This is a genomic window from Pseudomonadota bacterium (assembly GCA_026388275.1).
GTDB lineage: Bacteria > Desulfobacterota > Syntrophorhabdia > Syntrophorhabdales > Syntrophorhabdaceae > JAPLKB01.
Map to the genome: position 1 here is coordinate 1 of JAPLKB010000025.1, position 46,465 is coordinate 46,465.

The following is a 46,465-nucleotide window of genomic DNA, read 5'->3' on the forward strand; positions in this document are numbered from 1 at the left end:
ACTGGTTACTTCCCGTCTTAAACCCTTCGTTGTTGACGGAAAACCCATTGAACAGGTAGGAATGCCGTGGCATTTCGGTTACGCCGGTATGGCCACAGGAGACAGCGCCAACGTCCTGACCCCGGAATCATTAAGTCCAACCTCAAACATTCCTGAGTACAAAGCATTTCTTTGTAATGTTGAGAAGGGAGGTAACAGGTCATGAGCGCAACAAGAGATTTTTCCCAGGATAGAACATTTCTGATAGATATGACAAGATGCACAGGTTGTCGTGCCTGCCAGGTGGCGTGCAAACAATGGAATCAGATGAAGGCTGAAAAGACCGTGTTTTTCAATGGCGAAGGCTACCAGAACCCGCCTGCCATGTCCGAATACACCCTTACAAAGGTCAAATTCCGCGATTATGAAAAAAACGGCCATAACCAGTTCGCCTTCTACAAAGAAATGTGTATGCACTGTAACGAACCTGCATGTGTATCGGTATGTCCGGTAAGCGCATTTATCAAGACACCGGAAGGACCTGTTGTGTATGACACAAAACGTTGCATCGGGTGCCGTTTTTGTATGGTCGCCTGTCCCTTTGGCGTGCCCAAATACCAATGGAGCAAGGCCCTGCCCTTAGTGGTAAAATGCACCGGATGCTACAGCCGGCTTAAGGCAGGACTGAAACCTGCATGCGCAAAGGCATGTCCCTCGGCCATCTCCTACGGCAGCCGCACGGACATGATTCAGGAGGCAAAACGGCGTCTTGCGGCAAAACCTGACCGTTATTTTAATAAGATCTATGGACTCGAAGAGGCTGGCGGAACAAGCGTTCTTTATCTGACCGAACAGCCTTTTGATGAACTCGGGTTCAAGAACGTCACGAGACGCCCCCTACCCTCTCTCACGTGGGCAGCTCTGCGTTTTGTACCGGCCGTATTCCTCACCATGGGCGGGTCGCTGGCCTTTATTTCATGGCTTACACACAGAAAGGACCGGTTGCGCAAGGAAGAGGAGGCAAGAAAATCAGCTTCGACCCAGCCAAAGGAGGATAAATAATGTCCGCTATAGCTAATATAAAACAGGAGATTAAAAGCTATCATCCGTTTATCAAGACGCTTATGTTTCTGGTTACAGCAGGCGTACTTGCTGCTGCAGCCCGTTTCGTCTTCGGTCTGGGCGCTACCACTAACTTAAGCGATACATACCCGTGGGGACTTTGGATTTCATTTGACGTTGTTACATCCGTTCCTCTGGCCGCAGGTGCATTTGTCCTGGGGGCTGTAGTTCACTGCTTTCATATTAAAAAACTCGAACCGCTTGTACGACCTGCAGTTGTGACCGGTTTTCTCGGCTATTCCCTTGTATGTATCGGTCTTATCCTTGATCTGGGGCAGCCCCATCGGGGATGGCACGTCTTCGCATATCCGAATCTTCATTCACCTATGTTTGAAGTAGCCCTTTGCGTTATGTCTTACACTACGGTTGCCTGCCTTGAGTTTCTTCCATCCGTATGCGAAAAATTCGGGTTCCATGTTCCGCTGCGCCTTCTCCGCAGCATAGAAGTGCCCCTTATAGTCCTTGGAGCTGCTATTGCCACCTTGCACCAATCTACTATCGGCACTTTTTTTCTCATTGCGGCTGACAAATTACACAACCTATGGTACAACCCGCTCTTACCGTTGCTGTTCTGGACTTCAGCGGTTTTTACAGGCTTCTGCATTATCATTATCGAAGCCGTTATGGTACACAGATACTTAAAACAACCTGACGAAACAGAGTTGCTTGCAACACTGACAAAGATTATCCCCTGGTTTCTCGGTATTTACCTTATTATCAAGCTTTGTTCGTTATTCTTTCTGAGCGCAAGGCCGCTTTTTGATCGTCCGGGCCTCACAATCCTTTTTCTTATGGAGTTGGTACTCGGGATCATAATTCCATTAATCATGTTTATGACAAAACGCATCAGGACCGACAGCAGTTGGCAGTTGCGCGCGGCGAGTATGGTAGCTTTCTTCGGACTTGTGTTGAACAGGTTTAACGTTTCCATGTTCGGCCTTATCCAGAAAGACCAGCAGATATATTATCCGTCATTCCTCGAATCGGTTGTTACAATAGGGATTATAGCAGCCCATATACTGTTTTTCGCTTTGATCGCAAGGTACTTCCCTATCTTTGAACACCATCCTGAAGAGGTTGATTATACAATCCCGGATCATTTTCACAGGATCGATAAACAGACCATTTCTGAAAAGGCAGTGTAAACAATATAAAATTGGATTCACACAAGTTTATCTGTGTGAATCCAAACCGTGAAACTCCGGCAGGTTATGTTGTTGACTAACATGCTGAAAAAGTGATATTGCTATTACGGGACACCCGCAAGCTTGGTATAAGCTTTGACGTGGATATCTGCGCAAGGAGGAAAATATGTTTGGCCTTGGAATGCCGGAACTTATTGTAATAATGGTAATAGCCCTGATAATTTTCGGAGCGGGTAAACTGCCCGAGGTAGGAGGAGCTATCGGCAAGAGTATAAAGAGCTTTAAAAAATCAATCAAAGAGCCTGACGAAACAGATATTACCCCAAAAGATGAAAAGGATAACAAAACACCTCCTTCAAAGACATAACACCACCCTCTATGGAAATTCTGAACGGTTTTGAGCATTCATCGATAGAAAAAGCAGTTGAAATACTAAAAAAAGGTGCCTTGGTCGCCTTCCCCACAGAGACCGTATATGGTCTTGGTGCTGACGCCCTGAACCCTTATGCAGTGGCAAAAATATTTGAGACTAAAAAAAGACCGAGATTTGATCCGCTAATTGTCCACATCGGAGAAAGGGAATGGGTATCAGCCATTGCTGATTATGTGCCCCCCGAAGCTGAAAAACTGATTGACAGATACTGGCCCGGGCCCCTTACCATGATACTTAAAAAAAAAGATGCTATACCCGGCATCGTCACTGCCGGCCTCTCTACAGTGGCCATACGCATGCCTTCTCACCCGGTAGCACTCCAGCTTATAAGGAGCTTCGATGGCCCCATTGCTGCGCCAAGCGCCAACCCTTTCGGCTATATAAGCCCTACCAACGCACAGCATGTGGCAAAGATGCTTGGGGAGAGCGTGCCGCTGATACTTGATGGAGGGAGCAGCAATTACGGAATCGAATCAACAATAGTTTCCTTCCATGAAGGAAAAACATATTTGCACAGACACGGTGCAATCAGCTTGGAGGAGCTTTCCGCAACAGCCGGAGCTGTTTATGAAAAGAGTAATAATGGTTCTTGCGAAGCGCCAGGGCAACTGCCCTATCACTATGCGCCAATAAAACCGTTGAAAATTATCAAGACAATCGACGAGATACATAACATGCAGTCATCTTTTCTTGCTTTTAAAAAATCGTCCGAAACACCAATCTCGAAATATGTTAAGATTTTGTCAAGTACTGGAAATATGAGAGAAGCTGCCGCAAATTTTTTTTCTTGCCTTATCGAATTGGATCGTGATGATATTGATATTATTTACGCTGAAAACATACCGGAAACGGGTCTCGGGAAAGCTATGATGGAAAGGCTAAAGAAAGCATCAAAAAAATATAGGTATATAACCCATTGATAATTTTAATAATCCGTGATAACCTAATTTTATGAAAAAGCTCATATTGAAGTATACATTTATTGGGGAAATAGCTGAAAACATTAGGTTTTTAATTTGCTTAGTTTGTAGGCAACTTACCTCAACTGCCTTTAAAAACAATATGTTAGGATCGTTATCCTACAATTTATTCACAACATTTCCACAAAAATTGTGGAAAACCTGCAAAAACCCTGTTTGTTTAAAGACATGTGCAATTTTGCTTTGCATACTGGTTTTGTTTTCTTGTAGTTCATCCAAATCAGCCAAAAAAGGAAGCTCTGCTCTTGATAATGCCGTTATATCAATGAGCGAAGATGAGGTAAGGAAAAAGCTCGGCGAACCGGATATAGTGAGTAAAACGCCTGAAAACAATATCATATGGACATACAAACCACCATGGAAGATTATGCCGGATAACAAAGGTACAATTTATATTGAATTTGAGAACGGCAAGGTAACAAAAATTGTTAAAGCAAGGTGAACTATGATATGTGAAAAATGTGCGGGCGAGATTGAGACCGTACTGTGTATTAACTGCAATGAAGAAATTTTAAAACTCGGCTCATATTGTTATATCTGCGGAAGTAAATTTGAAAAAGACAAGAGAGAAGCAGAAGGATCGGACATTGATCTTGAAAACAGAATACTATGCAGTGACGGTACTTGTATAGGTGTTGTAGAAAACGGGTTTTGTAAACTATGTGGAAAACCATACAGCCCGGAAGCTTAAAGAACAGTTTAAAGCAAATAAAGGATTTAAATACATAATTAAAAACTTACAAGTCTATTGAATGAAAGCGATGTTGAACAACTCTTAAACTCAATTTTACAATAGATATCCGGTACAGTTTTTTAATAATCACAGGACAAAACAATGGGTTTTTTTGACAAGATAAAGGACGGTTTAACAAAAACAAGAGATCAGTTACTTACAAAGATTGAATGGGCCGTAAAAGGAAAGCCCATAGACGAAGACTCATTCGATGAATTTGAAGAGGCGCTGCTTCTTTCAGATGCAGGTGTTGAAACAACTGCTTTTCTTGTAAATGCACTGAAAGAACGATGGAAAAGGGGACAAATAAAGTCATCCGACGATATTAAGCAGTGTATGATAGAAGAAACTGAAGCCATTCTTAAGCCTGTCGAGGCACCGGTTGCTATCAATACCCACAGGCCTTTTATCATACTTGCCCTAGGTGTAAACGGCGTCGGCAAAACAACTACATTAGCGAAAATTGCAAAGTTATATGGTGAATCCGGAAATAAAGTCCTTTTCGGGGCCTGTGATACATTCAGGGCTGCAGCGGTGGAACAACTTGAGGTATGGGCAGACAGACTTGGTATTGAGATGGTTAAGCATAAAGAAGGCTCCGACCCGGCCGCAGTAGCCTACGATGCCACAAAAGCTGCTACAGCAAGGGGTATCGATATATTAATGCTTGACACGGCAGGCAGACTCCATACAAAGGTAAACCTTATGGAGGAGATGAAAAAAATTAAAAGGATAGTAAGTAAGGAAATTGAAGGAGCACCTCACGAAACATTGCTCGTTGTAGATGCAACAAACGGACAAAATGCCATAACCCAGGCAAAGGCATTCAATGAAGCAATTGGTGTAACCGGTATTGTAATAACAAAGCTTGACGGCACTGCAAAGGGAGGGTTTATCCTGCCTATTGCCCATACGTTAAAGATACCGATACGATTTATAGGCGTCGGTGAAAAATTTGATGACCTTATTCCTTTTAACGCAAGTGATTTTGCAAAGGCCCTTTTCGAATAGTCATACCAATTCGCCTTAAATCATATAACTTCGTTAATTCGTGCTATCTCAGGAAATGCTCCCATCCACGCATTGATTTCACATTTTCAACCTGTTTCAAGGTTTACTCCCATATTTGCCATTAGGATTGGCAACTGTTTAATCGCGAGGGAAGTAATGAGCGACAAAGACCAGGCTCCCTTGTATGTAATCACCGTATCTGCTGCCTGTTTTACCTGCCACTCAGCAACTTTCTCGTCTGCCTCAAGGGAGTCGTCAAGATATTGATTTATTTTATTTAAATCCATATCTTCAGGTTCATATTCACAGAACTTAAGATATTTTTTTGTCCAGTGGATATAATACTTAATCTTATTCTCCGGTACCTTGTTTGATTTAGACAGGAATGTCTGAAATTAGCTTAGCAAGCCAACTCCTTTTGATTAAAACTGAGCAATTACTGCATATCTTCTATTGTCAACCATAGCTATTATTTTTTGTATCTATCTGATTTTATATGTATTATCTTTCAATGTCTAATTATTTAATGTGTTGACATCTTTCTTAGCAAATACTAATATTTCGTAAATTACTGCATGCAATATATTAATTGTTGGGCAGCATCAAACTGATAAATTGAAAAAGGAGACGCCATGAGACAGAAAGGAATCGCACTCGTCTTGACCATAATAGTTTCAACATGCTTAGTGATCTTGTTGCAAACGTCCATGGGGGCACAGGAGCCAACCAAGCCTGATAAGACAGGTGTTGTATTGCGAGCCTATGGTCCTGGCGGCCCTGCTCCGGCTATGCGCGAGGCCGCGAAGGTATTTGGAGAAATGAAGGGAATTAAGGTTGAAATCACCGCTGGTCCCACACCGGCCTGGAAGGACCAGGCGATGAAAGATGCCGATTTAATCTTTAGCGGTTCCGAGTATATGATGACCGACTTCGCGCAGAAAGACCTCCCTGCGCTAATCGACACATCAACGATCCGTACTCTGTACCTGCGTCCTTCGGCAATTCTCGTCCGCCCCGGAAATCCGAAGGGTATTAAAGGCATTAAAGATCTTGCCAAGATAGGTGTTAGGATTCTCGTGGTTCAAGGTGCCGGACAAGTTGGCATGTGGGAGGATGTAGCTGGCCGAACAGGGAATGTTAACCTAGTAGATGGGGTGCGCCGTAACATCGGCTTCTTCGCACCAAACAGTGCTGAGGCCAAAAAACTCTGGGCCAATGATCATACCTATGATGTTTGGCTCATTTGGACCATTTGGCAAAAAGAGAGTCCGGCTTCTGCCGACCTAATCAACATTGAACCAGAGAACACAATTTATCGCTCGTGCGGCATTGCAATCACAAATAGTTCAGAGAGAAAAGTATTGGGAAAGGAGTTCGCCGATTTCCTTCAGTCTCCCGTCGGACAAGCAATATTCGTGAAATGGGGTTGGATAGCACCATAGAACGGGCCGATCAGCCGTCCACCCAGTTAGGTGATAGAGCTAAATGGCCAAGGCGTAAACAACGTATGGTTTGTTATCAATCCAGATAATTTTCCACCTAAGTAGTTGTACGACAGGAGTTCTTGTAACCAGCCGATAGTGCCACCTATCCAGCGGGTGGAGCGGACGGTGTACCCCCCCAATAAAGTGGGCACTCTCGAGTAACTATAAGGAGGAAGTGTACAATGGGAAAAGGGGGGATGAGATAGGAATATCCAACAAGTCTTGCTACTAATTTAAGTATGTAAGTTCAATTATGGAAAGGAGATTTTATATGAAATGCTTTATGAAAATATCCTTCCTTGTAGTACTATTCGGAATGTTTTCTGCACAAGCATTTGCACAAGTTGAAATACATAAGTATGAAGGGAAAGCCCTATCCCCATATGATAGACAGTATGATAATTCTATCAAAGGCCCGCAAACCGTTGATATAGGCAAGTATAAGCTACTCATTAACGGGAAAGTTCAACAGCCACAATCTTTTACCTATAATGAGATACTAGGACTTCATTCGGTTACACGAGCTATAACGCTGCATTGTGTTGAAGGATGGAACGAATACTTGCTTTTTAAAGGTGTACGTTTAGTAGATTTACTTAAGAAAGCGAATCCAAATAAAGAAGTACAAACAGTCATATTCTATGCAGCAGATGGCTATTCATCATCATTGGAATATAAGTTCATTATTAAAAACGACATTATGATAGCCTACGAAATCAATGGGAAAAGACTGGATTCTGAGCGAGGATTTCCTTTACAAGTAGTTGCTGAATCAAAGTATGGATATAAATGGGTTAAATGGGTTACACATATTGAGTTATCAGATAAGCCATATATAGGATATTGGGAAAAGCAGGGATATGATAATGAGGCAGATATTCTAAAATAATAAGAATTAGGCAGTATAAGCACGAAATGTAGTAAAAAGATGCCTGACAACCGCTTCGACCTGACAACGCTATTGTCACGGTTTGCGCGGTTCGCTTCACTCACGTAGCATAAACCGCGCCAATTTGACGCGTTTAAGGTCAAGCGAATGTTATCTGAATACCGCTTGACATGTATGCATCGTATTGGCATACTTATGCATATTATTAAGAGAGGTGGCACTATGAGAACAACGCTTAATATCGAAGACAGTCTGATTGATCAGGCATCAAGAATGACGGGCATAAAGGAAAAGACCACACTGGTAAAGCTCGGACTGGAGGCGCTCGTAGCAAGAGAAAGCGCAAAGAGGCTTGCTAAATTAGGAGGTACTGAGAAACAGTTGAAGCCAGTACCAAGGAGGCGCAGTATTTAAAATGGTTCTTGTCGATACATCGGTTTGGGTATCCCATTTCCGAGAAAGTAATAGCGGTTTGGTGAATCTCCTCAACAATACAGAGGTCATCTGTCACCCATTCATCGTGGGCGAGCTTGCATGTGGAAATCTCAAGGACAGAATGACCGTGATCTCACTTCTGGAAGCTCTACCAATGGCGGTTCTGGTCGAGCATGATGAGGTACTTGCTTTTATTGAAAGTCACGACCTTATGGGGAAGGGTTTAGGCTATGTGGATGTCCATCTTCTTGCGTCTGCTGTTTTAACGAGCGTTTCTCTCTGGACAATAGACAAGAAACTGGAAAAAGCCGCCAAAGGACTTCGCTGCAAGTATTAGTAAAAAATCAGACAACCATTTGCTCGGTTGCATGCGCTTACGGATGGCATCCTCGTGCCTGCCGCTCAGCGCCGCCTTTGATGGACACCATCGGCGCGATAAAAGATGACAATTTTTTAAAAGGAAATGATATTTATGAATATTATTATTAGGAATGAGACAGAAAATGATTATCGGGTTGTTGAAGAAATAACAAGAGAAGCTTTTTGGAATTTGTATTTTCCTGGATGTAATGAACATTATTTAGTTCACAGAATGAGAAACCATACTGATTTTTTAAAAGAATTAGATTTTGTTGCAGAATATAATGGAAAGGTCATTGGAAATATCATGTATACAAAGGCTTGGTTGATTGATGAAATAGGCACAGAAATAGATATTGTTAGCTTTGGCCCTCTTAGTGTATCACCGGAATATCAAAGAAAAGGTATTGGTAGCGGACTGATTAACCATACAAAGAATATTGCAATTAAGAATGGTGTGAAAGCAATAGTTATTTTAGGTGATCCACATAATTATTGTAAGCATGGATTTAAGAGTTCTAAAGATTTAAACATTAGTGATATTAATGGGAACTATCCGTATGGAATGCTTTCCCTTGAATTAGAAGAAGGAGTACTTGCAGGTCATAAATGGAAATATAAATACAGTAACGTGTATGAAGTAAATGAAAATGTTGCAGAAGAATATGATAATAGTTTTGAGAAGAAAGAAAAAGGATACAGATATTCCCAAGAAATATTCTCGATTGCTTTTAGATCATATGTAAAGTAAGTCATCTAACGTACGCTTCACCTGCGAGGGACCTTGTGGCCCGAGACAGGTGGAAGCGTACGTTATGAGTTCAGGGAAGCAAGAAACGTAGGCAAGGGGAACGATGATACAACCGAGGAGTGAAATATTATGAACACTGAAAAACGGGACTTTGATAAAGAGGCTGCCTCTTGGGATGAACATCCTGCAAGGGTGAAGTTGGCGAAAGATATTGCCAATGTCATATCAAGACAGATCATCTTGACGCCCGAAATGGATATTATGGACTTCGGCTGTGGCACTGGACTGTTAACTATCCAATTACAGCCATTGGTCCATTCTATCACCGGCATCGATAGTTCTCAGGGAATGCTAAATATCTTCAACACGAAGGTCGTTAAGCTGAAGCTGCCCAATGTTAGATCTCAACTTATCGATCTTGACAAGGGCGATACCCTGGCAGGTAATTATCATTTGATTGTAAGCAGTATGACCCTCCATCATATCAAGGAAATACAACCGCTCTTCGATCAATTCTATAGTATCATGGCCCCTGGCGGCTATCTGTGCATTGCTGATTTGGACTTGGATGATGGTCAGTTTCACGAAGACAATACCGGCGTATTTCATTTCGGATTTGATCGAGCGACCCTACGCAAGGTTTTCATAGAATCTGGGTTTGATAATATTCGGGATATAGGCGCCGCAGAAGTTGTGAAACCGAGCATCAATGGAGAAATGAGGCGGTTCACTATGTTTCTGATGACCGGTCAGAAGAGAGGAGATTAAGCATGATTAAGGAATCCAATACATGTCAAATATGCGGGGAGCCGGAACGAAAATGATTTTCAAGCGACTATTTTGATCTGATTGTCTGGTTCGATGAGGAAAGAAAAATCATCGGTTTTCAGCTTTGTTATGATAAATACAAAAAGGAAAGGGCAATTACCTGGACGGGAACAGATGGTTACTCGCATTGCCTTATTGACGATGGTGAGAGCAACCCGGGAAGGTACAAGGCAAGCCCGGTATTGACTAATGACGGCTCGTTCAATAAAGAAAGAATAGCAGCAATCTTCCTGGATGAAAGCAGAGATATTGACTCCAGAATATCCACATTTGTCCTTGAGAAGATTCTTGCTCATGAAAAATAAGGGCCTCCTGAAAGCTTGCCATCTGACTGCAGATGCAGCGATGATTTTGGTTCTTTCGTATTTAAGATGCGAATATCTTTATGACACACTGGAATTACATAACAATATGTAATATTAATTATTACAAATAGCTGTATCACGGAGGTTGATATCCCTGACCTTCTCTAAAGCTTCGTTCCCGACCATGCTATTATCGGGACTTGCGTCGCCCCTGCCACAAGCTCCGGAAGTCTTTTTAAACTCTTCCTGTTTCTCTTTATCAGCTTTCGGATGTTGGAGGTGGGGTATTACCTTCCTCCATCCGTGCCTATGGAGAATATCATATTAATTTAGTAATTGAATACAAAATTGTATGAGTTTGTCAGACAAATGCGCTTCAAAAAGTGACTTGACAAACATGTGATGCTTGGCTATACATGAATAAGAAAGTTAAAATGTTGCATAATGGGAAAGTTAAAAAATTTTTAAATTAAAGGTTGAATTCGGAGGTGATGCCCAATAGACACGCTTGCAGATCAACGCAGATATTGCAGGAATGATTTGTGAAGCATATAATAGGAAATATAGCATTTTCCACACCTTTCACCAAAAGGGTTTACAAGTGGGTGGATAATTGTAAGTGTTGAAGGAATATGGGGAGGGCCAAGTTATGTGGGATAATATTGGTTACGGAAAATGTGAGTTTTTCATCGAGAGTTACTTTGAGTCGAAGAGAAAAGAAACTTCTGGTACCTTTATAAAACCGGCAATAACGATTTCACGGGCAGAGGGAGCAGGCGGACATACAGTTGCTTCCAACCTTGCAGAGTATATGCAGACACATGTTCCTTCCCATGATGTGTGGACTGTTTTTGACCGGAATCTCGTGGAAAAAGTGCTGGAAGACCATAACCTCCACAAGCGCGTTGCCGATTTTATGAAGGAAGACCACAAGGCAATGCTGACCGATGCAATTGAGGAGTGGCTCGGTTTTCACCCCTCTACCTGGACACTCATAGAGAAAATTAACGCAACCATAATAAGCCTTGCACAGATGGGGAATGTTATCCTGGTGGGCCGAGGGGGCAGCATCGTTACATGTGAAATGCAGAACGTTTTTCGTGTACGTTTGGTTGGATCCCTTGAAAAGAGAATTGAGCAGATCCGGAAGATATACAACCTTGATCAAAAATCTGCCATGCATCATATTAAAAAGGAGGATGAGGGAAGTAGAAGATATGTAAAAGACAATTTCGACAAAGATATCGATGATCCATTGCTATACCATATAACCATTAATACGGATATGATTAAATACGACGAAGCCACCCGTTTGATCGGTGACGAAGTGATCAAGCGTTTCAAACTGGATAGACCCGTAAAAACTGCGGGAAACAGGATTAGTTCAACATAGCAGCGGGAGCTCATTTTCGGGGGAGGTACTGCCATGCGTGATGTAATACAAAAGATCATCGCTACAGAGAGTGAAGCGAGGCTTATAGTCGAAGCAGCTAAGGCTGAAGCGGATCGTATCTTGTCGGACGCTCAAAAGAAAGGGCATAATATTGTTGAACATACCCGTCAACAAGCAATCAATGAAGCCGAAAAAATTGTGAAAACAGCAGTCGAAGCAGCCGAGCAGGAGAAACAGCACCGCTTGGCCGATGCTGCAGTGGAGATCGAAAGTCAGATCCGGCTTGAGCCGGCTGCCAGACAATGGGCCATTGAAGAGATCGTGCGGTGCGTATGCAGACAGCCATAGCTGATGTCGCAACTACTTCAGTTATTGCCTCGAAGCAACGAATAACAAATGATGTGAAATTCCTTGCGGCCAATGTCCATGCCCGTCGCAGTCGCATGGCCGAGGGTGAGCGGCTTGATGGTCTATGCCGCCTCAAAAATCTTTCTGATCTATTTAATACAATTTTTCCGGATTCTCAGCTTAAAGGGGTTCTTGATTTCCAGCGTCTGCTGGTCCGCGAACTGATCGATGAATTATCGGGCTTCCGTGCCTATATGCCCACTTCCGGAGTCGAGCTTCTCGATTGGATGATGGTTCGGTTTCAAGTGGAAAACCTGAAAGTATTGATGCGGGCATGTTTGACAAAAACACCTCTCAAAGAAATTGAGATACATCTCATATCCCTCCCAAGGGAATTGGCCCTGGATAACCAAAGGTTGGCTACGGCGGAATCTTTGAAAGATTTTGTCCGGTTGCTCCCAAGGGGAATTCTTCGGGAGAACCTGACCAAAGCTCTTGAGACCTATCATAATTATCCACGGCCATTCTTTTTTGAGGCAGTGTTGGACCGTTTCTATTTTCAGAGGCTGCTTGAGAAGATAAAAAGACTCTGCGGGGCAGATCAGGGAACCGTAAGACCAATGTTTTGCCAGGAAGTGGATATCTTCCATCTAATGTTGGTTGCTCGGGGAAAATTTCACTACAACCTGACACCTGATATGCTGCAACCGTTACATGTTGCAGGTACCTTGATACCATACACGTTTTTTACGACTATGCTCAATAGTCCGGATCTTTATACATCTGCAAGTCGTGTTGCAAAGCGTGTGCTTATATCGCTTTTTGAGCACGGACCAAGTAGTGGATCGATGATTATTGATGTTTCAGATCTGGAAGGGTATGCGTGGAGTCACTTTTTACGTTTGGCGAACATGGCTTTTCGTCAGAATAATATGGGGTTGGGAGCAATTATGGGCTATATATGTCTTCGTCGTGTGGAAGTGGCCAACCTTATCGCTATTTCCGAAGGCATTCGAACGGGCATGACTGCCGAGACAATCCTTAGATCTTTAATCCCACGGACAAATGTGGAGGAAGTCTTTGTTTAGAACTGTGCCCATGATGAGACTCCAGGCAATTGTTCTTACTCAGGACGAACGCGCCGTGCTCAAGGGCTTGGGCCGTCTGGGGGCAGTACACCTGATGCGCATGCAGCCAGGTCCTGATACTGCGCCTCTGTCCCCTATCGATTATACCGGAGAGATGGTTCAATATGATCGTATCAGAGCTCGTATTCAGGGGCTTCGTAAATTATTGGAAACAACTCCCTTGACCAATGAATCATGGTCAGGAGGAGTAGCTCCAGCAGCAATGACGGCGGCAAAGGCCATAGAAAAACTTAGTTCCATGGAACAAGAGGTCGGTGACCTGTTGGAACATCAACAGCGTCTTGTACAACGCCAGAAGGAACTATCCGCCATTTGCGAACAAGTATTACGCTATCGTGGATTAGAGATTCCGCTCACCGGATTTGACCAATTTTCATTCCTCCATTTTGTCACAGGGAGCTTGCCGGAGCAAAACTATGAGAGTCTTAGAAAAAAAGTTGGGGATAATGTTGCCTTCCTTCCTTTGATCCAACAAAAAGGACGACAATCGATTTTTGCGATTGCCTCTCGCCAGGGATACCCTGTCCTTGAAAAAGCGTTGCAACAGGCCGGTTTCCAGCAAGAAATACTCCCTGTAGTCGAAGGCGCAACAACAGATAGACTATTTGAAGAAAAAGAGAGAGAGCAAGAACAGTTAGCATCTGAATTGGGACAATTGAACAACAAGCTCAAGACGGTTGCCACCGGTTTCACATTGCCCCTGGATGAGATTGAGAGATTTGTTGATACGGAGTGCCGTCTTATAAATGCAAGTCAGAAATTCCCGCGTACAGAGGCCACGACCCTGATTACAGGTTGGGTTCCGGCCTTTGACGTAGCAGTTCTGGAACAGTCCGTGGGAGAGATTACGGCTGGCCGGTGTATCATTCAGACTGCCTTGCCTGATGCTTCAATGCAGGAGAGCCCCCCTGTCCTTCTGAGGCATCCGAGACTGTTGCGTCCTTTTGAGATGCTGGTTTCAGCTTACGGCCTTCCGGATTATCAGGAACTGGAGCCGACATTGTTTGTTGCTCTCAGCTATATTTTGATGTTCGGTATGATGTTCGGTGATGCAGGGCATGGGATAGTCCTTATTGTATGCGGGTTAATTGCTTTATTTGCAGTCCGGTCTCCGAAGATCAAGGATGTTGGTATAATCCTTCTTTTCGGGGGTTTGTCAAGCACCATTTTTGGCATGGTCTACGGAAGCTACTTCGGTATTGAAGTGTTCAAGAAATATGCACTCTGGCATGACCCTCTGGAAGGCGACCCGGTCCAGCTTATGTATGGTGCTATGGGGATCGGCATTGCGTTGATCAGCATCGGTCTTATATTAAATGTTGTCAATCGTTTTAGACAAGGCGATGTAATCGGCGGCATTCTCGATAAATTCGGCCTTGTTGGTATTCTGTTCTACTGGGGATCTCTGGCTCTCTTAATATATGGACAAGCCATCAAGTCGTTGGGGCTTATGAATATATCGATAATTCTGTTTCTTGTGGTACCCATTATTGGTTGGTCGCTCAAAGAACCTTTAGAACATTTGCTGAACCGTGGAAAGGGTAAGCCGCACGAAACTGATGATGGGCTGACAGGCGCAATTATAGAATCCTGTGTCGGCGCCTTTGAGGCTATCCTTAGCTACCTTGCGAATACTATAAGTTTTGTCCGTCTTGCAGCCTATGCCATGAGTCACGCTGCATTGCTTTTTGCCGCTTTTATGCTGGCTGCCGAGGTAAGAACTTTTCCTGTAGGGGGTGGTTTGTTTAGTTTGTGCGTAATTGTCGTCGGTAATCTAATTGCTATTGTTCTGGAAGGGGTCATTGCTTCAGTGCAGGCTTTGCGTCTCGAATATTATGAGTTCTTCGGGAAGTTTTTTGCCGGTAGCGGTAGACCCTTTGAACCGTTTTGTCTGGCCCAGGAAGTTAAGAGTTCAATGTCGCGAGAGGGCGGATTGTGACCGCTCCATCCGTATCGGATGAAATGAAAAAGATTACAGTGGGGGATTGTTATGGCGGCAATGGTTGTAAAGATGAAAGGAGGCTGCTTCGCAGCCCGGGTAATCGGAGGTGTAAAATGGTAAAGTTGTTCCGGCGAATTGGATCAATTGTAGCTGTTCTGGCGGGTATGATTCTGTCCTGTACGGTTGTTCTGGCTGAGGAGGCTGCGCGTGGAAGTGTGCCGGCAGACCCGGCATCGTTGTATAGATCCGTTGGCCTCGGAATGGCGGCTGCCTTTGCCATTGCTGCAAGTATTATCGGTGCAGGCCATGCCGTAGGGCGGATCGGGTCGGCAGCATTAGGTGCGGCAGCGGAGAGACCGGAACTTCTGACCCGCAGCATACTTTTTGTGGCATTGGCAGAAGGGTTGGCTGTTCTCGGTTTTGCCATTGCCATGATGTTGATACAAAAAATGTAAGGGGTAAATCAGTGAAGTTTTATTGCATCGCTGATGAGGATACGGTGCGTGGTTTCCGATTGGCAGGCGTAGATGCTCAAGCTGTGGCAACGCCTGAGCAGGCTTGGACTGCCATTACTGATGCTTCAGCCCGGTCTGACTTTGGAATCATTATCATCACCGAAAAGGTGGCATCCTGGATTCGGCCGCAAATGGAAATGATTCAACTGGAACGGGATCGCCCGCTTATTGTTGAGATACCCGGGCCGGAAGGACCGCTTCCAGGACGTAAGAGCCTGCGTGAATTTGTACAGGAAGCTGTAGGTGTAAGTGTGGGCTAAAGGGGGTTAAGGATGGAGACGGATCAAGACTCGACTGAAAAACTGCGCGAAGAGATACTCACAGATGCAAAAAATGACCGAGAAAAAATTATCATCCGTGCAAGACAGGAAGCAGAAGTTATCTTAAGCAATGCCGCAGCCGAGGCTGACCGGGTACATCAGGAGCAGCTTGACCATGCCGTTGAAGATGCTGCCCGCAGCAATGAATTAATTCTGGCTACGGTTTCCGTCGAAACCGGCCGGCTACGGGCGGCACGCATTGAAGCACTGCTTGAGTCTGTGTACGAGGAAGTGTGCCGGCGATTGTTGGCCCGGGATGGTTTTGAATATCGCGAAACCGTAATCGCCCTTGCTTCGCATGCCATAAATCAGATGGCAGGTTCTGCATTTGTGGCTAAGTTGCCGGAGGCGGACTTTAACTTTCTTGGCGACGGCCTGGCCGATGAGATTGCTCGCCGTGTCGGGCGGCCGGTGAGTGTTACTATTTCGTACGAACCTGTCATTACGGGAGGCGGTGTTATTGTGGAGGATACGGAGGGTCGCCAGGTGTGGGATAACCGCCTTGCGAAGAGGCTGGAACGGCTGTGGCCGGAACTGAGGCGACAGATAGCCGTGCAGGCGGCATTCGTCCCGGCTAACACAAACGTCGATTTAGTAAACTAGCCCGTAAGGCGGGCGAGAAGGGGTGGCTCCGACAGCTTTGCTGGTGGAGGGGGCGACGTGAGCCCCAATAAAAGGAGGAGATGGCCCATGACTACCTTTACCAAGACCACTGAACCTGTGGTTACCCGCATCAGCGGTCCCATCGTAACCGCTGTAGGCATGTACGCAGCACAGATGTATGAAGTCGTGCAGGTAGGCAGTTTGGGCCTGGTGGGAGAAGTTGTGAGACTGGTTGGTGATCATGCCACCATTCAAGTGTACGAGGACACCACTATGTTGAAGCCTGGAGCGCCGGTCAAATGTACGGGCGCACCCTTGTCCGTGTGGCTCGGCCCCGGGCTGGTCGGCAACATCTACGACGGCATTCAACGCCCTTTGCCAGGCATTCAGGCAAGCAGCGGCGCCTGGATTCGTCGCGGCGAAAAAGTGGACCCTCTGGACACCGGTAAGCTCTGGGCCTTTGAGCCGAAAGTCAGACCCGGTGAGGTTGTGACGGCAGGTCAGGCCATAGGCCAGATTGTGGAGACACCGCTGGTCAGTCATCGGATTATGGCTCCCCCCGATCTTAGCGGTATTGTAAAGTCCATTGTCGATAAAGGGGATTATAGACTCCTCGATCCGCTGGCTGTCATCGAAACTGCAACGGGCCCGCGTGAGGTCACTATGCTTCAGCGGTGGCCTGTAAGAGTACCGCGCCCCATTTCTGAACGATTGCGCATCACCGAACCGCTGATTACAGGACAGCGCATCATTGATACCTTCTTCCCAATCGGCAAAGGCGGCGCTGCAGCCATTCCGGGCGGATTCGGCACGGGAAAGACAATCACCCAGCACCAGCTTGCAAAATGGTCAAATGCCGAGATTATTGTCTTTATCGGTTGCGGGGAGCGGGGAAATGAAATGACTGATGTGCTCCGTGAGTTTCCGGAACTTAAAGACCCCCGTTCCGGTCGGCCTCTGATGGAACGGACCATCCTTATCGCCAACACCTCGAATATGCCTGTGGCGGCTCGGGAAGTATCCATCTATACCGGCATCACCCTGGCTGAGTATTACAGGGATATGGGTCTCAGCGTGGCGGTCTTTGCCGACTCAACCAGCCGCTGGGCAGAAGCACTGCGTGAATTGGCCGCACGTTTGGAAGAGATGCCCGCGGAAGAAGGCTTTCCGGCGTCGTTACCCACCAGACTCGCCCAGTTTTATGAGCGCGGCGGCGCTGTAACTACGCTTGCAGGCGAAGAGGCTTCCGTAAGCATTGTGGGCGCTGTCAGCCCACCCGGAGGCGACTTTTCCGAACCCGTCACCCAGCATACACGACGTTTTATCCGTTGTTTTTGGGCTCTTGATACGGAACTGGCCAATGCGCGGCATTATCCTTCAATCCACTGGCTACACTCTTATTCGGAGTATGTGGAGGATGTCGGTCCATGGTGGAAAAAAGAGGCTCCTGACTGGATCGAACTACGCACAGAGGCTCTGACTCTCCTCCAACGGGAGGATCGTCTCCAGCAAATCGTTAAACTGGTTGGCCCCGATGTCCTGCCCGACAGCCAACGCTTGATCCTTTTTATCGCCGAGATTATTAAAGATGGTTTCCTCGCCCAAAGCGCTTTTAACGAAAATGACATGTACTGCACACCTGAACGACAAGTTGCGCTCCTGCGCATTATTCTTACCCTGTATCGCAGGGGCCGTGACTTAATTCAAGATAATGTGCCACTGACGCGAATCCGCTCTTTAGGCTGTGTACCCTACTTACTGCGGGCAAAGGCGGATTTCGGCAACAGTGATCTCGATAAGCTTACGGAACTGGAACAGAGGGTTATGGAAGAAACGGAAACACTGGCAAAAGAATATACCAAGGAGGCTACCCCAATATGCACACCACCTTCGAAATAGAAGACCGGGGATTACAGTACGTCGGCTCCTGGCGAATCGAGGGGCCGCTGGTTGTGGTGGAACGGATTCGTGATGTGGGCTATGATGAAATTGTTGAGATTATCGATGCAGCCGGTTGTCCCCGTATAGGCCGCGTCCTTGATGTTTCTGAAGCTCAGGTCGTGGTGCAGGTTCTTGAAGGAACAACAGGTCTTTCGAACCAGAGCTTACGCGCCCGTTTCCTGGGTAAAAGTTTTCGCCTGCCCGTATCAAGGCAGATGCTGGGTCGCGTATTCGATGGTCTCGGTCGCCCGGCTGACGGTGGTCCGCCTGCGCTCTCGGCGGAACTGCGCGATGTGAATGGAATGCCAATAAACCCTTATGCCAGGCGCTATCCACGCGAATTCATACAGACGGGTGTGTCGGCCATTGACGGCATGAATGCATTGGTCCGCGGCCAGAAACTGCCTGTCTTTTCCGGAAACGGTCTGCCCCATGACCGCGTATCCGCTCAGATCGTTCGCCAGGCGCGCCTGCTGGAAGAAGAGGTCGAGTTTTCGATTGTTTTTGCCGCCATGGGCGTGAAGCATGATGTGGCCGAGTTTTTCATCCGTAACTTCCGGGATTCCGGCGCCCTTGCCCGTGCTGTCATGTTCTTTTCTCTGGCTGATGCGCCGAGCGTGGAGCGTCTTCTTACCCCGCGTGTCGCACTGACCCTGGCAGAGCACCTGGCCTTTGATTGCGGGCAGCATGTTCTGGTGCTGCTGACGGATATGACAAACTATTGTGAAAGCCTGCGCGAAGTGGGCACAGCAAGGGGCGAAATCCCGGGACGTAAAGGCTATCCGGGTTACCTTTACTCGGATCTCGCCAGCATTTACGAACGTGCCGGGCGCATCGAGGGCTCGCCGGGCTCGATCACTCAGATACCCATTTTAACCATGCCCGCCGATGATATCAGCCATCCTGTCCCCGATCTCACCGGTTATATTACTGAAGGTCAGATAGTGCTGGATCGCGATCTGTTTCAGCGTGGCGTTTACCCGCCCATTGCCGGCCTTCCAAGCCTGTCGCGTCTGATGAAGGACGGCGTTGGCAAAGGTTACACCAGGGAAGATCATCCTATTCTTGCAAGCCAGTTATTCGCGTGCTACGCTTACGTGAAACGGGTGCGGGGACTGGCCGATGTCATCGGCGAAGAGGAGTTGAGCACAATTGATAAGCAATACCTGAAGTTTGGTGAAGCCTTTGAAATGCGTTTCCTGAACCAGGGCGAATATGAGAACCGTACTATCGAGGCTACACTCGAACTCGGCTGGGATGTGTTATCCACATTACCTAAAGATGAGTTGCACCGTGTGAGCGACGCTCTGTTAAAGGAATACTATCATGAGAAAGTGGATACCTGTGTCTGAGTGACGCTGCTTCAGGGGGATATAAACGGGTAGAATGGCTCTATGGGAAAACTGAATATTGCACCTACCAAATCGAATCTGCTTGTACTGAAAAAACAACTTGCCTTTGCTGAAGAGGGTTATGATCTCCTTGAACAAAAAAGGCAAATCCTTATTTTTGAACTTATGAGCCGCCTCAGTCGTGCCCGTGATGCCGAACAAGCTGTTGATAAAGCTCTCAGTCGGGCTTTTGAAGCTCTTCGCGATGCCCAGTTGGACAAGGGGTCCGAGGCTCTGGACCGTGCCGCTCTCGCCGTAAAGATGGATCACCAGGTGGATATTTCGGATCAGCATCTTATGGGCATGAAGATTCCCCATGTGATGGTGAGAACGGAGCCGGTCAGCGTTCAGTTTGGAATAAGTGGAACTTCGGTAAATGCCGATATTGCCATGAGCCGTTTTGTTGAAGTGCTTCCCTTGCTTGCTGAATTGGCAGAGCTGAAAAATACCGTAATGCGGCTGGCTCGGGAACTTCGCAAGACCCAACGGCGATGCAACGCACTCTCCAAAATCTTTATGCCGGACTACCGTGAAACGATCAACTATATCATGGGTTCACTGGAGGAACGGGAACGCGAGTCCTTTGTTATCCTGAAAATGATTCGAGACCGCCTTGAGCAACCACAGCCCGAGAACTCTTAGATACCCTCCTGTCCTTACTGCAAACCTGTGCATTGTGCCGTAGTTTTAGGTAACAATCCGCAAAGTAGTATCGGGAATTTATTCAAATATATCAGAATAAGAATATGGACATGCCGGACAATAACCTGGGATATGCCTTGAAGCAGCCAATTAACATAATTAATACATAAACTTTTCATTGTGGTAAAATAATATGCAAAAGACAGGAATGGGTAAAGGGTGCATTTATAAATAATTCCAATCCTAAATCAAGGCGCTATCATCGTTGGCTTCGTCATAAGCTCCTCCGACGTACTATTATAGTACGCCTACGTCGCCTCTTCCTTGCCGCCTTGATTTCATCCTTTATTTAGAATTGGAATAAGATTACAGGAAAATAAATAAATTTTATTTAACCGGAGGCTAAACTATGGAAATAAAAACAGTTAAAGTTGATATCCCTGAAGGGCTGAATATTATCATCGGTCAATCCCATTTCATAAAAACCGTAGAGGATATGTATGAAATACTCATCGGGTCATCAGCATCTCTCAAGTTCGGGATTGCTTTTTCAGAGGCGAGCGAACCCTGTCTTATCAGGTATGAAGGTAATGACGAGGCACTTAAGAAACTGGCATATGACACATCCTTTTTAATATCCTGCGGGCACACATTCGTCATATTTCTGAAGGATGGCTTTCCCATTAATGTCCTCAATGCAATCAAAGCATGTCAGGAAGTATGTCATGTAATCTGTGCAACGGCAAACCCGCTACAGGTCATAGTCGCAGAAGAAGGTGACGGCCGTGGTATCCTGGGTGTAATTGACGGTTTAAAACCTAAAGGCATAGAAGGCGAGGAAGATAAAAAAGCGCGCAAGGAACTTCTCAGGAAATTCGGATATAAGCTGTAAACTATATGCTCTGCTTCCCCCTGCAAATATTGCAATGGGAAGTAGAGCAGTTTGTTCTTAATATCTGAACATGCCCTTTTCGTATATAATAAGCTTTTTTCCGGAAGTAAGATGTGCTGTTACAGTCTTATCCTCCGTATTCACAAGGTCCCAGTGCAGCGCTGAATCGTTAAAACCGAGTTTTTTCTTTAATGCCTTTGTCATGTCGGCAGGGTTTCCTTCATAGGTATCTGTATATGAGGCGCCAACGGCGATATGTGAATTACCGTATTCTCCTCCGAAGTTTTCATCAAATAGAGTATCGGCCATAAACCGGTCAATACGCGAAAACCTTTTGTCTGTCAATGAAAATTCACCGACCTTGGATGCTCCCTTATCCATGGCAATCTGCTTTTTGGCAAACTCTTCCCCGGTTTTTGCCTCGACCTTAACAACAGAGCCTTTTTCAAAGAAGAGCCTCACTTCCTCCACATAGTTGCCGCTTCTGAAGGAAGGCAGATTGGCATAATATACGCCTTCAGTGCCCCTCCAGTCAGGGGAGAGGAAGACCTCAAAACTCGGAATGTTATGCCCTGAAATGCCTTTCCATTGTCTTTTTTCTCCGGGTGTTATATTCAGGTCGATGTTCTTCGATTCTATATGGAAATATTTGACCTTCAGATTGTTCAGCCACTTTTTTATGCCCATAACATCTTTATAAATCGATTGCCATGCACGAATGGGGTCGTCCTTATCGAGATAACATGCCTTTAAAATCTGAGAAGTGTATGCTTCAGTTGTTGTCTTTGCCTGCCTTGCAAGCTCGTCCGTGGGAAATGTACAAAGCGTCCATCCGTGGAGCCCCTGCTCCTCAAGCCTGTCGAGGATTTCTCTGAGCGGTTTTCTTGAAACAAGTACTTTGCCGATTCTGGCAGAGTCTATGTCTTTTAAGTGTGTGAGCGACTCAGGGGCACGCAAAAAAATCCTTCCGTGGAGATTCTTATACAGCTCCATATCGCCGGGTGTTATAAATACAAGTTGTTTGTCGCTTGCCTTTTGATAGAATGTTTGCTCAATTATATATGTGCCGTTTATACGCTGAACCGGGTTCATACCCATATCAAGTATTTTACCGTAAAGTATCTCGGCAAGCCTGACCGCCGGGCGTTCGTACTGAATAAGGATAATATCGCCCTTTTTGAATCTGCCCTTCCGTGCAGTCTTCAATCCCCAGAGAAGCACGTCTGCATATTTATTGAGCTGCTCATCTGTCAACATTACATCCTCCTTGCATCCTTATCATTTATGTATTCGCAGTTCATTTCGCAGTTAAAACGTAAAGACTGCATTTTCTCAACTCTCTAACCGATTACAATATTACTTGCAGTCCTTTGCCCTTCAGATACTCCTTTACCTGCCGGATACTGAATGTCCTGAAGTGAAAAACCGATGCAGCGAGGAGCACATCAGCGCCGCCTTTTGTTGCGCCTTCGTAAAAGTGTTCTAATGTCCCTGCTCCGCCTGAAGCAACTACCGGTACGGTCACAACATCCGATACAGCCTTTGTAAATTCAAGATCGTACCCTGCAAGTGTTCCGTCACCGTCCATACTTGTCGGTAGAACAACTCCTGCGCCCAGCTCCTGGCATTGTTTCGCCCATTGGATCGCGTCCTTGCCCACAGGTTTTGTTCCGCCGGATACGACAAGCTCGAAGCCTGAAGGCATTGCCTTATTCCTTCTTGCATCAACAGCAACAGTGATAGTTTCGGAGCCGAACTTTTTTGCTGCCTCTCTAATAAGCTCAGGGTTCAGAACGGCAGCGCTGTTCATCGACACCTTTGATGCCCCGGCTTTAAGAGTCAGTTCAATGTCTTCAAGGCTTCCTATCCCGCCGCCTACTGTTAACGGAATGGTTATCACTGAAGATACCTGTTTTACCCAATCCAGGCGGGTCTTGCGATTTTCAAGCGTTGCAGCAATGTCGAGCATGGCAAGCTCATCAGCGCCTTCTTTTTCATAAAATGCGGCATTTTCCACCGGGTCGCCGGCGTCTTTTATATCGACAAAATGGACGCCCTTTACAACCCTTCCGTTCTTCATATCAAGACAAGGCATGATCTTTATTGTTTTCATGGCGACTCCTTATTTAGAGTATTTTCAGTAACGATTGTTTAATTTAATGCATGTACAATTATTACATATCATTTTCTCATAGGTATAAGTCAAGATAAAGATTTACAGTTTGCAAATCTTATTTATGCAGCAGTCCGAACATCTTTTGCCTTGACAACATTAGTCAAGCACATGATAATGGGATTATAACACTGTTAAATATGGAATATGTATTTGATTTATGTGATGTTCATCATTGATCATAAACAGTATTGATGAGAAAATGAATAACGATGAATACACTAAGCGCAGAAGGAAAACATACGGGTGATAAACGCCTTCCAGAGGTACTGGCACTTGAAGTTAATAATAACAGTTCCAGGATGATTTGATCGAGAGGGAGGATATATAATGCGATACACAGTTATGGGAAATGAAAAAGGGGGAGTTACAATATATATTTTAATTGCACTTGCTTTATATGCAGGATACTATTACTTTCAAGCAACACCCCGATACGCTCTTATTCAGTTCAAAAAGGCCATTATATTTAAAAGTGTTGAAACTGCTGAAGAATTTTTAGATATGAACAGCGTTATAAGCAATTTATCAGGACAGATAAAAAAAGGTGCAAGCAAAGAAGAGCTCAAAACAAGAATCTTACGTGAAATAAAATCAGCTGATAAGAAAAGTATTTTTGCCGATGTAAGAGAATGGAATGTTTTTACTGTCCCGATACATATTGAAGATGAAGTTGCTACAGCCGAGCCGGACAAAGACACACATGTCAGATTGGAAAAATTAAAAGAAAGACAATGGGTGATAACATCAATCCAGTTTGATAATCCATAAGAAACTCAAAAAGAAAAGTAAACAAAAAAGTAATCCTGTTACACTAATGGGAAAATTGAGAAAAACCCGTCAAGCATTCAGTTGAAAATACAGGAGACATTCTGTTATGCTAAAGTCTGTTATGAAACCTGTTACATATTATAATACCAATGATCACAATGACAGAGCCAACTTTGAAGAAGCGCTCCTGAAAGGCATGGCCTCTAATTATGGCCTGTACATGATCCCGCGAGAGGAGATTCCTCTTGTCTCTCCTGAAATAATAAGCAGCATGAAGGATATGTCTTATGCCGAAATAGCCTTTGAAGTGTTGAGCCTGTACCTTGCCTCTGAAATACCGGCAGATGCATTAAAGACAATTCTCGACGATGCCTACCGGGCTGATAAAATCCCGACCAATGTCCAGCACATTTTTGACAGGACATTTATTATGTGGCTGACACAGGGCCCTACATACTCTTTTAAGGATTATGCAGCACGCTTTTTCGGAAGGATGCTCAATTATTTCCTCGGTAAAAAGAATTTAAAGAGGGTGGTTGTCGTTGCAACGAGCGGCGATACAGGCGGTGCAGTGGCTGATGCACTATATGGCCTTGAACGCATTGATAATATTGTGTTTTATCCAAAAGGGTCAATCAGCGACGGTCAGAGAAGGCAGATGACCACACTGGGCTATAACATATATGCTTTTGAAGTGGATGGAGATTTTGATGTGTGTCAGTCCCTGGCAAAGCATATTCTCGGTGATAAAGATTTAGCTCAGGAAGTTTTTGGAGACTCTGAGAGATTTACCTCTGCAAATTCAATAAGCCTCGGAAGGCTTCTGCCCCAGGCAGTGTATCCCTTTTTTGCATATTCAAGGATTCCCGAAGATAATGAAGGGTTTGTCGCAAGCGTACCGTCAGGGAATTTCGGGGATATGATGGGAACTGTTGTTGCAAAACAGATGGGGCTTCCTGTAACAAAGATCATCTGCGGGGTAAACGAGAATACCGAGTTTCCTGATTTCCTTGAAAGCGGTCAATATATAATAAGACCGTCGATAAAAGCGCCCTCCTCTGCCATGATAGTGTCGCACCCGAGCAACCTTGCGAGATTAATAGATTTCTACGGGGGACACATGTATGATGAAAGGGACCCCGAAACCGGACAGGTAATAAGGCCTGGCATCATTGACAGGATGCCGGATATGGATCAAATGAGGAGGGATATATTTTCCATCGGCATAAACAACCCCCAGCACTATGTGACAATGAAGAATGTTTATGACAGGCATCACGTTGTTCTTGATCCCCACGGTGCAGTGGGTTGGAGAACGCTTGAGATATTTTTACAGGGCCGGCACGATAAGCCTTCCGTGATTTACGAGACAGCAGATCCCGGCAAATTCCCGGATGATGTGAAGGAAGCCATAGGTATAGTGCCGGAACTTCCACCCGGTATGAAGATACAGGCAGGATTGGCAGAAAGGATTTACAGTATCGAAAACAAACCTGATTCAACACCGCAGGGTATGGGCCTGAGCGACAGTCAGATTGATGAGGCAAAGCATAAAATAAGGGAGATATTTAAGAAAAAATGATGAAGAATATTTTTCCATCGCAGATTTTTACGGATCGCCAAAAACACGATTCGAAAGGATTCAGTTTTTTTAAGATTTTCATATCGTTGTTTTTTATATTGACGATATTCTTTGTTGCCTCATGTGAATTTACCAATGATTTCAACGAAATAAAAGCGGAAGAGCTGAAAAAGATGATGGATAAAAAAGTCCCCTTCCTTTTAGTGGATACCAGGAGCGAGTACGAATACAGAGAAGTCCGCATACCGGGAGCAGTCAATATACCCCAGGAACAATTCAGACATCTCGATGAACTGCTGCCTAAAGATAAAGCTTTTCCCATTGTGTTTTATTGCAGCGGGTCCAGTTGAAATTTAATAAGCAAAAAGGCTGCGGTCGCAGCCAAAAAACTCGGATATACCAATATTCAAATATATCTTAAAGGGTTCCCCGACTGGGCAGGCAGGTATCCCTCTGAAAGATAGGGTTTTTGTCTTATTCCAATTCTAAATCAAGGATGCAATGACTTACCACGCTTCAACTTGCGGGGCAATCAAGGCGGCAAGGGAACACCCGCAAGCGGGTACCCGGACGTAGGCGTACGATAGCAGTACGTCGAGGATCTGATGACGAAGCCAACGATGATAGCGCCTTGATTTAAAATTGGAATTACCTGCTTTACTCTCTTTACTGTTACATAGAGACCAACGAGACGATTTTTTACGGATTTGCTGCATCAATTTATTCGGCCTTCAAAAAATGCAAGCATCAAGTATGGAAAGCACCATGTCGATTACCTCATCCGATGCCTTTCCAATGAACTTGGCCTTACGTGCTTGATAATCTATGGATTTCACCTGCTCAACCATGACAAAACCGTTTATGTGTGGGTAATTACTTCCCCTCCCTTGAGGGGAGGGGATTGAGGGGAGGGTGTCCTGTAAAGCCTCTCCTGGATTGTCTCAAGAACTCCGTTTGTATTCATTAAAACTTCATTATCCCAAAAACGCATTACAGTGTAGCCCTCTTTTTCAAGCCAAACATCTCGTTGTCTGTCTTTTGGAACCGTATCAGGCAAAGCATGTTGACCACCATCCAATTCAATAATCAGCTTTCTTTCAAGGCAAACAAAGTCTACGATATAGTGTCCGATAGAGTGCTGACGTCTAAACTTCAGGCCTTCAAATCGGCCTGTCCGTAAACGGCTCCATAATAGTCGTTCCACATCAGTCGATCTTTTTCTGAGACCTTTTGCAAGGTGCGTTAACCCTTTTGTCATTGATTTATTCACCCTCACCCTACCCTCTCCCCTCAAGGGAGAGGCAACTGGAAGCACTGTCCTTATTGCCGCCTCCCCTCAAGGGAGAGGGACATTACCCACTCAATGCGGAAAAGAACCTTTATTTTCTTAAGAGCATCCCCTTACCTACCAACGCATTTATGTGACATGCCGTTTCTGCATCAGGCATCTCCAGGCTCTGGGTGGATTGGGACGATTAGATCCGAAACGGCTGGATGTAAGTGAAAGAACCTCAAAATAAGGCTCCACTGCCATGACTATGTCTCCTGCAGTCCGTTGAGGCGGACCAGGACTCTGGCGTACCTCATCAGCATTGCCGACGATTGTCAGCCACAGCCCGGTTTCTTCCAAATGAGCAGCGACATTTTGGGCAAACCTCCTTCGATCATTTTCAGAACTGAATAAGTGAAAACAGCCTCTGTCAAATACAAAACCAAAAGGAGCACCTTCGATTTTGTTCTCAAGAAAATCAACAAGCATGAAATTGCATTCAACGTTAGCTTTAGAGGCTTTTTCTCTTGCCTTTTCAAGAGCAATGTCCGAAGTATCAGTACTAATAACCTGAAAGCGGTTTTGGGCAAGCCATACGGAATTGTCTCCGGTTCCGCAGCCAATATCTAAGACCTTGCAGCTCAGAATAGGTTTTTCGTTCACAACTTCAATAAGATTGAAATCCGGCTGACCGAGGTCCCAGGGAGTGTCCCCTGATTTGTATCTTTCTCTGTAACGTTCTTCGATTGTCATCTGATTACCCTCTTATAAAATGTCATAAACCCATATTTTCCGTTAGGATAAGTAACGGTGTCAGGTTGTCCCCGGCAAACACGCTCATTACGCTCCTGCGGCTTCATTCGCTCGCGTTCGGCTTCGGAACTTCTGCTTACGCAGAAGACCAAGCTTCCTCGCCTCTCGACGGTTTGCCAAGGACAACCCGACACCGCTGCCAATGACATATCCAGGATAAACACAAAAAATAGCGCGAGGCCCGACTTCAGGCCGTTCCGCTGCATTGAATTTTTTATCCCTTTTTCAAAATCACTGCCTTATTAAGAAATATTTTCGGCCTTTCATCAGCCGCAAAACCGGCGCTCCGGGCTTTTCTGATAGTCTCTTCAAATGCCGTCTTTGAGGTATGGAGCGGCGGTTCAACTACAAGAATTTTTCCATTCAGCTTAAGTATTGATTTTATCTCATTGAAAAAATCTTCCTGATTTGGGATTTCGTGAACCATATAGAATGCTAAAATAAAATCTACACTCTCTGACAAGCCCAACTTGTTCTTTTCGCACTTATGCAGTGTGATGCGTTCTTCAAGCTCTGTTCCCTGAATTTTCTCTCTTAGTTTTTGAAGCATCCCTTCCTGCAGATCCGAAGCAATAACTCTGCCTGATTTGCCAACCATTTGAGCCAGTTCAATAGAGAAAAAACCTGGGCCGCAACCTACATCCAGGACTGTCATTCCTTCTTTAATATAGGGTCCAAGTATTTTGCGAGGGTTTTGTAGCCATCTTCGAATTCTATTGTCGAGGCTGCCTGCTATTGCTACCGGGCATATATGATTCTTTTTACAAATCACTATATCTTTCTCCTGTCAAGAGCTGACATCAGCAGTCAGCCGGCGGTGCCTGTTTCTGTCACCTCTTGTTTCCGATACTTTTATTCATCGACAATCTTTCTTTTTAGAAAAAAACCGTCAGGGTCGCATTTAGTTCTTAAGAGCATGAGATCGTGGTCAGTGGGAAGTGCCATTTCCTTTACATCCGGGGAAATCATAAGCTCAAAATCCACCAGGTCCTGAATAGTCTCGGGGCTTTTGCCGGGGAGGTATTCCAGCAGCATCATCCTCCTGCTGTCGCGATCATAGCCGAACAGTGCCTGGTCCGTAATTACCCGATAAGGTCCTGATCCCATGACGCCTGCCTTCTTTCGGTAATCAGGCGACCCGTCGCCGAACCCGATGCTGGTGATAAAATCCACCTTCTTTACGAACCTTCTTTTTTCGAGGACCATGATAGCGATGGTCTTCTCGCAGTTGGCCGCCATGGCGCCCGCTCCGCCGCTACCGGGAAACCGGACCCTGGGCCTGGCATAGGTGCCTCCTTCGTAGGTGGAACACAGATTGCCGTACATATCAATCTGCGCCCCGCCGATAAATGCATAGTCCGCATAGCCCCTCTGGGTCAGATCAAAGACAGCGCATAATCCTTTTGCATACACGGCATTACGGAAGGCCCGCGTGTCACCCACGGACATAGGCATACCCTGATCAAGGATGGAAGCGAGTGAGCCTGCTTCGAAGATTAGATTTATATTGGGAGCGTGCGTCATCTGTGCATGCATTGAAGCAATAATGGGTAGACCCGTGCCGACAAATACAATCGTCTGGTCTTCAAGTACCCTTGATCCTGTATAAGCAATCATCTCATAGGGATTGATATCATCTGTTGCTGCCATATTCCTGGCCTCCTTAATCTGTCTGGGTTATGTCAAAAGTTTTCATCATATTGTTCTTATTCTTTAGCAGCTTATCTGCCTTATGGTTCTTTTCTCTTGGTCGGTCAGCGGCATGATTGAAATGTCCATCTGCGGCGATCTGCTTCTCCTTGCGCCCTCCAACATACGTAAAGTATAGTCTTCGGTCAGCAAGGCTTGCATCTCATCCACATCTGAAGCATTTCTTCCATGCCGCTGCCCACTCAACCCGGATTCACATATACGTTTATGTGAACCCGGAATAAAGAAGGGGGCGAATTTCTTCATTTTCATTCCATTTTCCCCCTCACCCCTGATTTCTCCATGTATAAGCTTATCTACACTCGTTCTATACATCATTTTTCATGTAACTGAAGTACCCCTGTCTGATTTATAAGCGCAAGAGCGCCGGATTCATCATCAGAGGACTATCGGCTGACCGCCGTCCATCTTCATCAACTGGATGAGTTTCTTATGAGGAACGACCTTTGCGATGAAATCATCCCAGGTATCGCAGTTGAAGAAGTAATCGTCGTAGTATTTCTTGAGCCCGTCCTTGTTGCCAGTCTTGCGGAAATTATCACAGATGCTCCGGAACATGAGGAAATGCTCCATGTCAAACCAGTATGAGCCGTAGACTGCGCCCGGATAGGCGCCGAAAGGCTGATCACACACGGCATCCACCACCGGATAGGGGATCTCTGTCAGGTTGGGATATTTCCGAATAGTCATGTTGTCGATGATGACCTCGGCGCTCAGGATTGTATGGACAGAGGCCATGGCGATCTCCGGGCACGTGCACAGTGCTCCGAATATGCGGGCATTGCCGTACATGTCGGCTGCGCTCACGTGGACAATGCCGACATCCGGGTGACAGGCAGGGACAAGATACGTGTTGTCTCCGGTGAAGGGGCACTTGATCATAACGCCGCGGTTCACCAGTTCCATATCGGAACCGCCATGATCCCGCACCGGCAGAAACGGGACACCCATGGCACCGGCCCTGAACCTTGCGGACATGCCGTAGTTGGTATAATCATCCAGCTCAATCAGGCCATTGCCTGCCAGATGCCTCAAAAGCGGCGCTATGCCGATGATTTCATATCCCCACCAGGCGAGTTCTGCCCTCCTGACTGAAAGATGATCGGGATTCACGATCATTGCGCCGGCCAGCCACTCACAACAGATGGAATTCGACTGAAAGGAGAGTGTCAGGTCCCTGGCTCCCTTTTTCACAATATTCCAGATGATTGCAGTTGGAACACGGGTGTTGACGAAACCGCCGATGCCAATGTTCATGCCGTCTTTCACGTACTTCCCGACCGCTTCCTCTATGGTCTGTCTCTTGTCAACGAGGCCTTTTACCTTTCCGACAGCCGCCTTCCTGGCCTGGTCAGGCGTGGCTCCCCAATACTCAAAGTCCTCTTTTCTGGCTCTTTGCTTATCGAGAATCTCCTTGTCAACCTGGGTTATTTCTGTGATTTTGGAATTGATCCCTGTTAACATCTGCTCCCTCCTGAGATGGTATTGTCAAAAGTTATCTGCTATGATTCTTGAGCAGCTTTAGCCCTTTTATCTTGGTCGGTCAGCGGCATGTTCGGGGATATTGATCTGCGGCGGTCTGCTTCGCCTTGCGATCCTCCGACGTACATTGAGTACGCCTGCGGCCTGCAAATCTCACAGCCCATCCACATCTGCAACATCCCCGACATGCCGCTGCCCACTCAACACGGATTCACATATACGTTTATGTGAATCCGGGATAAAGAAGGCGGTGAATCTATAGTATGGCTCTGCACGTAACGTACTGCCCTATAGTTGTCTGCGAACTTCTTGAATAAGGGGCCATGATGATTTAGCCAATAATCTTGAATTTCAGCCCGTGTCATACCAGGATGGCGCTTTGCACAAAAAACAAATTTTATCATGCATTCATCTCCTTGCTATAGCTCAACGCAAAGCCGACCCGGAGTGGCCCGAAAAGCTGCAATCAGGTTCAGTGCTTGGTTAACATTTCGCAATCATTTCTCTGCGATTACTAACATTTCAAAATCTTCAGTCGATAATTTGTCATCCCGACTAAAAGCACCAAGCTTCGCACCGCAAATATCCATTTTATTGAAATCAAGGGTCTTTAACAACCAGGTTATTTCTGATGGTATATAATACCTTACGTTGCACTGGAGTTCTTTTTTGTTTCCAAGATCATCTTCGGTATTTACAGTGTTGTGTTCCCGGAAGGTCATCAGATCAAATGAAATGTCGCCGCATTTTGCGTTCCCCTCTTTTGTGCTTGAATCAAAGAAATCTTTGACAGAATGGAACAGGGGAAATAACGCATTCAGGGTAGTAAATATCAGTTTCCCTTTCGGCTTTAGGGCGTTGGAGGCATTCCGGAGAATCTGATAATTCATTTCGTCGGTCTCCATCAGTGAAAATCCTCCTTCACACAGCATGATGACCAGGTCAAATTCATGTAAGAATGAGAGACTCCTGGCATCATTCTTTTGAAAAAGAATCTGCAGATTATGCATTGATGCCTTTTATCTTGCCCGTTCTAATTGCGAATCTGAAAGATCGATCCCCATAACGGTATAGCCTCTTTTTGTCAGCTCAATTACATGCCTGCCTGTTCCGCACCCGATATCCAGTATCCTTAGGCTTTTATCATAATTGATCTCTTTTTCAATAAAGTCGCATTCACCAATGGTGCCCTGTGTGTAGCACTCGTTATCATATTTAATTCCGTAGTTTTCAAATAATTCTTCATACCATTGTTTCATGTTGTTATATCCTTTCGTTTTAGTGTTAACAAAAAGCTGAGACAGAGGCGGAGCGCCTCTTTCCGCCGATTAACTCCAGCGTTGAAACTACTTTTTGCCTCTATCGGCGCTTCCATGTTTTTGTTTTATTATATCTTCTATTTTATTTTTTGTCTTTATTCTTTTCTCAACTTTCAATCCAAATGATTCCCTGCAGCTTCCTGCAGGGTTACTACTTGCCCTGCAGCTTCCTGCAGGGTTACTACCTGCCCTCGCCCCTCCGGGGGAGAGGGCAGGGTGAGGGGGATATGAGCCTCTTTCCGGTGATACCCCGCAGCTTTGCTGCGGGAAGGTTCACCAGCTGTTTTTAAGAACCTTCTTTTTTGCCTTTCTGTACTCCATAAAATACAATTTAAAAATAGGTTTCCATATTTGCATTCACAGTGAATGCAAAATATACTTAATTGTCCAAACCAAAGCCTGTATTGGCTTTTCAGGGATATTAAGTTTTTTAGCAACAGTTTCTAAAAATGTTTCAGACACAGTGTCTGAAAAGTCTCATTTTTGAAGATTTATGACTTTTCATTCTACTTCCTGCCATCCGTTTAACCCAGATATGTCATTGACAATGATGTCGGGCTGTCCTGAGCAAACCGTCGTGAGGCAAGGAAGCTGGGTCTTCTGCATAAGCAGAAGTTCCGAAGCCGAACGCGAGCATAAACCAGCCCACACCGTGGGCGAGAAGGGGAGGCTCCGACAGCTCTGCTGGTGGAGGGGGCGACGCAAGCCCCGGTATTTGAAGCCGCCGGAGCGCAATGAGCGTGTTTGCCGGGGACAACCCGACATCGTTGTCGATCCTAATGGAAAATATGGGTTTAATTGAAATATTGAACGGTGTCCCCGTCTCGTCCAGTTCTACTCAATCAACAAAAAAGCGTATCTATTCATGGCTTCGTCATAGTTTTTTAAAACCTGAATAGGATAACCTATACTGCGGGCGGTTGCATACACGTCTATACCCATGGCGTCGGCGCCCGGCCGGGCAATTTTAGGGTTCTTACATTTCGTACGATCAGCGTCGCAGGTCTCACAAAGACCGCATGCATCAAACGAGATAAGAAATGTTTTGTAGTAGCCGGAAAGGAATACTTCTCTTTCGAGTTCCATGAGCTTCAAGACAACTCCTTTACTCCACGCTTTCCTGTCATCAGGTTTCTCCAGTTCTTTTTTAAAATGAAACACCGCCCCCTGAGTATATTCTGAAATCATCTGCCTGCACTCATCAATAGATGGGACATTGGGAGGACACGTTCCTCTCTTGCCGTAAGCTGGACAACCAAACATACATCTGAATCGCACCCATTGCGACACCACGATATCTTTCGCTTCAATCCATTTGAAATCAGGAAATCCATGATCTATAAACAACTTTTCCAGTACTGCCTTTTCCAACATTTTATACCTCCCAACGCTCCGCATAACCGGCTCCAGTCCGGGTTGATACGGTGGTTAGCGTTGCATTTTCTGGTTGTCATGCGTGATTAGTCTCGCATTCAAAGTTTCTAACTCATTTCCGTGAGCATTAATTGTATATTCCCTTAGGGTTATCCATTGTTTTTTATGTCCTAGTAGCGCCTGAATCTTAAATTCATGCTCACCTTCTTCAAATCTAAATGATGTCGAGGTGTTTTGAAATTCGCAAATCAGCTCCATGACATCTCCGCCACGAATTGAAAAAGGTTTTGCAAAACCTCTATCCTCAACAGTACCAAGTTTGGCAACGGTGGCATTAAAAAATAGATACTTGTTTTCTTCAGTGATCTTTGGAAAGTGTAATCTCAGGTTTTCTACAACCAGAGGGACTGCCCCGGTATTGAAGAAAATCAAAGGCAGCTCGATAAGTAGTCTGTTTTGGCTTGCACATGCAGCATAGCTTCTTAAGTTCGATCCGAGGCAGATTTTTCCTTTTCGCCAGTTCATCCACCAAAAGCTGAAAACAGTAAAGGCTAGTGCTGAGGTACTAATTATGATTGCTGTATAGCCCATATATCTGTTACCTCTAATAACCCTAGCACGGTGGTAAACGGCGTGGCGCGTTTTATTGCCACGTCCGGTTCACCTACTTGTTACAGCTATTCCCATATTTGTCCCTTAAGCACATAGATATCGCGCTTCCTATTAGTGGGTAGCATGGCTACCTTGTGCGGTTTAGCTTTCGGGAAGTTTGGGAAGTTCCGAATCTTTCGCGTAATCCAGCTATCGATGTACCAATCCATTCTGTGTTTCTTCAGTTGCTCCTCCACCGTGAAACAATTCTTGAAAGCGTAACCGGATGCTTTAAAGAAAATGAATTTTGACTGACCGCCTACCTCCGTACCATAAGTACATGGTGGTTCCGGTATGGGTTGGCCTTTCACGCAAATGGCATAACTATGGCAGATTTCATCAATTCGAGGTTTGACTGCATTAAGTTCCCGCATTATGGTCTCGTAGCCGCCGTCATTCTTTGGAAAGGCAAGAAACATAGCGGAGTCATTCCATGCATAAGCGTGTCGGTGGGCCGGCATATCCATATTTATGCTTTTGTAGACCAAGACGTGGAGTTGCCGCATAAGATCGGTAGCCTTGCTATTCCCGGGTTTAATCAGTCTACTGATACCAATCAGATCGAAATAAGAAACTATGCAGTCTTCCCAGTTCCTCATACGTAGTCTCCTGCCCTAACGCCGCGGTTAAGTGGGCGGCAAAGGAGCGAAGCGGATTTGCCGATCCATCTTCAACCGGTTGTTCGGCCTCCTCAGCTAGGTCTTTAAACCGGCCAGATACAGGAACTCCTCGGCAGACACTCGGAGATCCACGATAATGTCGTCAATGTACTCCTTCCGGGCATTATATCTCCGGCTGTGTGCCGACTGGTCCCCAATGGTTTTCAATTTCGATAGTGCTGTCTTCGTGTTTCGCCCAAGTGTCCATGAATTTTCTGCGAGGGTGCACCTGACCAAGTCTTCTAAACGGGAATAGTTCCCGTTCGCGTCGAGGATTTTGGCTGCAAGGGCGCTATGTTCAAAGGCTTCGATGATTAGGACCTCCATTAAACGTCGAATCATGACCGCACAAGCATCATAGGAAGTACCTGTGTAGCTACGGTTTATTTGGAAGACAATTTTTTCGATGTAGCCACGCGTTCCTTGGAATAGTGAATGCGGTAGGACTGGCTGGTCTGTGGGCGCTGTGACCTCCGATGCCAACTGCCGATGGAGCGATGCAGCTGCCGCTTGAAGACGACGTGCCGTTGCAAGCGCTATTTTGGCATATGAGCTTTCGTCCATTTTCTACGTCGCTATCGCAGGTCTTTTAGATGTTTGGCCATGGAGGCAAAAATGGCTTCTATCTGCTCTGGTGTCGATTCCGGAGAGATGTGAATCTGAATGTCAAAATGGATTTGCGGCGCCTGTCCTCCCTCAACTTTCTTGTCCTGTTGGTTCTGACTCTCAGGGGGCTGCTTTCGAGCCTTCTCAATCACGTCTACCTTGGGCTTTGCCGACCCCGTGACGCTTTTATGTGGCTTTAATTCTCCCTCGCTTGGCCCATTTGCCTTAGAAGGGTCGGCTTCCTGCAACAACAAGTACAACGCTGCCATCTTGCCGGCCGCACTTGCGCCAACGCGACAATGGGTTGCAAACCAACGTTGAACCTCATGCTTGCTGTCCGCGCCAAGATCGATCAGCTCCTGTGGGTACGCGTCTTTGATAATGGTGCCACATGCCTCCTTGTAGTGCACATCATCTCGCCACTTCACGGCAAGGTCGGTTGGTTTACCAGTGTCGTCGATCAGTCCGGTGCCGCGCAGAGCGGGAAGGACATTGTTCCTCGCGGAAACATCCGACATGCTGAGCACTGACGCGATATACGACGACGATACTGTAGCGGGGATAGTTCGTTTGAACCGTTCTCCTAGACCCCACCACACCTTCCCAGCAATCATGGGATAACTTTTCTTTTCAGGTTCTGGCATATCTTATCCTCCTTTTGTTTGCGGCCGAATATGATGCTCACCAGCGTGGCTCACTGTTTTGCCACGTCCGGTGCAGCTATTTGTTCGGCAGTGTTTTCACCCGATCCAAAAGCTTCCGTAAGGCAGCAGTAGCTTCCTGCAGCTCTGTGACACCGGGTTCACTCAATCCATGAACAACCTCATTTCGAAACTGAGATACAGATGAATAAAGAATCTCTGTTTCAGGCGAAAGTTCTTTAAGAAAATCACGCTTCCAGTAGTAGGCCGGTCCGGTCTTCTCCGGAAGTCTATTCCTAAGCTCTCGCTCAAACTGAACCCACAGATCGAGGAACTCACCGGTACTGGTTCTTATGGCTCCGGTGTGAGATAGCTCCGGCATTTCATCGAACAAACTCACAAAAAGAGTTATGGCTAATTCGAGATATGTCTCGACCTTTTTCTTTTCAACCGTGATACCATTGCCTGAATGGTAAAGTTGATTGCGTAAACGATGATACCATTCGATATCGTTAAGGCTGAGCCCCACTATGCGATCTGAGGCATACTTTTCCAAGAGATTAAGGAGATCTGGGAAAGACTCCCCTGCGTCCTCCAGCTCTTTTCTTCCCGGACCTGACTTGGTCTGACCCCGCTTTGGTAGACCAAGAAACGTCTTTATCGTAAGTTCCACAGCATTGTCAGTGCTGACCATCGCAATGCGATTATCAAAATCGCGCCCTAGCATCATATGATCAAGGGCATGCTGCAATAGTTCACTTGGTCCATCCATCCACGGTGCTTTCATGTTCTCTCCTTCACAACATAGCCATCAGCGAGAGGCCTGCTTTATGCCCATTCGCTGGATGGTATGGTTATACCTTTATTCACCGGCATCACCGTAAGCCATTTTCATTAGTTCGCGGAGGAGTGGTTCGTGTTTCTTGACATCTCCTTTTCCAAGACGGATACGGTAACGACCCCACCGGCTGTCATACTCCATGACATCAATACCAGCTTCTTCCAGCTTGGATTGTATTTCTTCTGAACGATCAAGGCGTGGTTCAAACCTTACCCAGCCCTTCTTAGGGCGGAAGATAACAAAGTTGTTCGGCTGACCGTTTTTTGTGGCTAGGCCGATATAAAACTTGTTGTACTTGAGTGTTAGATCTGGCGCGAACTCGTTCACCAAGCTCAACAATGAGTCTGTAATCTCCAACGTGCCTTTCGTTCCGCGCTTTTCCCAGTATGTTCTGTCTGTTGCTTCCTGGCTTTCTTCGTCTTCATCGACCAGACCCAGGCGCATTTCATTCAGGACGGTTGTAAATACAAGCGAGACTTGATCGCCAAGCCGGAATGCCTGTATCTGGATGGCGACGAGTGGGATGAAGCCGTTAAAGAGCCCAATGACATTTAGAAAGCGGCCTGTGATTTCCTCTGCCACCAGAACTGCGGTATGCTCGTATTGTGGGTAGCGTTTCCTTTCGATATCCCAATACTCGATTGTCCGAATGATATGCGACTCATCTGACTTCCCAAGCTGGATTTCAATCTCGTAGCGCCTGTTTGTTTCTGCGTCCTGGCACAAAAGATCCAGACGACCGCCTTGGTGATGAATTCTTTCTTTGTCCTTCAGGATGAGATCACCAAGCCCAAGAAGGGATGGGTCCTCGGCAATTCGCTCCTGCAGCCAACGCTCATTTAATTCAGAGTGACCCTTGATGGAAATCCTTTCAGGCTTGACGTATTTCAGGTTGCTCAATTTCAACACCTCCTATTTGGTATTGTTTCATGGGCGTATAACAAAAAGTTAAGCGGGAGCCCTATTTTTGGGCGATCCGCTCCAACGCCTTGTTATGACTTCCTCTTTTCTTCTCTCAGTCTTTCCATGCCCAAATTGAAGTTGCCTCTTTGTTGCCCGGCACTATGCCTTGAACTTCGATGTCGTTAGAATCGAACCATTCCTTTTTGATTTCAGGGTGTGCATCCTTGAACTTGTTTAAGGCTTTTGCAACAAAGGAAGCAGCAGAGTAGTAAATACCAGCCCCTTCACCCATTATCGGCTTGCCTGATTTTGTGGCATAAGCGGTTTCGATTTTCTTTCCTAGTACCGGGTCCCGTGTTCTTATCCGATTGAAGATTTGATAAGGAAATAGAAACTTCTCATCTGCGTCTTGAAGGATTTTGATGGCTATTGTTTCAATTTGTTTGAATTGCATATCGTCTCTCCTTTTTGCCGTTTCTGGTCATAACAATTAACTATACATCTCTACGGCTGTATATCCCAATATTCCTCCACCGAAGCCGTATGTCCCCCGTCATAGTCGGGATATACGGCAGCCTTGAATATCTCTTATCCATCCAGGGGTCTTTTAACGCTAAGCCCCGTTTTATTCAATACGTTGGTGTAAATCATTGTTGTTGAAACATTGGCATGATCCAAAAGTTTCTGGACGGTTTTTATATCGTAGTTTGTATCCTATAGGTGAGTTGCAAGAGAATGATAGAAAATCTTTAATGATCCCCCCTGCCCCTGATGCCCACCCTTTTTTATTTCTATTGTCCTGCTATTTCAATAACATGTCAAGCTTTTTTCATACCAATTCGCCTTCAATAATATAACTTCGCTATCTCGTCGTCACATTCCTCGACATACAGGCAGTACGCCTGCGTTTAAGCAGGTCGGGTGCAACGATGGGTTATACCGTAATTTCATCAACCGGCAAGATCTGCTTTCCGTGCCGAACAGTGAGCACTGAAATCCTCTTCTCTTCAAGCCGGTAAATCAGTCGGTAGTTTCCGTATATCAGCTCTCTTATAGCTTTGTTTTCGGTTTCAGGTACGACCCTGCCGCTTTCAGGAAAGTCCTGTAGATCTTCCACCTTCCGAAAAACCGTGTCTACCCACTTTTCTGCGGCAGCGGGATTCTCTTGAGCTATGTATGTGGCGATCTCTGAGACCCTGTCTATTGCGAGAGGAGACCAGATAATCCTCATTTCCTGATACGGTCCAATACAGTTCTTTTGGCCTGGTCATGGTCTACTCCCTGGTCGGTTTCAATCTGACCGATGGATATCTGTATGTCCTGGAGCAACTCTATTCTCTCCTGCATTGCCTCATATTCGCCTGCATCGAGCAGAACAGCTACTCCTTTGCCGTGTTGTGTAATGATCATGGGGCGTTTTGTGTCGTGTACTTGTTTAAGGAAGGAAGCAATACTGGTGCGAAACTCCGACATTGGTCTAATATCTTCATTGACTCTAACTCTTTTCATATGGCACCTCACATAAATAACGTACATTATAACGTACTTTAAATATGTCAGTCAATATTCTTTTCAGGGAAAACGAAGGGGATATTCCTAAGAAAGTAAGAAACTCCTGATGTTATTTACTTCTTAAAGAATGTCCCCTTTCATCTTACTTTTGTTCACCTTCACAAAGTTTGAGTAGCAGAATCGATAGTAATGGCCAAGGTGGCTCGCAGCCAACTGAACTTTGCCTTCATGAAATCAAAATCAGGTCCGGACGTAATAAAGGCCGCCTTTCCCTTGATCAGGTAGCCGGTACCAGCCCCACGCAAGCCCTGAACCTTGCTGCTTCCCAGCGTAATCAGCACATTGGGGTTGTAGGCAACGTTAGCTTCTGTTTTGTTCATGTAACCTGCAGGAATAAACAATCGTCCATCTGATGATATTCTGACGTAGCTATTCCAGGTATTGACCATATGCGGCCCATCCTGTCCCAATGTCGCAATGGCAACAACCCCATCCTGTTTCAAAATTTCCAGCAATTTTTCCGGAATCATTTGACTACCTCCTTTTGTTTGGTTTGTTGTTCTGTCTAACGACAAGCTGAGCCAGAGGCAACGCTCTTAGTTGCCGATTGGCTCCAGCGATTGGTTATGCTACTTTTTGTAACTTATTCACAAGTTCTTTGCCAGATATCGGTACAGGGAGTCGTTTGTTGTCCTCTTTATAGAGCAGTATTGTTTCCTCTATAATCTCACAAAGTTCGTTGAATACTTCGCGCTCATCGTCTCCATGACACCCGCCATAGAAAAGTTCAGGACAACTACCTATGAAACAGTTATCAGTGTCTGACCACTCAATGATTTTTACGTATTTTGATCCAGGGGTCATTTTTTAACCTCCTCAATGGCAGTTTGTACTGCTTTTTCCTGGTAGTGCTTCGCGTCTTCATTTCCATTACCTGAAATAGGGTAAATTCACCCTGCCTGGGACCAAGAATGCCGACAACCGGATATTTTTTCATGGAAGTGATGATAGCCTCCTGGAAGGTTCTTTGGATCATCCTTGTATATTGAAACACATCATTTAAATATGCAAGGTAATATTTGATATTGGGGAATTTATAAACAATTAAAAAGATGCCTGAGCAATGTCCCAAGGTCCAATATTTTACCTGCCCGAACGACCATAAGGGAGTGGGCGAGAGGGAAAAGAATTAAAGGCATTGCCTCTCACAGGGCACTGCCGGAAAAAATTGCTCTCACTGTGAAAGCAATTGTGGAAATCCGTGTAACATTTACACGGATTTCCTGTAATAGTCGATAAATCAATAATAACAGCATGTTGCATAATATCATTTTATAACTGGTTCCTAATAAATTTTCTGATGGGACACTCCATGCATTCTGTGGGAATAAAAACTATTATCATTTATATGATTATACAATCTACATCATTACTTATGTTTGCCACGCATTTGAGTGCATAATATGATGCTTAATTGAAAATAAGTTTCATTTGTGTATAAAATAAGATCATGGACTTTATCACACAGTTGAAAACGCTGAATCTGAAAGCCACACCGAAACGGCTGGCTATTCTCGAAATACTGGCGGAAGCGCCGGGGTATCTGGGGCCTGAAGAGGTCTGGAACACGATGAAAGAGAAGTTCAAGAACATCGGTCTTCCCACTGTTTACAGAAACCTCGAAGACCTGTCAAGGGGAGATATAATTATCAAGGTTATCCACCCTGACCGCAAACTCTACTATTTCTATTGCCATAATGCCGGTCACCACCACCATTTCGTGTGTATTTCCTGCAGAAAGGTGGAGGATATTCAATTCTGCGGGATGAAGGAAATTGAGGACGAGGTCGAAAGCACCCTGAAGGGTCATGTGGTATCTCATTTGCTGCAGGTTTACGGGTTTTGTAATACATGTCTGAAGAACAAGGTGATATCAATATGACAAAAGGTTTTTTGAAAACCAGGAATTTTTTAAGCTTTTTGCTGATTTTAGCGCTTTCTCTCACTATGATAAGCTGCAGGAAGACAGAACAGCTCCCAACAGGGCAAAAAAAGTTAAATATCGTTACAACTCTTTTCCCCCTCTATGATTTTACAAGAAATATTGCCGGCGATAAGGCGCAGGTAACGCTGCTCCTGCCTCCAGGTGTAGAGCCGCACAGTTTTGAACCGAAACCGGGCGACATGCTGAGAATAAATAATGCCGACGTGTTTATATATACCGGTAAATTTATGGAACCCTGGGTTGAGAGTATCCTGAAAGGGGTAGACCGCAAGAAGCTCGTTGTTGTTGATACGAGCAGGGGCATTGTTTTAAACAAGGAAAAAGAAGATGAAAAAGACCATGACAATAAGCACGGGCATGGAAAGATAGACCCCCACATATGGCTTGACCTGTCAAATGCCGGAAAGATAGTGGATAACATTCTCGACAGCCTGATAGAGAAGGATGCAGGTAACAGGGATTATTATACAAAAAATGCCCTGGCATATAAGGCAAAACTGAACGGAATGGATGCAAAATACCGGGAAGCTTTCTTGACATGTAAAAAGCATACTTTTGTCCACGGCGGCCATTTTGCCTTTAACTATCTTGCAAAGAGATATAATCTCCAATATATTGCGGCATATCACGGGTCTCCTGATGCGGAGCCCACCCCGAAACGCCTGATCGAATTGAAAAACAAACTGAAACAATACGATATAAAATACATATATTTTGAAGAACTGATATTACCAAAGGTTTCCGAGGTTATATCAAGGGAAACCGGGGCAACCATGCTGAAACTTCACGGTGCTCATAATATCAGCAAAGAAGATATGGATAAAGGTATAACTTTCCTTGACGTAATGGAGGAAAATCTGAAAAACTTAAAGGTCGGGCTTGAATGTCAGTAAAATTTAAAGGGCGGGTTTGAATGTCAATAGAAGTCATATCAGTGGATGGGCTGTCTTTTCAGTATAATGCCGTGGATGTCCTCACCGATTTATCATTTGATTTGAGCGAAGGCGGTTATATCGGGCTTGTCGGTCCGAACGGGTCAGGCAAGACAACGCTGATAAAGCTGCTTCTCGGATTCTACAAACCAACTAAGGGGACTGTCAAACTCTTCGGCTATGACCCTGCCGGTTTCCAGGACTGGTATAAAATCGGGTATTTGCCGCAGAAGATCGTTTCTTTTAATCCCAACTTTCCCGCTACAGTAAAAGAAATTGTTGCACTGGGTCTTCTTTCAAGAAAAAAGCTTCCAAAATGGCTAAGCAAAGCTGACAAAATGGCAGTAGGCAATGCTATGGAATTAATGGACATTACGAATATCAAGAATGAGCTTGTCGGTGAGCTTTCAGGCGGGCAGCAGCAGAGAGCTCTTATTGCAAAGGCAATAGTAAGCGAGCCCGAGTTGCTCATCCTTGACGAACCGACAACCGCCCTTGACCCTGAGACAAGAGAGAAATTTTTCAGCCTTTTGAAAGAGCTTAACGAGCAGAAGAAGGTAACGATTATCATTATTACCCATGACACAGGGACAATCGGTAAATATGCATCAAAGCTCCTCTATCTTGACAAAAAGATCATCTTTTACGGAAGTTTTGAGTCTTTTTGCATATCCACCGATATGGCGAATTATTTTGGTGAATATTCACAGCATTTGATTTGTCACAGACACGATACAATAAACCAATTATGAGTGTTGAATTATGAATGATAAATTAAAACAGGTCAATGACTTGCAATTACCGGGGCTTAATCACGATAAAATCGGGACAATCCGAAATTGATATGATAAATATGCTCGATTTTCTCAATCATGGTTTTGTCCAGAAGGCGCTCATTGCCGGGTCATTCATTGCCATCTTATGCTCAACGCTCGGGGTTTTTCTTGTGCTGAGGCGTCTTTCGCTCATCGGAGACGGTCTTGCTCACGTCACCTTCGGCAGCATTGCCGTCGGGCTTTTTTTTAAATCTTCTCCTGTTTATGTGGCAGTGCCTATTGTGATGCTGAGTTCGCTTGGTATTCTGAAATTGGTAGAAAAAGCCCGTATCTATGGGGATGCGGCAATAGGCATTGTATCATCCCTCGGGATTGCAGCAGGAGTTATGATGGCGAGCATTGCCGGCGGCTTCAATGTGGATCTTTTCAGCTATCTCTTCGGGAATATATTGTCCATCAGCATTGAAGAGGTAATAGCCTCAATTGTCCTGTCAATCATACTGATTACCGTGATATTGCTCTTTTACCAGGAGCTCCTTTCAGTGACTTTTGATGAAGAGTCTGCCAAAGCATCGGGAGTCAATACAAAAAGGATCAATTCGATCCTTGTACTCCTCACCGCATTAACGGTTGTTCTTGCTATGAAGATGGTGGGGATCATGCTTGTATCAGCCCTTCTGATAATACCCTCTGTTACGGCGCTGCAGATGGCAAGAAGCTTCAGGTCTACCATGTTCATTGCCTCTATTGCAGGGGTACTGTCTGTTGTAATTGGTATCTGCATCTCTTTTGCTGCGGACCTGCCCACAGGGGCTACAATTGTGCTCTTGAATATCCTGTTTTTTATCTGCGCCTTTATCTATAAAACCCTGCGCTCGTAAGCCCTCTCCCCTCCATCGGTTATGTAATTGTTCTGTTTCTTGCTTATTCTTAGCTCTTTTCTCCTGGACGGTCAGCGGCATGTCGGGGATATTGATCTGCGGCGGTCTGCTTCGCCTTGCGATCCTCCAGCGTACATTAAGTACGCTTACGGCCTGCAAATCTCACAGCCCATCCACATCTGCAAAATCCCCGACATGCCGCTGCCCACTCAACCCGGATTCACATATACACTTATGTGAATCCGGAATAAAGAAGGTGGTGAGTTTCTTCATTTCTATTTCTATTTTCTCCCTCCCCATGTTTTCTCTTTGTAAAAGCTTGTCAATAATCATTCTGTGAGTCAATTTTTCATACAACTATGACAATACCTTTGCCTCCCCCTCGGATGGGAAAATGTGGGTGGGGGTGAAGCACAAATAACTTCCGAAGTCCTTAGCTTGAACATCACTTCCTTCATACTGTATTTCAAACGGAAAGAGCGATTATGAATATGGAAATTTTCAGAGGCCCTGGACTTGAAAATAGTGTATAGTGTTAAGATAATGATGGACGAACACAAGACGAAAGAACAACTGATGCATGAACTGGCAGAGTCGCGCCTGCAGGTTGGTGATCTGAAAACATTACTTACTACATACATGCAGCAGGAAGAAACATTGAAGGAGACCGAAGAGATACTCCAGGCATTGATCAATGCTACAAGAGAAACCTTGTTGCTCATTGACACTGGAGGTACGGTTCTTCTGGCGAATGAGGTAGTGGCCCAGAGGTTGGGCAAAAGCGTCAAGGAACTCATCGGAAGCTATCTGTACGACCATTTCCCTCCAGAAGTCACGAGGGTTAGAAAAGAACAACACGATAAAGTTATCCTTTCCGGTGAACCAGTGCACTTTGAAGATGCCAGGGGAGGGATGTTCTTCGAAACATATTGCTACCCTGTTTTTGATAAGGAAGGGAAGGCATCAAGAGTAGCCATTTTTTCTCATGAAATTACAGAGCGGAAGGAAGCTGAGAGAAAGCTCGTTGAATCTGAAGAACGTTACCGGATAGCGATAGAACACTCCAACGACGGGGTAGCCCTGTTAAGGGGAGACAAGCACATATATGTGAATAAGAAATTCCTGGAAATCTTCGGCTACGACAGCCCTGATGAGGTCATAGGGAAAACCCATGAGCTAACTGTGCACCCCGATGCTCTTCCTATGGTTATAGAGTACAACAGGAAGAGACAAAGAGGCGAACCCGCCCCGTCGAACTACGAGTTTAAGGGTATTCGCAAGGACGGTACACCAATCTTTGTGGACATCTCCGGTGCCGGGACTATATTCCGTGGTGAACCGGTCGCGCTTGTGTATTTCAGGGACATTACCGAGCGCAAGCGGGCCGAGGATACGCTTCGGGAAAGTGAAGAAAGATACCGCTCCATCTTCGATAATGCCATTGAAGGTATATATCAGGGATTACCTGGAGGACAATACATAAGTGTCAATCCTGCCCTTGCCAGAATGCACGGCTTTGAATCTCCTCAGGAGATGATGACTACCGTTACTGATATTGGAAGCCAGATATTCGTGAATCCCGAAGATCAGGAAAAATACAGAGAAATAGTTGAGAAAGAAGGCGCTGTCGTTAACTTCGAATTTGAACTCTATCGTAAGGATAGAAGCAAGATATGGGTTTCCACAAATGCCCGTGCTGTTCGTAACAACAACGGTGAGACGCTCTATTACGAAGGCACCGTTGAAGACATCACCTCCCGCAAGCAGGCTGAAGAAGAAAGAACACGCCTTGAATCCCAGCTCCGCCATGCCCAGAAGATGGAAGCAATAGGCACCCTTGCAGGAGGCATTGCCCACGACTTCAACAACCTCCTCATGGGGATCCGCGGCTATGCTTCACTTATGCTGATGGAGTTCGATCCATCCCATCCCCATTATGAAAAGCTCACACGGATTGAAAGTCAGGTGCAAAGC

The 46,465-nt window shown here is 45.4% G+C and carries 59 protein-coding genes and 2 pseudogenes; 33 read left to right on the forward strand and 28 right to left on the reverse strand.

Annotated elements, in window-relative coordinates; all coding sequences use genetic code 11:
• The 8 genes from NT010_06820 to ftsY all read left to right on the forward strand — a co-directional run.
• Nucleotides 1-205, forward strand: a 205-nt coding sequence (locus NT010_06820) for a hypothetical protein (protein MCX5805764.1), incomplete at its 5' end; no start/stop codon positions are given.
• Entirely contained in the window at nucleotides 202-1,041 is an 840-nt protein-coding gene (locus NT010_06825; protein MCX5805765.1) for a 4Fe-4S dicluster domain-containing protein, read from the forward strand. The genes NT010_06820 and NT010_06825, both read left to right, overlap by 4 nt.
• A complete protein-coding gene (gene hybB, locus NT010_06830) occupies nucleotides 1,041-2,246 on the forward strand; it encodes a Ni/Fe-hydrogenase cytochrome b subunit (GenBank protein ID MCX5805766.1) in 1,206 nt (401 codons plus the stop codon). Before NT010_06825 ends, hybB begins: the two co-directional genes overlap by 1 nt.
• A 166-nt stretch (nucleotides 2,247-2,412) precedes the next feature.
• The gene (locus NT010_06835) at nucleotides 2,413-2,613 is read left to right on the forward strand and encodes a twin-arginine translocase TatA/TatE family subunit (protein ID MCX5805767.1); all 201 of its coding nucleotides are present in this window, start codon (nucleotides 2,413-2,415) and stop codon (nucleotides 2,611-2,613) included.
• Between the two features lie 11 nt (nucleotides 2,614-2,624).
• On the forward strand, nucleotides 2,625-3,599 hold the full coding sequence (locus tag NT010_06840) for an L-threonylcarbamoyladenylate synthase (GenBank protein MCX5805768.1): 975 nt from the start codon (nucleotides 2,625-2,627) through the stop codon (nucleotides 3,597-3,599).
• Between the two features lie 31 nt (nucleotides 3,600-3,630).
• Entirely contained in the window at nucleotides 3,631-4,101 is a 471-nt protein-coding gene (locus NT010_06845) for a hypothetical protein (protein MCX5805769.1), read from the forward strand.
• A 3-nt stretch (nucleotides 4,102-4,104) separates the two neighbouring features.
• Entirely contained in the window at nucleotides 4,105-4,350 is a 246-nt protein-coding gene (locus NT010_06850) for a hypothetical protein (protein ID MCX5805770.1), read from the forward strand.
• 144 nt (nucleotides 4,351-4,494) lie between these two features.
• Entirely contained in the window at nucleotides 4,495-5,403 is a 909-nt protein-coding gene (gene ftsY / locus NT010_06855; GenBank protein MCX5805771.1) for a signal recognition particle-docking protein FtsY, read from the forward strand.
• Nucleotides 5,404-5,489: 86 nt separating this feature from the next.
• Here the strand turns inward: ftsY and NT010_06860 are convergent, their stop codons facing one another.
• On the reverse strand, nucleotides 5,490-5,690 hold the full coding sequence (locus NT010_06860; protein MCX5805772.1) for a hypothetical protein: 201 nt from the start codon (nucleotides 5,688-5,690) through the stop codon (nucleotides 5,490-5,492).
• Between the two features lie 345 nt (nucleotides 5,691-6,035).
• Between NT010_06860 and NT010_06865 the strand changes: the two genes are divergently transcribed.
• From NT010_06865 to NT010_06890, 6 genes are all read left to right on the forward strand, one after another.
• Nucleotides 6,036-6,845, forward strand: coding sequence for an extracellular solute-binding protein (locus NT010_06865; protein MCX5805773.1), 810 nt, complete (start codon nucleotides 6,036-6,038; stop codon nucleotides 6,843-6,845).
• Nucleotides 6,846-7,158: 313 nt separating this feature from the next.
• Nucleotides 7,159-7,776 (forward strand): molybdopterin-dependent oxidoreductase, encoded by a 618-nt coding sequence (locus NT010_06870; protein ID MCX5805774.1) that lies wholly within the window; start codon nucleotides 7,159-7,161, stop codon nucleotides 7,774-7,776.
• Nucleotides 7,777-7,998: 222 nt separating this feature from the next.
• Entirely contained in the window at nucleotides 7,999-8,190 is a 192-nt protein-coding gene (locus NT010_06875; GenBank protein MCX5805775.1) for a type II toxin-antitoxin system VapB family antitoxin, read from the forward strand.
• 1 nt (nucleotide 8,191) lies between these two features.
• Nucleotides 8,192-8,548: a PIN domain-containing protein gene (locus NT010_06880; GenBank protein ID MCX5805776.1), complete on the forward strand. Its 357-nt coding sequence runs from the start codon at nucleotides 8,192-8,194 to the stop codon at nucleotides 8,546-8,548.
• Between the two features lie 135 nt (nucleotides 8,549-8,683).
• On the forward strand, nucleotides 8,684-9,322 hold the full coding sequence (locus NT010_06885; protein ID MCX5805777.1) for an N-acetyltransferase: 639 nt from the start codon (nucleotides 8,684-8,686) through the stop codon (nucleotides 9,320-9,322).
• Nucleotides 9,323-9,451: 129 nt separating this feature from the next.
• The gene (locus tag NT010_06890) at nucleotides 9,452-10,090 is read left to right on the forward strand and encodes a class I SAM-dependent methyltransferase (GenBank protein ID MCX5805778.1); all 639 of its coding nucleotides are present in this window, start codon (nucleotides 9,452-9,454) and stop codon (nucleotides 10,088-10,090) included.
• A 59-nt stretch (nucleotides 10,091-10,149) separates the two neighbouring features.
• Here the strand turns inward: NT010_06890 and NT010_06895 are convergent, their stop codons facing one another.
• Both NT010_06895 and NT010_06900 read right to left on the reverse strand, forming a co-directional pair.
• The gene (locus tag NT010_06895) at nucleotides 10,150-10,446 is read right to left on the reverse strand and encodes a hypothetical protein (GenBank protein ID MCX5805779.1); all 297 of its coding nucleotides are present in this window, start codon (nucleotides 10,444-10,446) and stop codon (nucleotides 10,150-10,152) included.
• 123 nt (nucleotides 10,447-10,569) lie between these two features.
• Complete coding sequence (locus NT010_06900; protein ID MCX5805780.1) at nucleotides 10,570-10,773, reverse strand: winged helix-turn-helix domain-containing protein; 204 nt, start codon at nucleotides 10,771-10,773, stop codon at nucleotides 10,570-10,572.
• 331 nt (nucleotides 10,774-11,104) lie between these two features.
• Here NT010_06900 and NT010_06905 point away from each other — a divergent pair, with 331 nt between their 5' ends.
• From NT010_06905 to NT010_06955, 11 genes are all read left to right on the forward strand, one after another.
• Nucleotides 11,105-11,848, forward strand: coding sequence for a cytidylate kinase-like family protein (locus tag NT010_06905; GenBank protein MCX5805781.1), 744 nt, complete (start codon nucleotides 11,105-11,107; stop codon nucleotides 11,846-11,848).
• A gap of 33 nt (nucleotides 11,849-11,881) precedes the next feature.
• Complete coding sequence (locus NT010_06910) at nucleotides 11,882-12,196, forward strand: hypothetical protein (protein MCX5805782.1); 315 nt, start codon at nucleotides 11,882-11,884, stop codon at nucleotides 12,194-12,196.
• Nucleotides 12,181-13,284 carry a V-type ATPase subunit gene (locus tag NT010_06915; GenBank protein ID MCX5805783.1) on the forward strand — a complete coding sequence of 368 codons (1,104 nt, stop codon included), beginning with the start codon at nucleotides 12,181-12,183 and terminating at the stop codon, nucleotides 13,282-13,284. The genes NT010_06910 and NT010_06915 overlap by 16 nt, the downstream gene beginning before the upstream one ends.
• On the forward strand, nucleotides 13,277-15,283 hold the full coding sequence (locus NT010_06920; protein MCX5805784.1) for a hypothetical protein: 2,007 nt from the start codon (nucleotides 13,277-13,279) through the stop codon (nucleotides 15,281-15,283). Before NT010_06915 ends, NT010_06920 begins: the two co-directional genes overlap by 8 nt.
• Nucleotides 15,284-15,306: 23 nt before the next feature.
• Nucleotides 15,307-15,741, forward strand: coding sequence for an ATP synthase subunit C (locus tag NT010_06925; GenBank protein ID MCX5805785.1), 435 nt, complete (start codon nucleotides 15,307-15,309; stop codon nucleotides 15,739-15,741).
• An 11-nt stretch (nucleotides 15,742-15,752) separates the two neighbouring features.
• Entirely contained in the window at nucleotides 15,753-16,061 is a 309-nt protein-coding gene (locus NT010_06930) for a V-type ATP synthase subunit F (GenBank protein ID MCX5805786.1), read from the forward strand.
• A 12-nt stretch (nucleotides 16,062-16,073) separates the two neighbouring features.
• Complete coding sequence (locus NT010_06935; GenBank protein MCX5805787.1) at nucleotides 16,074-16,724, forward strand: V-type ATP synthase subunit E family protein; 651 nt, start codon at nucleotides 16,074-16,076, stop codon at nucleotides 16,722-16,724.
• Between the two features lie 87 nt (nucleotides 16,725-16,811).
• Nucleotides 16,812-18,623: a V-type ATP synthase subunit A gene (locus tag NT010_06940; protein MCX5805788.1), complete on the forward strand. Its 1,812-nt coding sequence runs from the start codon at nucleotides 16,812-16,814 to the stop codon at nucleotides 18,621-18,623.
• Nucleotides 18,602-20,017: a V-type ATP synthase subunit B gene (locus tag NT010_06945; GenBank protein MCX5805789.1), complete on the forward strand. Its 1,416-nt coding sequence runs from the start codon at nucleotides 18,602-18,604 to the stop codon at nucleotides 20,015-20,017. The genes NT010_06940 and NT010_06945 overlap by 22 nt, the downstream gene beginning before the upstream one ends.
• 42 nt (nucleotides 20,018-20,059) lie before the next feature.
• On the forward strand, nucleotides 20,060-20,698 hold the full coding sequence (locus NT010_06950; protein ID MCX5805790.1) for a V-type ATP synthase subunit D: 639 nt from the start codon (nucleotides 20,060-20,062) through the stop codon (nucleotides 20,696-20,698).
• A gap of 409 nt (nucleotides 20,699-21,107) precedes the next feature.
• A complete protein-coding gene (locus NT010_06955; protein MCX5805791.1) occupies nucleotides 21,108-21,590 on the forward strand; it encodes an adenosine-specific kinase in 483 nt (160 codons plus the stop codon).
• Between the two features lie 57 nt (nucleotides 21,591-21,647).
• Here NT010_06955 and NT010_06960 read toward each other — a convergent pair whose 3' ends face one another.
• A complete protein-coding gene (locus tag NT010_06960; GenBank protein MCX5805792.1) occupies nucleotides 21,648-22,847 on the reverse strand; it encodes an aminopeptidase in 1,200 nt (399 codons plus the stop codon).
• Between the two features lie 91 nt (nucleotides 22,848-22,938).
• Nucleotides 22,939-23,703 carry an imidazole glycerol phosphate synthase subunit HisF gene (gene hisF, locus NT010_06965; GenBank protein ID MCX5805793.1) on the reverse strand — a complete coding sequence of 255 codons (765 nt, stop codon included), beginning with the start codon at nucleotides 23,701-23,703 and terminating at the stop codon, nucleotides 22,939-22,941.
• 405 nt (nucleotides 23,704-24,108) lie between these two features.
• Between hisF and NT010_06970 the strand changes: the two genes are divergently transcribed.
• From NT010_06970 to NT010_06980, 3 genes are all read left to right on the forward strand, one after another.
• The gene (locus NT010_06970) at nucleotides 24,109-24,534 is read left to right on the forward strand and encodes a hypothetical protein (GenBank protein MCX5805794.1); all 426 of its coding nucleotides are present in this window, start codon (nucleotides 24,109-24,111) and stop codon (nucleotides 24,532-24,534) included.
• Between the two features lie 106 nt (nucleotides 24,535-24,640).
• The gene (gene thrC / locus NT010_06975; protein MCX5805795.1) at nucleotides 24,641-26,116 is read left to right on the forward strand and encodes a threonine synthase; all 1,476 of its coding nucleotides are present in this window, start codon (nucleotides 24,641-24,643) and stop codon (nucleotides 26,114-26,116) included.
• Complete coding sequence (locus NT010_06980; GenBank protein ID MCX5805796.1) at nucleotides 26,113-26,466, forward strand: rhodanese-like domain-containing protein; 354 nt, start codon at nucleotides 26,113-26,115, stop codon at nucleotides 26,464-26,466. The genes thrC and NT010_06980 overlap by 4 nt, the downstream gene beginning before the upstream one ends.
• Before the next feature lie 509 nt (nucleotides 26,467-26,975).
• Here NT010_06980 and NT010_06985 read toward each other — a convergent pair.
• The 22 genes and pseudogenes from NT010_06985 to NT010_07090 form a co-directional block, all read right to left on the reverse strand.
• Nucleotides 26,976-27,374, reverse strand: a complete 399-nt coding sequence (locus NT010_06985; protein ID MCX5805797.1) for an endonuclease domain-containing protein — start codon at nucleotides 27,372-27,374, stop codon at nucleotides 26,976-26,978.
• A gap of 159 nt (nucleotides 27,375-27,533) precedes the next feature.
• Nucleotides 27,534-28,139 carry a class I SAM-dependent methyltransferase gene (locus NT010_06990; GenBank protein MCX5805798.1) on the reverse strand — a complete coding sequence of 202 codons (606 nt, stop codon included), beginning with the start codon at nucleotides 28,137-28,139 and terminating at the stop codon, nucleotides 27,534-27,536.
• Nucleotides 28,140-28,413: 274 nt separating this feature from the next.
• A complete protein-coding gene (locus NT010_06995) occupies nucleotides 28,414-28,971 on the reverse strand; it encodes a class I SAM-dependent methyltransferase (GenBank protein MCX5805799.1) in 558 nt (185 codons plus the stop codon).
• 80 nt (nucleotides 28,972-29,051) lie between these two features.
• Nucleotides 29,052-29,849, reverse strand: a complete 798-nt coding sequence (locus NT010_07000) for a glutaconate CoA-transferase (protein MCX5805800.1) — start codon at nucleotides 29,847-29,849, stop codon at nucleotides 29,052-29,054.
• Between the two features lie 63 nt (nucleotides 29,850-29,912).
• On the reverse strand, nucleotides 29,913-30,161 hold the full coding sequence (locus NT010_07005; GenBank protein ID MCX5805801.1) for a hypothetical protein: 249 nt from the start codon (nucleotides 30,159-30,161) through the stop codon (nucleotides 29,913-29,915).
• A 126-nt stretch (nucleotides 30,162-30,287) separates the two neighbouring features.
• The gene (locus NT010_07010) at nucleotides 30,288-31,373 is read right to left on the reverse strand and encodes a CoA transferase subunit A (protein MCX5805802.1); all 1,086 of its coding nucleotides are present in this window, start codon (nucleotides 31,371-31,373) and stop codon (nucleotides 30,288-30,290) included.
• A 218-nt stretch (nucleotides 31,374-31,591) separates the two neighbouring features.
• Nucleotides 31,592-31,756, reverse strand: coding sequence for an EthD domain-containing protein (locus NT010_07015; protein ID MCX5805803.1), 165 nt, complete (start codon nucleotides 31,754-31,756; stop codon nucleotides 31,592-31,594).
• A 132-nt stretch (nucleotides 31,757-31,888) separates the two neighbouring features.
• Nucleotides 31,889-32,650 (reverse strand): annotated as a pseudogene (locus NT010_07020) (class I SAM-dependent methyltransferase).
• An 894-nt stretch (nucleotides 32,651-33,544) separates the two neighbouring features.
• Entirely contained in the window at nucleotides 33,545-34,084 is a 540-nt protein-coding gene (locus tag NT010_07025; protein MCX5805804.1) for a DUF2284 domain-containing protein, read from the reverse strand.
• Between the two features lie 54 nt (nucleotides 34,085-34,138).
• Nucleotides 34,139-34,675: a hypothetical protein gene (locus NT010_07030; GenBank protein ID MCX5805805.1), complete on the reverse strand. Its 537-nt coding sequence runs from the start codon at nucleotides 34,673-34,675 to the stop codon at nucleotides 34,139-34,141.
• Nucleotides 34,676-34,761: 86 nt separating this feature from the next.
• Entirely contained in the window at nucleotides 34,762-35,334 is a 573-nt protein-coding gene (locus tag NT010_07035; GenBank protein MCX5805806.1) for a hypothetical protein, read from the reverse strand.
• A 96-nt stretch (nucleotides 35,335-35,430) separates the two neighbouring features.
• Nucleotides 35,431-35,736 (reverse strand): hypothetical protein, encoded by a 306-nt coding sequence (locus NT010_07040; GenBank protein ID MCX5805807.1) that lies wholly within the window; start codon nucleotides 35,734-35,736, stop codon nucleotides 35,431-35,433.
• Between the two features lie 233 nt (nucleotides 35,737-35,969).
• A complete protein-coding gene (locus NT010_07045) occupies nucleotides 35,970-36,644 on the reverse strand; it encodes a DUF5343 domain-containing protein (protein MCX5805808.1) in 675 nt (224 codons plus the stop codon).
• Between the two features lie 76 nt (nucleotides 36,645-36,720).
• On the reverse strand, nucleotides 36,721-37,428 hold the full coding sequence (locus NT010_07050) for a hypothetical protein (GenBank protein MCX5805809.1): 708 nt from the start codon (nucleotides 37,426-37,428) through the stop codon (nucleotides 36,721-36,723).
• A gap of 75 nt (nucleotides 37,429-37,503) precedes the next feature.
• Complete coding sequence (locus tag NT010_07055; protein ID MCX5805810.1) at nucleotides 37,504-38,382, reverse strand: DUF5655 domain-containing protein; 879 nt, start codon at nucleotides 38,380-38,382, stop codon at nucleotides 37,504-37,506.
• Between the two features lie 115 nt (nucleotides 38,383-38,497).
• A complete protein-coding gene (locus NT010_07060) occupies nucleotides 38,498-38,839 on the reverse strand; it encodes a hypothetical protein (protein MCX5805811.1) in 342 nt (113 codons plus the stop codon).
• A 134-nt stretch (nucleotides 38,840-38,973) separates the two neighbouring features.
• A pseudogene (locus tag NT010_07065) lies at nucleotides 38,974-39,123 on the reverse strand (tyrosine-type recombinase/integrase).
• Nucleotides 39,124-39,319: 196 nt separating this feature from the next.
• Entirely contained in the window at nucleotides 39,320-39,616 is a 297-nt protein-coding gene (locus NT010_07070) for a type II toxin-antitoxin system RelE/ParE family toxin (protein ID MCX5805812.1), read from the reverse strand.
• Nucleotides 39,613-39,894, reverse strand: coding sequence for a type II toxin-antitoxin system Phd/YefM family antitoxin (locus NT010_07075; protein ID MCX5805813.1), 282 nt, complete (start codon nucleotides 39,892-39,894; stop codon nucleotides 39,613-39,615). The genes NT010_07070 and NT010_07075 overlap by 4 nt, the downstream gene beginning before the upstream one ends.
• Before the next feature lie 161 nt (nucleotides 39,895-40,055).
• The gene (locus NT010_07080) at nucleotides 40,056-40,427 is read right to left on the reverse strand and encodes a pyridoxamine 5'-phosphate oxidase family protein (protein ID MCX5805814.1); all 372 of its coding nucleotides are present in this window, start codon (nucleotides 40,425-40,427) and stop codon (nucleotides 40,056-40,058) included.
• Nucleotides 40,428-40,521: 94 nt separating this feature from the next.
• Nucleotides 40,522-40,761, reverse strand: coding sequence for a type II toxin-antitoxin system HicB family antitoxin (locus tag NT010_07085; GenBank protein ID MCX5805815.1), 240 nt, complete (start codon nucleotides 40,759-40,761; stop codon nucleotides 40,522-40,524).
• Nucleotides 40,727-40,894, reverse strand: a complete 168-nt coding sequence (locus tag NT010_07090) for a hypothetical protein (protein MCX5805816.1) — start codon at nucleotides 40,892-40,894, stop codon at nucleotides 40,727-40,729. Before NT010_07090 ends, NT010_07085 begins: the two co-directional genes overlap by 35 nt.
• 513 nt (nucleotides 40,895-41,407) lie before the next feature.
• Here NT010_07090 and NT010_07095 point away from each other — a divergent pair.
• The 4 genes from NT010_07095 (at nucleotide 41,408) to NT010_07110 (ending at nucleotide 44,491) form a co-directional block, all read left to right on the forward strand.
• A complete protein-coding gene (locus tag NT010_07095) occupies nucleotides 41,408-41,839 on the forward strand; it encodes a transcriptional repressor (protein ID MCX5805817.1) in 432 nt (143 codons plus the stop codon).
• Nucleotides 41,836-42,795, forward strand: a complete 960-nt coding sequence (locus tag NT010_07100; protein ID MCX5805818.1) for a metal ABC transporter substrate-binding protein — start codon at nucleotides 41,836-41,838, stop codon at nucleotides 42,793-42,795. Before NT010_07095 ends, NT010_07100 begins: the two co-directional genes overlap by 4 nt.
• Before the next feature lie 20 nt (nucleotides 42,796-42,815).
• Complete coding sequence (locus NT010_07105; GenBank protein ID MCX5805819.1) at nucleotides 42,816-43,586, forward strand: metal ABC transporter ATP-binding protein; 771 nt, start codon at nucleotides 42,816-42,818, stop codon at nucleotides 43,584-43,586.
• 95 nt (nucleotides 43,587-43,681) lie between these two features.
• Nucleotides 43,682-44,491, forward strand: a complete 810-nt coding sequence (locus NT010_07110; GenBank protein ID MCX5805820.1) for a metal ABC transporter permease — start codon at nucleotides 43,682-43,684, stop codon at nucleotides 44,489-44,491.
• A gap of 162 nt (nucleotides 44,492-44,653) precedes the next feature.
• Here the strand turns inward: NT010_07110 and NT010_07115 are convergent, their stop codons facing one another.
• A complete protein-coding gene (locus tag NT010_07115) occupies nucleotides 44,654-44,791 on the reverse strand; it encodes a hypothetical protein (protein ID MCX5805821.1) in 138 nt (45 codons plus the stop codon).
• 225 nt (nucleotides 44,792-45,016) lie between these two features.
• Here NT010_07115 and NT010_07120 point away from each other — a divergent pair.
• Nucleotides 45,017-46,465, forward strand: a 1,449-nt coding sequence (locus tag NT010_07120; GenBank protein MCX5805822.1) for a PAS domain S-box protein, incomplete at its 3' end; no start/stop codon positions are given.

What these genes read in the sequence shown, in the direction of transcription:
- NT010_06825 (MCX5805765.1), top strand. Translation starts at nt 202, where the DNA reads ATGAGCGCAACAAGAGATTTTTCCCAGGATAGAACATTTCTGATAGAT.
- hybB (MCX5805766.1), top strand. Translation starts at nt 1,041, where the DNA reads ATGTCCGCTATAGCTAATATAAAACAGGAGATTAAAAGCTATCATCCG.
- NT010_06835 (MCX5805767.1), top strand. Translation starts at nt 2,413, where the DNA reads ATGTTTGGCCTTGGAATGCCGGAACTTATTGTAATAATGGTAATAGCC.
- NT010_06840 (MCX5805768.1), top strand. Translation starts at nt 2,625, where the DNA reads ATGGAAATTCTGAACGGTTTTGAGCATTCATCGATAGAAAAAGCAGTT.
- NT010_06845 (MCX5805769.1), top strand. Translation starts at nt 3,631, where the DNA reads ATGAAAAAGCTCATATTGAAGTATACATTTATTGGGGAAATAGCTGAA.
- NT010_06850 (MCX5805770.1), top strand. Translation starts at nt 4,105, where the DNA reads ATGATATGTGAAAAATGTGCGGGCGAGATTGAGACCGTACTGTGTATT.
- ftsY (MCX5805771.1), top strand. Translation starts at nt 4,495, where the DNA reads ATGGGTTTTTTTGACAAGATAAAGGACGGTTTAACAAAAACAAGAGAT.
- NT010_06860 (MCX5805772.1), bottom strand. Translation starts at nt 5,690, where the DNA reads ATGGATTTAAATAAAATAAATCAATATCTTGACGACTCCCTTGAGGCA.
- NT010_06865 (MCX5805773.1), top strand. Translation starts at nt 6,036, where the DNA reads ATGAGACAGAAAGGAATCGCACTCGTCTTGACCATAATAGTTTCAACA.
- NT010_06870 (MCX5805774.1), top strand. Translation starts at nt 7,159, where the DNA reads ATGAAATGCTTTATGAAAATATCCTTCCTTGTAGTACTATTCGGAATG.
- NT010_06875 (MCX5805775.1), top strand. Translation starts at nt 7,999, where the DNA reads ATGAGAACAACGCTTAATATCGAAGACAGTCTGATTGATCAGGCATCA.
- NT010_06880 (MCX5805776.1), top strand. Translation starts at nt 8,192, where the DNA reads ATGGTTCTTGTCGATACATCGGTTTGGGTATCCCATTTCCGAGAAAGT.
- NT010_06885 (MCX5805777.1), top strand. Translation starts at nt 8,684, where the DNA reads ATGAATATTATTATTAGGAATGAGACAGAAAATGATTATCGGGTTGTT.
- NT010_06890 (MCX5805778.1), top strand. Translation starts at nt 9,452, where the DNA reads ATGAACACTGAAAAACGGGACTTTGATAAAGAGGCTGCCTCTTGGGAT.
- NT010_06895 (MCX5805779.1), bottom strand. Translation starts at nt 10,446, where the DNA reads ATGAGCAAGAATCTTCTCAAGGACAAATGTGGATATTCTGGAGTCAAT.
- NT010_06905 (MCX5805781.1), top strand. Translation starts at nt 11,105, where the DNA reads ATGTGGGATAATATTGGTTACGGAAAATGTGAGTTTTTCATCGAGAGT.
- NT010_06910 (MCX5805782.1), top strand. Translation starts at nt 11,882, where the DNA reads ATGCGTGATGTAATACAAAAGATCATCGCTACAGAGAGTGAAGCGAGG.
- NT010_06915 (MCX5805783.1), top strand. Translation starts at nt 12,181, where the DNA reads ATGCAGACAGCCATAGCTGATGTCGCAACTACTTCAGTTATTGCCTCG.
- NT010_06925 (MCX5805785.1), top strand. Translation starts at nt 15,307, where the DNA reads ATGAAAAAGATTACAGTGGGGGATTGTTATGGCGGCAATGGTTGTAAA.
- NT010_06935 (MCX5805787.1), top strand. Translation starts at nt 16,074, where the DNA reads ATGGAGACGGATCAAGACTCGACTGAAAAACTGCGCGAAGAGATACTC.
- NT010_06940 (MCX5805788.1), top strand. Translation starts at nt 16,812, where the DNA reads ATGACTACCTTTACCAAGACCACTGAACCTGTGGTTACCCGCATCAGC.
- NT010_06945 (MCX5805789.1), top strand. Translation starts at nt 18,602, where the DNA reads ATGCACACCACCTTCGAAATAGAAGACCGGGGATTACAGTACGTCGGC.
- NT010_06950 (MCX5805790.1), top strand. Translation starts at nt 20,060, where the DNA reads ATGGGAAAACTGAATATTGCACCTACCAAATCGAATCTGCTTGTACTG.
- NT010_06955 (MCX5805791.1), top strand. Translation starts at nt 21,108, where the DNA reads ATGGAAATAAAAACAGTTAAAGTTGATATCCCTGAAGGGCTGAATATT.
- NT010_06960 (MCX5805792.1), bottom strand. Translation starts at nt 22,847, where the DNA reads ATGTTGACAGATGAGCAGCTCAATAAATATGCAGACGTGCTTCTCTGG.
- hisF (MCX5805793.1), bottom strand. Translation starts at nt 23,703, where the DNA reads ATGAAAACAATAAAGATCATGCCTTGTCTTGATATGAAGAACGGAAGG.
- NT010_06970 (MCX5805794.1), top strand. Translation starts at nt 24,109, where the DNA reads ATGGGAAATGAAAAAGGGGGAGTTACAATATATATTTTAATTGCACTT.
- thrC (MCX5805795.1), top strand. Translation starts at nt 24,641, where the DNA reads ATGCTAAAGTCTGTTATGAAACCTGTTACATATTATAATACCAATGAT.
- NT010_06980 (MCX5805796.1), top strand. Translation starts at nt 26,113, where the DNA reads ATGATGAAGAATATTTTTCCATCGCAGATTTTTACGGATCGCCAAAAA.
- NT010_06985 (MCX5805797.1), bottom strand. Translation starts at nt 27,374, where the DNA reads ATGACAAAAGGGTTAACGCACCTTGCAAAAGGTCTCAGAAAAAGATCG.
- NT010_06990 (MCX5805798.1), bottom strand. Translation starts at nt 28,139, where the DNA reads ATGACAATCGAAGAACGTTACAGAGAAAGATACAAATCAGGGGACACT.
- NT010_07000 (MCX5805800.1), bottom strand. Translation starts at nt 29,849, where the DNA reads ATGGCAGCAACAGATGATATCAATCCCTATGAGATGATTGCTTATACA.
- NT010_07005 (MCX5805801.1), bottom strand. Translation starts at nt 30,161, where the DNA reads ATGAAAATGAAGAAATTCGCCCCCTTCTTTATTCCGGGTTCACATAAA.
- NT010_07010 (MCX5805802.1), bottom strand. Translation starts at nt 31,373, where the DNA reads ATGTTAACAGGGATCAATTCCAAAATCACAGAAATAACCCAGGTTGAC.
- NT010_07015 (MCX5805803.1), bottom strand. Translation starts at nt 31,756, where the DNA reads ATGACACGGGCTGAAATTCAAGATTATTGGCTAAATCATCATGGCCCC.
- NT010_07025 (MCX5805804.1), bottom strand. Translation starts at nt 34,084, where the DNA reads ATGTTGGAAAAGGCAGTACTGGAAAAGTTGTTTATAGATCATGGATTT.
- NT010_07030 (MCX5805805.1), bottom strand. Translation starts at nt 34,675, where the DNA reads ATGGGCTATACAGCAATCATAATTAGTACCTCAGCACTAGCCTTTACT.
- NT010_07035 (MCX5805806.1), bottom strand. Translation starts at nt 35,334, where the DNA reads ATGAGGAACTGGGAAGACTGCATAGTTTCTTATTTCGATCTGATTGGT.
- NT010_07040 (MCX5805807.1), bottom strand. Translation starts at nt 35,736, where the DNA reads ATGATTCGACGTTTAATGGAGGTCCTAATCATCGAAGCCTTTGAACAT.
- NT010_07045 (MCX5805808.1), bottom strand. Translation starts at nt 36,644, where the DNA reads ATGCCAGAACCTGAAAAGAAAAGTTATCCCATGATTGCTGGGAAGGTG.
- NT010_07050 (MCX5805809.1), bottom strand. Translation starts at nt 37,428, where the DNA reads ATGAAAGCACCGTGGATGGATGGACCAAGTGAACTATTGCAGCATGCC.
- NT010_07060 (MCX5805811.1), bottom strand. Translation starts at nt 38,839, where the DNA reads ATGCAATTCAAACAAATTGAAACAATAGCCATCAAAATCCTTCAAGAC.
- NT010_07070 (MCX5805812.1), bottom strand. Translation starts at nt 39,616, where the DNA reads ATGAGGATTATCTGGTCTCCTCTCGCAATAGACAGGGTCTCAGAGATC.
- NT010_07075 (MCX5805813.1), bottom strand. Translation starts at nt 39,894, where the DNA reads ATGAAAAGAGTTAGAGTCAATGAAGATATTAGACCAATGTCGGAGTTT.
- NT010_07080 (MCX5805814.1), bottom strand. Translation starts at nt 40,427, where the DNA reads ATGATTCCGGAAAAATTGCTGGAAATTTTGAAACAGGATGGGGTTGTT.
- NT010_07085 (MCX5805815.1), bottom strand. Translation starts at nt 40,761, where the DNA reads ATGACCCCTGGATCAAAATACGTAAAAATCATTGAGTGGTCAGACACT.
- NT010_07090 (MCX5805816.1), bottom strand. Translation starts at nt 40,894, where the DNA reads ATGAAAAAATATCCGGTTGTCGGCATTCTTGGTCCCAGGCAGGGTGAA.
- NT010_07095 (MCX5805817.1), top strand. Translation starts at nt 41,408, where the DNA reads ATGGACTTTATCACACAGTTGAAAACGCTGAATCTGAAAGCCACACCG.
- NT010_07100 (MCX5805818.1), top strand. Translation starts at nt 41,836, where the DNA reads ATGACAAAAGGTTTTTTGAAAACCAGGAATTTTTTAAGCTTTTTGCTG.
- NT010_07105 (MCX5805819.1), top strand. Translation starts at nt 42,816, where the DNA reads ATGTCAATAGAAGTCATATCAGTGGATGGGCTGTCTTTTCAGTATAAT.
- NT010_07115 (MCX5805821.1), bottom strand. Translation starts at nt 44,791, where the DNA reads ATGGGGAGGGAGAAAATAGAAATAGAAATGAAGAAACTCACCACCTTC.